The organism is Dactylosporangium sp. NPDC000244 (assembly GCF_040300725.1).
In the GTDB taxonomy this organism is placed as follows: domain Bacteria; phylum Actinomycetota; class Actinomycetes; order Mycobacteriales; family Micromonosporaceae; genus Dactylosporangium.
This window is the reverse complement of the sequence record NZ_JBEPEH010000031.1, coordinates 57672-113749: the sequence shown is the minus strand read 5'-3', so window position 1 is coordinate 113749 and position 56078 is coordinate 57672. Positions and strand designations below refer to the sequence as shown.

Below are 56078 nucleotides of genomic sequence, written 5' to 3'. Positions count from 1 at the left end.
TGCTCGGCTGCGTCGTCGTGGCCGCCGTCGCCCTGTGCCGCCGACGGCCCGAGCCGCGGGCGGCGTGGTGGCTCATGTTCGCCGGCATCGTGGCCTCGGCGACGAGCACCCTGCTGCTCAGCGTCGTGCCCGGCGCGCCGGAGGAGCTCGGGGCCGGGTACTTCTTCTGCTACCCCCTCACCGCGGCCGGCCTGTGGCTCATCGCCCGCCGGCTGCGCCCGTGGTCCTCGACGCGCATCCTCGACGCGAGCATCATCCTGCTCGGGATCGCCCAGCTGACCTGGATCTTCGTGCTCTACCCGCTGCTGCACCGCAGCGGTCTCAAGCCCCTCGACGCCTTCGGCGTGAGCCTGATCGCCGTGAGTGACCTGGTGACCATCGCGCTGCTGCTGCGCCTCGCGCTCGCGGTGCGCCGGGGCACGGTCGCCGGGCTGGTGCTCGCCTCGGCCGGGGTGATGGCGGGCACGGACGCGTTCTACGTCTTCAAGTACGTCGCCGGCCGCGGCACGATCGTGACCAGCTCCTTCTCCGCGGTCGGCTGGCTCACCTGGGCGCTGCTGTTCGCCGCCGCGGCCCTGCACCCCGACGCCCGCCACGCCCTGCTGCACGCCCGCAAGAGCCGGGGCGACTACGGTACGCCGATCGCCGGCTTCATCGCCCTGGCGCTGCTCGGCCCCGGGCTCCTCGTCGCCGACCTGGTGCTGCGCCGAGGGGTCGACCCGTGGCGGCACGCGCTGGTGCCCGCCGTGCTCACCGGCGCGCTGATGGTCTCGATGGTGCTGCGCCTCGGCCGCGCCCTGCGCGACCGTGTGCAGCTGCAGCAGGAGCTCGCCTTCCGGGCCCAGCACGACGTGCTCACCGGCCTGGCCAACCGCGAGCTGTTCCGCAGCAGCCTGCAGGAGGACCTCGACACCCACCGCGAGATCGGGCTGCTCATCATCGACCTCGACGGGTTCAAGGACGTCAACGACACCCTCGGCCACCCCGCCGGCGACGAGCTGCTGCTGACCGCGAGCGAGCGGCTGCGGGCGACCGCCGGCCCCGCCTCGCTGCTGGCCCGCCTCGGCGGCGACGAGTTCGCGGTCATCTGCCCGCCGGAGACGCTGGACGAGATCGCCGCCGCGCTCGTGCGGGAGCTCGCGCTGCCCTACCGCGTCGCCGGTCGCGAGCAGCGGATCAGCGCCAGCATCGGCGTGTACTCCGGCCACCCCGTCACCACCGGCGAGGCGCTGCAGAGCGCGGACATCGCCCTCTACGCGGCCAAGGAGGCCGGACGCAACCGGGCCGTGCGCTACCACCCGGCGCTGCGCGAGGCCCACGTCGCCCACACCCTCCTCGCCGACCAGCTGCGCGCCGCGGTCGAGGCCGGCACCGGCTTCGCGATGCACTACCAGCCGGTGGTCGACGTGCACACCACCCGCGTCACCGCCGTCGAGGCGCTGCTGCGCTTCACCACGCCGGAAGGGACCCCGGTCTCCCCCGCCGTGTTCGTGCCCGTCGCCGAGGAGATCGGGCTCATCGGCCGGCTGGGCGCCTGGGTGCTGGAGCAGGCGTGCACCGACGCCAAGGCCTGGCACGACGAGCACGGCATCTCGGTGACCGTGAACGTCTCCGGCCGCCAGCTGCGCAACCCCGCCTTCGCCGACGAGGTGCTGGCCGTGCTCAAGCGCACCGGCCTGCCGGGCGCCGCGCTGGTCCTCGAGATCACCGAGACGGTGCTCGTGACCGCGTCGCTGGAGGAGACCGCGGAGGTGAGCCGCCGCCTGGCCCGGCTGCGCGCGTTCGGCATCCGCATCGCCATCGACGACTTCGGCACCGGCTACTCGTCGCTGGCCTACCTGCGCACGCTGCCGCTGGACGTACTCAAGATCGATCGCGCCTTCGTGCACCGCATCGAGGAGCAGCAGGACAAGGCGCTGTTCCGCGCGGTCGTCGAGCTGGCGCGCAGCATGTACCTGTCCCCCGTCGCCGAGGGCGTCGAGACCCCGGGCCAGGCCGCGGTGCTGCGGGAGCTGGGCTGCGCGCTCGCCCAGGGCTTCCTGTTCGCCCGCCCGCTGCCGGCCCCGGCGCTCGCCGAGTTCCTCGACGCGCAGACCGCCGTGACCGTCTAGCCCTTCACGGTCAGCAGGGGCCGCAGCTCCACGACGGGCTCGGCGACGCCCGCGGTGCGCAGGCTGTCAACGACCGGGAGCACCTCCTTGTACGCCCACGGCGCCTCCTGCTTCAGGTCGCGCCGCCACGCCGCGATGATGTCCCGCCGCGTCGCCACCGCCGGGTCGCGATGGTTCAGCGGGGTCACCACGCGGAACTCGCGCAGGAAGGCGTCGAGCTCCGCGTCGCTGCCCCGGGCCGCCGCGCCGCGCGGGACGCTGCGCCCGGCGCCGTGGCAGGCGCTGCCGAGCGCGCGCTCGTTGCCCAGGCCGCGCAGCAGGTAGCTCGGCGCGCCCATCGAGCCGGGGACGATGACGGGCTCGCCCCACCCGTCGCCGGACAGCCCCGCCGGCGTCGCGCCCTTGCGATGCAGCACGGTCTCGTCGCCCGGCCACATCAGGTTGTGCGGGGCGTCGTACACGAGCCGGGCGTCGAGCTCGCCGACGGCACCGGTCAGCCCGGCGCGCATCATGAGGCTGAGGAAGTACCGGTTGCCGACGGCGAAGTTCGCGGCGTTCGCGAAGCTGGTGAGGTACCGCCGCCGGATCTGCTCCGTCGAGTCGTCCAGCAGCATCGGCCGGACCCCGTTCGCGGGCTGGGGCAGGCCGGTCGGCCACGCCTTGCGCGCCAGGTCCCGCCCCGTCGCCCCGGCCTGGTGGCCAAGGGAGAGCGAGCCGCTGTGCACCATCGTGACCACCCGGCCGGGCGCGAGGCCCCACGCGTAGGCGGTCGGGCCGTCGTGGACCGCGGCGACGTACTGCAGCTCCGCGAAGTGATTGCCGCCCCCGACCCCGCCGATGATGGAGTCGTAGCTGGTCCCGCCGCCGCTTCGCACCCAGTCCGCGAACTCCTCGGCGTGCGGCGCCGGAAAGCCGCTCGCGTGCAGCCGGTCGCCGTCGCGGACGGTGTGGCGCACCGGGGTGTCGAGCTCGCCGTGCGCGAGCAGCCCCGGCAGCCCGGCCGTGAGCAGCCCCGCGCGCTGGTCCGGGGTGAGCCCGATGCGGCGGCCGCCCTCGAAGAACAGGTGCCGCAGCCGGCGCTCGAGCTCGTCCAGCCGGGGCCGGACCTCCTCGACGCCCAGTGAGGTGGCCTCGACCCGCATGCCGCAGTTGATGTCGTTGCCGACGGCCTGCGGCACCAGGGCGCCGCGGGTCTGCAGCACCGTGCCGATCGGGATGCCGGCGCCCTTGTGGAAGTCGGGCGTGCAGACCACCCGCTCGATGCGAGCCTCCGGCGACAGCGCCTCGAGGGTGCGCTGGGTCTCCAGGACGGTGAGGAGCTCGTCCAGCGCGGCGGGCTCGATCGGCACGTCCGGGGCGGCGCAGATCTCGACCGGGACGTCATAGGGGTTGGGCAGCGTGGTCCAGGCCTCGTCGAGCCGGACGAGTCGGGGGTCGGTCCGCTTCAGCATCGTGCCGTCGATGGTAGGGCGCCGGGCTCAGGTGCGACCCTCATTTTCCTGGGCGCTCTGCAGCGTGGAGGAGTGCGGGACCCAGTCGGCCAGCCGCACCACGTAGCCGAGCCCCCGCAGCCGCGCCACCACCGCCGGATCGTCGTCGACCACGACCGAGACCGCCGACTCCCGCTTCATCCGCCCGAGCTGGCGGGCCTTGTAGTCGCGGGCCGGGCGGCGGTCGTTGGCCGGGCGCATGAACAGCAGCTCGGCCGGCAGGTCGGCGGCGCGCAGCCAGGCCGTGGTGAGGTCGCGCAGGTATTCGGGCCGCCCGGTGAGCCACACGAGCACGTGCGACTCGGCGTAGGAGCGGGCCAGCTCCACGCCCTCGGCGAGCACCGGATCGCGATCCGCCGCGGCGAAGAAGCGCTCCCAGTCCTTCGGGCGGCGGTCCAGGTATTTCAGCCGGTGCCGCACATCGGCGACCACCCCATCGATGTCGAACACCGCCAGCGAGTCGTCCATGCCCACAGTCTCTCCCGCAACCCCGCGGCAACGAGCGGCGACCTGCCCGTGCACCCCTGGCTGCCGAATCTGGAACGGCACTGCTTCGGCGTCATCTGATTGGAGATCCGGCATCATGCGAGCGTTCCTCCGTACGTCCCTGATCGCGGCCGCCGCGACCGCCGGGCTGCTCGGGGCCGGCACGCCCGCGCTGGCCGCGCCCGAGGGCACGATCCTCGGCGCGAACGAGGCCGGCTCGATTCGGGACCGGTACATCGTGGTCTTCAAGGACTCCGTGGCCGCCGACGGCACCGCGGCCGCCGCGAACCGCCTCGCCGACCAGTTCGGCGGCCGGGTGCGCCGCTCGTTCAGCAAGACGCTCAAGGGCTTCTCGGCGGAGCTGTCGGAGAAGGCGGCGAAGCGGCTGGCGGCCAACCCGCTCGTCGACTACGTGCAGCAGGACAAGACGGTGAGCATCGAGGGCAGCCAGTCGGGCGCCCCGTGGGGCCTCGACCGCATCGACCAGCAGTACCGGCCGCTGGACGGCACGTACACGTACGCGAACACCGCTTCCGAGGTGACCGCGTACATCCTCGACACCGGCGTGCGCCTGTCCCACGTGGAGTTCGCCGGCCGCGCCCACTCCGGCTACGACTTCGTCGACAACGACACGGACGCGAGCGACTGCCAGGGCCACGGCACCCACGTCGCCGGCACCGTCGGCGGCACCACGTACGGCGTGGCCAAGGACGTCAAGATCGTCGCCGTCCGCGTCCTCGGCTGCGACGGCTCCGGCAGCTACTCCGGCATCATCGCGGGCATCGACTGGATCACCGCCAACGCCCAGAAGCCGGCCGTGGTGAACATGAGCCTCGGCGGCGACGCGGACGGCTCGGTCGACCAGGCCGTGCGCAACTCGATCGCGGCGGGCATCACCTACGCGGTCGCGGCCGGCAACGCGAACACCGACGCCTGCACGATGTCCCCGGCCCGCACCGCCGAGGCCATCACGGTCGGCGCGACCGACCAGACCGACACCCGCGCGTCGTTCTCGAACTACGGCTCCTGCCTGGACATCTTCGCCCCGGGCGTGTCCATCACCAGCTCGAGCAACGCCTCCGACTCCGGCGCCGCGGTCATGAGCGGCACCTCGATGGCCACGCCCCACGTGGCCGGCGCGGCCGCGCTCTACCTCTCGGCCAACCCGGCGGCGACCCCGTCCCAGGTGCGCGACGCCCTCGTGGCCGACGCGACGAACGGCATCGTGACGAACGCGGGCTCCGGCTCCCCGAACCGCCTGCTCGACACCGCCGCCATCACGAACGTCGCCTCCCAGCCCGAGAGCGCCCCGGTCACCCCGGCCCCGGTCACCTCGACGCCGGTCACGACGACTCCGGTGACCACCGCCCCGGCCCAGCCGTGCAACGTCGCCTCCAACGGCACCGACGTCGTGCTGCGCGACCGCGGCACCGCGCTCTCGGTCGTGGCCGTCGCCAACTGCGGCGGCAAGGCCTCGAAGGCCTCGAAGGTCGAGATCCACGTGGCGTACCCGAAGCGCGGCGACCTGACCGTCGAGCTGATCGCGCCCAACGGCTCGGTGAAGAAGCTCAAGAGCGCGAACAAGCGCGACAAGGCCGTCGGGCTCAACGCCGTCTACACGGTGAACCTCAGCAAGTACAACCGCAACGGCATCTGGAAGGTGCGCGTCCGGGACACCGCGAAGGGCGGCGCCGGGACGCTCGACAGCTGGACGCTGAGGGTCTGACGGCCAGAGCTCTAGGAGCTCACCCGCTGCTCGACGGTCTGCACCAGGCGCTCCGCCACCGTCGTCAGGGGCAGGCCGAGCCGGCCCGCGGTGCCGCGCAGCACGTCGAGCGCGGCCTCGGCCGAGCAGGCGCGCTGGACCATCATGATCCCCACGGCGCGGTTGACCGTCTCGCCGTCGGTGAGCGCCTCCGTGAGCGCCGAGGTGAGCTGGGCCTGCAGGTCGGCGCGGCGGCCACGGTCGAGCACGGCCGACAGCAGCAGGCCGGCGTGCTCGGCCACGAGCATCGCGGTGAGCCCGATGTCGGCGGTGAACCGGCCGGGCTCGGAGGCGTAGACGGTCAGCGCCCCGATCGCGTGCGAGTCGATGTCGACCGGCACCGCGAGGACCGCCTTCACCCCCGCCTCGAGGGCCCGCGGGCGCCACTGCGGCCAGCGCTCCTCGGCGGCCAGGTCGTCGCTGAGCGTGATGTCCCGAGAGCGGATCGCCTCCATCGAGGGACCACTGCCGCTGTCGTACTGACTGTCGAGCAACGCCTCCGGCAGCCCCGACGAGGCCGCCGCGGTGGACGGCCCGCCCGAGCGAACCAGCGTGACCGCGCACCAGGCCGCCCCGTCCACCAGATCGGCGGCGGTCTCCACGAGGTCCTCCAGCGCCTCTTCGAGATCGTCGCTGGCGATGAGCCGGGCGGTCAACTGGCGCAGCACGGCGGCGAACTCCACGGTGTGGAGGTCTGTCACGGCTCCCCCTTCGTCGAACCGGGGGGCGTACTACCCGTGCCGCGATCTTCTCAACCCTTTCGCCTCCCGTATCAGCCGTCTCACGTGTGTCGGCCGTCACACGTGCGCCGCGCGGCGGGAGGCTCAGCCGTCCAGAAGAGCGCGGCGCAGGCCGTCCAGGGTGCGGCTCAGCAGGCGCGACACGTGCATCTGGGAGATTCCCAGGTCGGCCGCGATCTGGGCCTGGGTGCGGTTGCCGTAGAAACGCAGCGACAAAATCCGTCGCTCGCGCTCCGGCAGGCGGGCGATGAGTGGCTTCACGGCCTGGCGGAACTCGACGCCGTCGATGTCCCGGTCGTCGTCTCCCAGCACGTCGGCCAGGGTGCCCGCGTCGTCGTCGCCGCCCAGCGGGGCGAAGAGCGAGACCGGACGGTACGCCGACGAGGCCACCAGCGCCTCGAGCACCTGGTCCTCGTCGATCCCGAGGTGCTCGGCGACGTCCTTGGGCGTCGGCGAGCGGCCGAGGCGCTGTCCGAGCGAGTCGCGCACGCGGTTGATCTCGATGCGCAGCTCCTGCAGGCGACGGGGAACGTGGACGCCCCAGCCTTTGTCTCGGAAGTACCGTTTCAGCTCACCCACGATCGTCGGCGTCGCGTAGCCGCCGAAGTCGGTGCCGTAGTCCGGGTCGAAGCCCTCGATCGCCTTCATCAGCCCGAGCGCCGCCACCTGGCTCAGGTCGGCCGGCGACTCCCCCATGCCGTGGAAGCGCCGGGCCAGCCGGTCGGCCAGCGGCAGGCTGTGCGCGACCGCCCGGTCCCGCAGCGCGCCGCGCCGCGGGTCGGACCGGTCCAGCGCCGCGGCCTGGCGCAGCAGCTCGTTGACGGTGGTCCACTGGCTCGGTGGCTCGGCGTCGTCGGACTTTTCCGCCTCGGGGACCGGCGGCGCACCCGGCGGCGGGTCGTCGTACGCGCGCAGCTGCTTCGCCGCCCCGATGATCTCGAGGACGTCCAGCACCAGGTCCGTCGCGCCCGGGGCGCGCAGCGCGCCACCTCGCTCCTGGGCGTCGGTCTGCGCCCGCAGCAGCGTGTCCGCCGCGGCGCAGTCGAGCAGCCGCAGCCGCGACAGGTCCACGGTGAGGCTGCGCTGGCCCTCGTCGAGGCGCCGCGCGAGCGCGACCCTCAGGCCGACGCTCGCCGAATAGTCGAGGACCCCGGACGGACGCAGAATCTCGTCCTCGCCATTCCGCCAGGTGTCCAGTTCGAGTACCGAATCCGTAGGCATTGTCTCCATGGCGGAGACTCCCCCTGCTCTTTAGGCGGATTTGCTTTCCGGATCACTGTAGACACCATTTCCGGCGCAAATTCAGCGTCGCCGGATGAGTTCGCGGGTGAGCTTTTCAATTGGCGACGGTCGCCCAAACCACCTTTCCGCCGGGCACGGGAATGCAGCCCCAGCACCGCGTGAGAGCGCTGATGACGAGCAGCCCCCGCCCATCCTCGCGCAGCATTTCACCCGTCGGCCATACGCTCTCCCGCACGGGCGAAGGCCGATCCCCGCCCGCCCACGAATGCGCAACCCCCGCGGCGGAGGAATGCGCAACCCGGCCCGCATCCCCGTCGGCGTGCGATTGCACATCGGCGCCGTCGTGCGCGTGCATGTCCTCGTGCGCGTGCATGTCCTCGTGCGCGGGCGGACGGCCGCCGAGGCGGGGCAGGTCGCAGTTGTGGTCGCGCACCGAGATGTGCAGGCGGCCACGATCGCGCGCGGCGACGACCTCCATGTCGGTGCGGGCGTGGCGCAGGACGTTGCTGACCAGTTCGGTCACCACCAGCTCGGCGACGTCGCGCACCCGCTCGAAGCCCCAGCGCACGCACGCCCGGCCCACCATGTGGCGGGCGGCCCCGGTGGCGTCCGGCAGCGGCGGGAGCGCGACCCGCACGCGGGTGCCGACCGGATCGTCCGACTCCGCGCCCTTGCCGGCCGCGCGGGCCGTCCGGCCGACGGCGGCCGCGAGCGGGGCGGCGGCGTAGACGGGGTGGCCGCCGATGCGACCGGGAGCGGCGCCCGGACGCCTGGCGGGATCCGGCCCGGGGCCGGCGTCGCGCACCGGTGGCGCCAGGAGCGCGTGGGCGGCCAGGGCGGCGTCGGCGGTCGGGTACATCGGCATGCGCCTCGCCACGGCCATGCGATCCAGGGCCGAGGCCAGCGGCGGACTCGCCGCGGCCAGGGTCAGGGCGCTGCCCGGCCAGGCGGCGGCGTGCTGGGCGAGGGCCGGCAGCACGGTCAGCGCCACGTCGTCGTCGTGGCGCAGGTCGGCCACGTCGAGCACGATCACGGACGGCTCGGTGGCCAGGCAGGCGAGCACCGTCGAGCGCAGAGCCGGGGAGCTGTCCACGCCCAGCACGCCGCCGAGGCGTACCACCGTGGCGTCACCCCTGCGCTCCACGCGAGCTCGCAGGTCTTCCGCCCTCATGGGGTGATGCTCTACCCACCCCAGGCGTTATAAACACCGCGATCCCGGTGCCGCTTCGTTCTCGGCACCGGGATCGCGCAGGGCGTTGCTACACCGTCGTGGGAATCCGGCTCTCGCTCCACATCTGGGTGCACATCTGCAGGACGTGGGAGTCCGTCAGCGGGGCGAAATCGTGGTAGTACAGGCCCAGCGCGTGGAACTCGCGTGGGCTGTGGATGTCGATGACCGCGTCGACGTCGGCGGCGAGCAGGTCGACCGACTCGGCCGCGCAGACGGGCGCGGCGAAGATCAGGTGGTCGGGCTTGCCGACCTTGAGCGCGCGCACGGCGGCCCGGGCCGTCACGCCCGTCGCGAGCCCGTCGTCGACGACCACGACCACGCGGCCGGTGACGTCGGGCGCGGGACGGGAGCCCCGGTAGCGCTCCTGCCGCCGCCGCAGCTCCACGCGCTCGCGCTGGACGGCCGGCGAGAGGTCGCTGACGCTGAGGCCGACCGCGGCCACGGCACTGAGATCGAAGACGGCGGGCCCGTTCTCGGCGATCGCCCCGACCCCGTGATCGGACTGCCAGGGCAGGCCGATCTTGCGGGAGATCACGAGGTCGAACTCGGCGCCGATGGCGTCGGCCACGGCCACGGCCACGGGTACGCCGCCCTTGGGCAGGGCCAGCACCAGCGGCTGCTTCGCCGTCGTGGTCGCCCGTCCGCGCAGGTGCTCCGCGACGGCGTCTCCGAGCATGTGTCCGGCGGCCGTACGGTCCGCGAACCGCTCGTGCTCAGGCGGCCACATGGCCGTCCCCTTCCCTCAGCCAGGCTTCGCATGCGATCCGCACATCGATCCGCATCAAGCGGACACCCCCTTCGGTCGGCGCGGTGTTCCGGTGCCCCATAGCGCCCCGTCCCTGTCGCCGCTCTGCCGCGGCGCCGCGCCCGGTGGGAAGCCTACCCCCGCATGACCTGCGAAAACTCGGCTTTCGCTCACTCGCAACGGATGATGGGTCACGCGCTGCACATGCCCATCAGAGCCCCCTAATCATCACAGCACGCGCATATACGAAATGTCGGATATGTCGTGGCGCGGAGCGCCCGACATATCCGGGAAGAGGGCCTGGTGCGGTCTTGGCACCGCGGAGGCCGGGATGTCTGGCGGGAGCAACGGTCCGCCGCTGACGCGGACCCGAGCCCGGATGCCCTTGATCTTGCTTCTAGTTCGACAGGCAGCTGATCGTGGCGAGGAGGCTGTTGAGGGACCGGCCCTTGGTCAGCCTCGTGTCCGCCAGGGACAGCCCGTGCACGGACGTGGCGTGCGGGGCGTTCGCGCTGTAGAAGACCACCGGCAGGTCCGCCGTCGCGGCGTGTCTGCGCAGCAGGTCCAGCAGTTCGTCGCCGTCCACCTTCGGCAGGTGCAGGTCCAGCACGGCCACGTCGAAGTGGGGCTGAGCCTCGGCCACGTCCAAGGCCTCCTGCGGGCTCGCCGCGGAGATCACGTGATGGCCGCCGATCTGCAGGCGGATGGCGGTGGTCTCACGGATCTCCGCGTCGTCGTCGATGAGCAGGACTCGCGCCATGACCGAATGGTTCCCTTCCCGGAGGATCACAATCTCCCCAGCGAGAACATCGGTCGGCGGCGCGCGAAACTAAGCCTGCGGGCGCCGCCGACGCCTGACGATCAGGAGCACCACGATCGCGACGATCACGACCACGGCGCAGCAGCAGCCGCCGATCAGGCCGCCGCCGCCATAGCTGCGGCGGCGGCGGTCGAGCTCCAGCCCGGTGTCGACAGCGTCCAGGGCGGCCGGACTGAGGTAGCTGTAGAACAGCGCGATCAGAGCGTTCATGACTTCGACGGTAGCCGCCGTTGTCACGCCCGCAGCCAGGCCGTGGTGTCGGGCGGCAGGCTGCCGTCCGCGGCCAGGTCCCCGCTGGCGAGAAGCACCTCTCCGGGTGGGAGCGGGGCGGGGGCCGAGCCGAAGTTCGTGATCACCCGGACCGCGCCGTTGACGAAGTCGAGGGCGCCCTCCGCCTCGTTCCAGGCGACGGTACCGCGCCCGAGCCCGTGGGTCCGGCGCAGGCGCAGGGCCTCGGTGTACAGCGACAGCGTCGACCCGGGCACCCCGCGCTCACGGTCGGCGGCGAAGCGGGCCCAGTCCGACGGCTGCGGCAGCCAGGACTCGCCGCTCGGGCCGAAGCCGTACGCCGGCGCGTCCGCCACCCACGGGATCGGCACCCGGCAGCCGTCGCGGCCGCGGACCTCGTGCCGGGAGCGGAACCAGGTCGGGTCCTGCCGCACCTCGTCCGGCAGGGTGGTGTGCTCCGGGAGGCCGAGCTCCTCACCCTGGTACACGTACGCCGAGCCCGGCAGCGAGAGCATGAGCATGGTGGCGGCCCGGGCGCGGCGCAGGCCGAGGGCCTCGTCGGGCTGGAGGTCGCCGATGCCGATGCCGCCCTGGGTCGAGTGCCCGGGCTCGAAGCCGAGCCGGCTCGCGTGGCGCACCACGTCGTGGTTGGACAGCACCCAGGTGCAGATCGCGCCGACCGGCTCGACGCCGGCCAGGCTGGACTCGATCGCCTCGCGCTGGTTCGCGGCCGTCCACGGGGCCATCAGGTAGTTGAAGTTGAACGCCTGGTGCATCTCGTCGGGGCGGACGTAACGTGCGAGCCGCTCCGCCGGCGCGACCCAGGCCTCGCCGACCATGATGCGGTCGCCGGGGTAGCTGTCGAGGATGCGCCGCCAAGCGCGGTACACCTCGTGCACCCCGTCCTGGTCCCACATCGGCGGCGTGCGGTGCTCGGCCCCGGGCGAGGTGATCGGCACCTGGGCCTCGGTCCAGTCGGGCAGGCCGCTCTCCTTGACCAGGCCGTGCGCCACGTCCACGCGGAAGCCGTCGACGCCGCGGTCGAGCCAGAAGCGCAGCACGTCCTCGAACATGCCCCGCACCTCGGGCAGGTCCCAGTTCAGGTCGGGCTGGCTCGTGTCGAACAGGTGCAGGTACCACTCGCCGTCGGGCACCCGCGTCCAGGCCGGGCCGCCGAAGACGCTCTGCCAGCCGTTGGGCGGCAACTCGCCGTCGACGCCCTGGCCCTTGCGGAAGTGGTACCGGTCGCGGGCGGGGCTGCCCGGGCTCGCGGCCAGCGCCTCGTGGAACCACACGTGGTCGCTGGAGGTGTGGTTGGGCACCAGGTCGACGATGACGCGCAGGCCGCGCTCCTTGGCGGCGGCCATGAGCGCGTCGAAGTCGGCGAGGGTGCCGAAGCGCGGGTCGACGTCGCGGTAGTCCGCGACGTCGTAGCCCGCGTCGTGCTGCGGAGACGGGTAGAACGGCGACATCCAGAGGGCGTCGACGCCCAGCTCGACCAGGTGGTCGAGGCGCGACGTGATGCCGCGCAGGTCACCCATCCCGTCGCCGTCCGCGTCGGCGAACGAGCGCGGGTAGACCTGATAGATCACGGCATCACGCCACCAGAGCAGCGAACTCACCCCTTGACTCCACCGGCCAGCAGGCCGCGTACGAAATAGCGTTGCAGCGACAGGAACACGATCAGCGGGATGATCATCGACACGAACGCGCCGGAGGTCAGCCGCTGCCAGTCGTTGCCCCGGGTGCCGGCCAGCTCGGCGAGCCGGGCGGTCAGCGGGCGGTTGCCCTGACCCGAGGTGAACACCAGTGCCACCAGCAGATCATTCCAGATCCACAGGAACTGGAAGATCGTGAGGGAGGCCAGAGCCGGCGTGACCAGCGGAAGCACGATGCGCCGGAACGTCATCGCCGGGCCGGCGCCGTCCACCCGAGCGGCCTCGAAGAGGTCCTTGGGCAGCTCGGACATGAAGTTGTGCAGCAGGAACACGCCCAGCGGCAGACCGAAGCAGGTGTGGGCGAACCACACGGCAAAGAAGCCGCCGCCCCAATCGGTGTACCCCTTGACCAGCTGGAGCATCGGAATGAGCGCCATCTGCAGCGGGACGATCTGCAGCGCGAACACACCGATGAAGATCCAGTCGCGGCCGCGGAAGTTCAGCCACGACAGCGCGTAGGCCGCCATCGCCGCCATCGTGACCGAGAACAGCACCGCCGGCACGGTGATGACCAGCGAGTTGACGAAGTAGCTGGCCAGCCGGCCCGAGGAGGCCGAGGTGCCGAAGACGACCTCGTTGTAGTTGTCCAGGGTCATGCTGGGGTGACTGAAGAACGTCCACCAGCCCGTGGTCTTGATGTCGTTCTCGGGCCGCAGCGACGAGACGAACAGGCCGAAGGTCGGGATCGTCCAGAGCAGCGCGATGATGATCGACACGACGCTGGCGGCCCGGGACGTGAGCTTGCGGCGCACCCGGCTGGCCATCGACTCGCCCTCGGGGCGGTAGAGCGGGCTGGCCTCGGGGACGTCAGCAGCTTCGGTGCTGACGGCGTCAGTGCTGCTCATCGGATCTCCGTTCGGTGCCGCAGTTGCCGGGCCTGGTAGATGACGATCGGCACGACCAGCAGGAACAGCAGGACCGCGAGGGCCGAGCCCTTGCCGTCGTCGTAGGAGCGGAAGGCCTGGTTGTACATCTCCACGGCGAGCACGCTGCTCTTGAACTGGCCACCGGTCATGGTCCGGACGATGTCGAAGACCTTCAGGGTGGCGATCGTGATGGTCACGACCACGACGACGACGGCGGGGCGGATGCTGGGCATGGTCACGCGCCAGAACATCTGCCACGGGTTGGCCCCGTCGAGCCGGGCCGCCTCGACGATCTCGGCCGGGATGGCCTTGATCGCGGCGGAGAGGATGACCATCGCGAACCCGGCCTGGATCCAGATCAGGATCACGATCATGTAGAAGGTGTTGCCCGGCTCGTTGCTCAGGAACTGCTGGGGCTCGCCGCCGAACCAGACCAGGATCTGGTTGAGCAGGCCGATCTGCTCCACGCCCGGGTCGCGGTATGCGTAGATGAACTTCCAGATGATCGACGCGCCGACGAGCGAGATGGCCATCGGCATGAAGATCAGGGACTTGGCGATGCCCTCGCCGCGGGCCTTGTCCACCAGGACGGCGTAGAGCAGGCCGAACCCTGTGGCGAAGAGCGGGACGCACACCACCCACAGCACCGTGTTGCGCAGCATGGTGAGCGTGTCGTCGTTGGTGAAGATCCACGTGTAGTTGTCGAAGCCGATGAAGGCGTCGCCGCCCGCGTCGTAGAACGAGAGGTACACGGTGCGAACCAGCGGGTACACCAGGCCGATGCCGAGCAGGACCAGCGCCGGGCCCAGGAAGCCGGCCATCTGGAGCCGTTCCTTGCCCCTCCCCCACCGGGGCAGGATGTCGAGCACGAACAGCAGCGCGCCGACGACCACGATGAACCCGGCCATGAACATGAGCGCCGGCCAGATCTTGGCGACGTCCTCGGAGAAGTCGTAATCCATGGGGTGTCCTCCGACCAGCCGGGTCCGGCGCCGATGGTGCCTGGCGCCGGACCCGGACCTCAGTTCAGGTTATTTCGGCCAGGTGCTTTCGATGTAGTCCAGCGTCTGCTTGGTGTCCTTGGTGCCGTTGATCCAGTCGGTCATGCCGGTCCAGAAGGACTTCGAGCCGACCTGCGCGGGCATCTGGTCCGAGCCGTCGAACCGCGCCACGGTGGCGGGGTCCTGCAGGATCTGCACCGAGAGCTTGTCGATCGTGCCGGTCACGGCGCTCACGTCGAGGCTCTTGTTGGCGGAGATCCAGTCGCCGAGCTTGGCCTTGCTGTTGGCCCACTCACCCGAGGCGAGGTAGGTCTGCACCTTGACGACCTCGTCGCGGTCCGAGAACGCCGAGACGAACTCGCCGCCGACCAGGACCGGCTTGCCCTTGGACGGGTCCACCGGCGGGAAGTAGAAGGCGTAGACGTCGCCGTCCGGGCCCACGTTGGTGCCCTTCGGCCACTGGTTGGAGTAGAAGTTGGCCTGGCGGTGCATGCCGCACTTCTTGTCCTTGACCGGCAGGCCACCCTCCTGGAACGAGGTGGTCACGATCGTCTTGGGGTTGCCGACGTACTTCGGGTTCTTGAGGATCGTCGCGGCACGCTCGGCGGCCGAGAAGATCTTCGGGTCGTTGAACGGGATCTTGTGGTTGACCCACTGGTCGTAGACGTCCGGACCCTGGTCGCGCAGGACGATGTCCTCGATCCAGTCCGTGGCCGGCCAGCCGGTCGCGTCACCGGACTCGATGCCGGCGCACCACGCCTGGATGCCGCTCGCCGCGATCTTGTCGGACAGGGCGATCATCTCGTCCCACGTCTTCGGGACCTCGTAGCCCTTCTCCTTGAACAGGCCGGGCGAATACCACACCAGGGACTTCACGTTGGCGCCCAGCGGCACGCCGTAGACCTTGCCGTCGACGGTCGCGTAGTTGGCCCAGTCCTTCGACCAGTTCTTGTCGAGGTTGGCCTGCACCGACGCGGGGAGCTGCTTGAGCTGGCCACTCTTGGCGAACGTGGCGAGCAGGCCCGGCTGCGGGAAGACCGCGATGTCCGGCGGCTGGCCACCGTCGGCGCGGACCTTGATCTGGGTCTCGAACTCGCCGGAGCCCTCGTAGTCGATCTTGATATTGGTGCAGTCCTCGAACTGCTTCCACGACTGCTCGAGCTTCTCGGCCTCGGTGTCGCGGATCGTCGCGTAGATCGAAACGTGCTTCGTCTTGTCGACTCGGTACTGGGAGTACGGCTGGCACTCGGGCTTGTCGGCGTTGCTGGAGCCGGAGTCGCTGGAACTGCCGCAGGCGGATGCGGCAAGGGCCAACGCGGCCACACCGGCGAGCGTGATCGCCCGACGCCGCCTCGAGAGGACGGCCATGGTTAGCCTCCTTTGGCTATACCTGGTCCTTGGGCGAACAACACCTTCGCCCGCGTACCCGGTGTGCTGGGGTGTGCCTTGTGTTCCTCGGATGTAAGCGTTTGCAAGGTCTGTTTGTCGAGCCCTACGCGCGAGTTCATCGATAACGAGTTAGCAACACGGCGGACATATTGCCGTGGGACCTCGCGTTGCCTAGCCTTCCGCGTGTGGCTGACGTTCCACCGCCCGTCAGCATGGAAGACGTGGCCCGGCTCGCGGGGGTCTCGACCGCGACGGTGTCGCGCACCCTCCGCGGGCTGCCCAACGTCTCCGACGAGACGCGCGACCGCGTGCTGCAGGCCGCGGCGTCGCTGTCGTATGTCGTCTCACCGATCGCCTCACGCCTGGCGAGCGGCCGGACCCACACCGTGGGCGTGATCGTGCCGTACGCGTCGCGCTGGTTCTTCGGCCAGATCGTCGCCGGCGCCGAGTCCGTCCTGCGCGAGCACTCGCTCGACCTGCTGCTGTACAACATCGGCGACATCCCGTCCCGGCAACGCTTCTTCGGCGCCCTCCCACTCCGCCGCCGGGTCGACGCCGTGCTCACCGTCGCGATGCAGTTCACCGACGCGGAGATCGCCGACCTGCTGTCCCTGGGCGTGCCCATCGTCGCCGTAGGCCACGACGTGCCCGGCGCCGGCTGCGTGCGCATCGACGACGTGGCGGCGGCGGCGTCGGCGGTGCAGCACCTGCTCGCCCTGGGCCACCGGCGCATCGGCATGATCTCCACGTACAACGACCAGAGCATGTTCCTGCCCGTAGCCCACGCACGGCGGCGCGCGTACGCCGAAACCCTTGCCGGCGCCGGAATCCCGATCGACGAGAGCCTCGTGATGTCGGTACCGCACGGCATGGACGGCGGCGAACAGGCCATGCGTCGCCTGCTCACCCTCCCGGACCCGCCGACCGCGGTCTTCGCCGAGTCCGACGAGCTCGCCTTCGGAGCGCTGAGCGCACTGCGCCGCACCGGACGTCACGTATCGGTCATCGGCTTCGACGACCACGAGCTGAGCGCACTGCTCGACCTGACGACCGTCCGCCAGCGCGTCTTCGAGCAGGGCGTCCTGGCCGCGGGCATGCTCCGCCGAGCCATGACCGCCGGCGACTGGACCCCCGAGGAGCTCCTCATGCCGACCACCCTCGTGCTGCGCGCGTCGACGTGGCCGGTCGCGGTTAGGACGGCGGGCGCGGGGTAGCTCGCCGTCGCCAGTTGTTCCGAAGCACGCACGGTACCCACGGGGGTGTGCCATGACAGCCGAGATGCCCAATTCGCGCGTGACCTGGGACCAGCCGGACGACGAGCTGGACGAGCTCGCCGCGCCGGACTCGGACCTGCTCGCCGAAGACCCGGCCCAGACCGCCGAGACGGACTTCTTCTGGGAGGACGACGAGGAGTAACCCAGGCCACGCCCTGGACGGGGGTATCTCGTTTTTGCACGCCTGAGCGTGCGTGCTAGGGTTACCTCCGTTCGGCCAGCGCCGCTAGCTCAACTGGCAGAGCAGCAGACTCTTAATCTGCGGGTTGTAGGTTCAAGTCCTACGCGGCGTACGAGTTCGAATCGGCGGCCCCTGCTTCGCGGCGGGGGCCGCTTGCCGTTGTCGAACTCGTGTTGTCGCGCTCGCTTCGCTCGCTCCCCAGTGGGGGAGCTTCGCTCCACCCACACCCCCTCAAAAGCGATCGCGGCTCCTATTCGCAGCCGCATAGCGCGCAATAATCCCTCAAACTTCGAGCACCGAGTGACACTTTCTCGAAAGTCGAACTTGCTCGTCTTTGCTCGTTTTCGCCCGTCAAAGCGTTCTCCGTCTCGGAGTAGCCAGACTGCCGCGACCAAGCCGCCTTCGTTTCGTCTGCAAAATGGGCACCGAGTCCGCAAACCCGAACCGCCGCGCCGGGCCTCGCACGTTCAGGTGGAATCGGAGTAGGCCAGATGAGTTCCGCAGGTACGCCAACACTGGAAGCATTCATGCCTCGCCGGTCACCGGGCGAGATCAGAGCAGGTCTGACACGGCGGCCACGATGGCGGATGCTCCCCGCACCAAGCAAAGCGTTTATCCCACGGCTGTCGGCGTAGCGGGATGACACACCTACGGGGTCCGGTCTTCGGACTGCTGGCCTTCGCGTTTTATGGACTGATATGCGGCATTGGGGCAGTGTCGATGTCGCAGGTGCGCCGCTGGTCGGCCGACCACATGGTGGCCGACGCCTCGTTCATCGTGCCGGGCATGTTCTTTGTCCTGCTGCTCATACCGGCGCTGCCGTGGTGGGCGGCTGCGCTGATTGCGCTGGCGGTCGGTGTCGTGGTCGTACCGTTCATGGTGCGCCGACGACGGGCCTGTCTAGCAGGGACTGCCTCGCAGACTGACGGCTGAGAGGCTTTGCTCGCCACTAAGGTGATGGACACCGACACCCCACCCCGACAAGCACCCCTGGAGGACCCCGGCTACGCGCCGGCGGCTCCTATTCGCAGCCAATCGCGCGCAAATAATCCCTCCTCCTTCCGAGCGCCGAATCACACTTTCGCGGAATCCGAACTCGCTCGTCTTTCCGGCAACGCGTTCGCAGCCTCGGAGTAGTCAGCCTGCCGCGACTAAATCGCCGCCGTTTCGTGTGCAAATTGGCACCGATCTCCCGGCTCCAATCGTTGTCCCGGCCTCTGGCAGACTCTGCGAAATGCGAGTCGCGCGCTGGTCGTGGATCGTCGGGATCGCGGCCGTGGACGGCCTCGTTGTGGCGGCGGTGCTCCTCGTCGTGCAGCCGCTGCCGCGGTCGAAGGGGACGGGCTGCTTCGACCGTGCCGCCTTCGATCAGGTGGTGGCGAGGCTTCCGCCACCACCGACCAACCAGGACGCATTCGATCGGGTCGACGCACCCGACAAGATCGGCTCATGTCGTATCAACGAGTCGGTCGGGGTGCAAGACGGCTACATCTTCTACAGCGACAGCATGGGCTTCGATGATTCGGGCTGGGGCTACTTCCCCACCGGTCCGAACGACGACCTTGGTAACGGCTCCTGGGAGTCGCCGCAGTTCAAACAGATCGACGGACCCTGGTACACCTGGACGGCAAGTTGGTAGGCAGGTCACGTTGTCTGGTCCCACCTGATGCTTGACGTTTCCGTCCCAGGTGTTGCTTGACGGAATGCCTGGGAATTGTGGTCGACCTTGCAGGGTCGGTTCACCTTAGCCGTCAGCTGCCGTTGTCCAGGACGGCGAGGAGGCGGTCGAGGACGGTGCTGCGGTCGGGGTGGTCGTGGCGGTAGGTTTCCGCGGTCTGGTGTCGTTGATCGGGAACTTCGAGCGCGGCGAGGACTGCGGCGGTCTCGCGGATGCCGCGGTGGCGGATCTCGCCGGTGAGCCAGTCGTCCAGTGACCGTCCGCGGGCTTGGTGCGCGGCGACGGCTCGTCGTGCGTCGGCGAGGGCGGTGACGATCGTGGCGGTTGACGCTGGGGACGGCAGGCCGACGTTGAGGAAATCGAGCAGGGCGTGCCGACGATCCTCCTCAGGGCCAGCGCCGCGCTCCGCAGCAGTTGCGTCCTCCATGCGGGCCATGGTGTCACCGTGTCGCCGACGTGGTCGTCGGGCTGGTCGTGGGCAGTGTCAGATCGGCTTTGCGCGGCCGGTGGGCTTTGATGCTGCGCACCGGTGGCCGGGACGGCAAGGCCGCGCACGATGCGGAAGAATCAGCCGACTGCGAGGCCGATCAGGAGCAGCGATGATCCTTCAGGTAGGTGTCCACAACACGGTCCGCTATGTGGAGACGTGGCAGGAAATCGCGGACTTGATCGAAGAGGTGATGACCAACCTCTCCGTCGAAGACCCGACTTCACCATGGATCGCGCCCGGCGAGAACGCCATTTTCAGCTTCGTCAATGCCCGCCGGGTCAATCCTCAGGCGCCGCCGTGGCCTGACAACTACCTCTTCGTCGGCGTGAATGCCAAGACCGGCTACGGTGGCCTTAGTTGGTACTTTTCTCCCGATCGGGGCGTGCCAGCCGATGACGAGATCGGCAGCTGGGTGTGGGTGTCCAACAACCCAGAGCCTCCCGACTTCGATCCCAGAGTCGTCAGCGAACCGCATTACCCGATGTTCTACAACCCCGAAAGCACCATCCCCGTCGCGCATGTCCGTGCCGCGCTTGAGGAGTTCTGCCGGACAGGAACCGGCGACCGTCCAAGCTGCATCAGTTGGGTCAAGGGCGAAGTTGACGGACGCCGGTTCGATTTGGAACCCAACGAAGGCATCAAACGCGAACCGTGACGTGGGGCACAGGCGGGGCGCAAGACACCGTGAAAGGTCGGGGCACGAGTGGCGCGAGGCACGTGACAAGCAGTCCTTCCAGGCGCCGGGCGGTCGCCTCGTGGCCGAGCGCGGCTCGTGAAAACTCGGAGTTGAACCACCTCAAAATCCATCCGTTCTCGGGTGTCCCGAAACCTCCGCGGAGCAGGTCATCGAATGCGTCCAGGTGATGCCGACACGGCCTGCCTGGCCGGGGCAGGGCTTACTGTCCGTAGCGCTGCCGCGGAGGTTCGGGTTTGCGCACCTTGAACCGGGCGATGGGTTGGAGGCCTCGGAGCCGTCGGCCTTCCGCGACGGGGCCGACCGCCGTTCCGCGGGTGCTACTCCGAAGCGCGGCGGCGGCTCGGTCGTCGCATGCCGTTGGGGTCAGCATTCAAGGCCGTTTCCCAAGCGTCGCCGGGTCGTGCTCCGCGTGCCCGCAGGAGGGCGTAGTGCAGTAGCGCCGTGGGCGGCAAGTGATAGTCCCCCGGGTCGAGGATTTCGATCCAACCGTAGGGATCTGCTCGCGCCACTGTGAAGGTGAAGCCGTCGTCGTCGGCGAGGTCGACGTGCGCCATGCACACACCGCCATACGGCTGGAGTTCGTACGCGAAGACCAAACCCTCCTCCGCAAAGCGCGCGGCGACGGTCCTGGCCAATTCGTCAGCACGCCGGACATGCACGTCCACCTGCGCGATTCTAATCGCCAAAGCGGAGCCGGATCACGGCCCGGGCGGACTGTACTTGACGCAAGAAGCGTTGTACGTCGCAATGTCCCGCACGGCTTGGACGCCGCTTGCGTGGGTCACGTGCGCGCGGTACACAAACCCGCTTCCGTCCCTCGAAGACCAGTCCTGAAGCCATTCGACCCTGAAGGACCGGACCGGGTCCTTGCGCTCGGCCTGCTCGAACTCCGCCCGGTCGGGCCACCACTCGAGCCGGCAGATCAGGGCATATGCGCTGTCGTAGCCGTCGTGCGCCAGTGCTGTCAGATACGCCGACACCGCACGTTCGCTCCTGGCCCGATCCCCTTTGCTCAGCGCATAACCGGCCCCACAGACCAGCGCGAAGGCCCCCAGAACACTCAGGGCGACAACGACGTCACGTCGGCGGAAGGACATCATCGTCTAACAGCTCCTGTCGCCCCAGGGCGGAGGTGGCGGGAGCCTCGCCGCGCCACCGTCCGCCGGGCCGGGCTCAGAACAGGTACTTCTCCGCCACCGTCTGGTAGTCGAAGAGCTCGCCCTCCGAGAACCACAGCTCCACCTCGTACTTCGCCTCCTCCGGCTTGCCCGAGGCGTGGATCAGGTTCGCGGCCACGGTGTGCTTGGCCTCCGTGTACGCCTTCGACGTGTGGGCGAAGTCGCCGCGGATGGTGCCCGGGTTCGCCTGGTTCGGGAAGGTCACGCCCACCAGGCGGCGGACGGTCGCGACCGCCTCCACGCCCTCGAGTACGAGCGCGATGACCGGGCCCGACTGCATGAAGTTCGCGGTCACGTTGAACACCGAGGCGCCGAAGCGCTCCTCGAGGTCGAAGTAGTGCTTCCGAGCCAGGTCGGCGTCCATCTGGACCATCTTGGTGCCCACGATCTTCAGCCCAGCGTCCTCGAACCGCTGGATGATCCGCCCGGCCAGCCCACGGGCCACCGCGTCCGGCTTCAGCAGTACAAGGGTCCGTTCCAACGCCGTCATCACAAAACTCCAGTCCTTGATCTCCCGGTCGGCTCAAGCTTGCCGCACCTCGGTAGCTCACCGCGCACTGGGTTCAGGAGACAGCGGGGTTCGACGTGCGGATCTCGGCGATCAGCTCGATGCGCCGGCGCCCGGGAACGCCGAGCGCGGCCAGCGCCCGGAGGACCTCGGTCATCAGGTCGGCCGGGGTGTCCGACACCGCGAGGGCGCGCGCCGTGGCGCGCCACACCCGGTCGTCCTCCAGGTCTGTCAGGCGCTCCAGGAACGCCGGGTTCGGGATGTACCGCGCCCAGGCCGGAAACGCCGCCCACGCCGCCACCGCCGTCGCGTCGTCGGGGCTGTCGCAGGCCGCGGCGATCAGGGCCCCGTAGTCCAACCGGCGGGACTCGGGGACGTCCGCCGGGATGGCCGCCAGGATCGGCGCCACGTCCTCGCGCGCGGTCGCGGCGCGCAGGATGCGCCACAGGCCGGGCCGGTCCGGGTGCCGCCGCGCGGCCTCGACGATCGCGGCGCGCACGTCACGGTGCAGGTCCGGCTCCTGCCACCGCCGCCAGAGCACCTCGGGACCGTCCGGAAGAGCAAGATGAGCCAGCAGTCGTACTGCCTGCTGCTGCCCCGACACCGAACCGCGCACGGACGCGAGCAACGGCCCCGCCTCCGACGGCGGCAGATGGCGGGCCAGGCCCAGCGCGACCCAGTCCCGCTCCTCGCCGGGCCGGCCGGTCAGCGACGGGCGGCCGAGGTCCGGGCTCGTGGCGAGCAGGCGCAGCGCCGCGTTGCGCTGCGCCGCCGGTCGGCCGGGGTCGCGAGTGATCGAGTCGAGCCGCGCGGCGTAGGCCGCGACGTGCCGCGGCTCCCAGTCGCGCCGCCGGACCCTGACCAGCGGAAACGGGCCGGCCAGGGCCGCGTCGAGCAGGTCGGGACGGCGCGCCGCGACCGCGCGCCAGAGCCCGGGCGCGGCGAGGTTCGCGGGATCGGCGGCAAACACCGCACCCGCCCGCTCGGCTCGCGTGGAAGGATCGCGCAACCACAGCTCGATCGCGCGGTGGCGCGCCGGCTCGGGGAGCGCGCCAAGCCGGACCGGCGGGGGCAGAGCCGGGATGCGGCGCGCATCGGCGACGGACGGCGCCGAGCGGTCGCGCGGAGGCGCGGCCCGCAGCAGCCGCGCCGCCGGGTCCGGGCCGAGCCGCCGGAGCAGGCCTTCGGGCAGCCGCTGGTAGCGCAGCCAGGCGGCGCGCCCGGGCGCGGTCAGCACGTCGACCAGCCGGTCCGGGTGGGCGGCGGCGAGCGGGGCGAGCTCGTGGAGACCGAAGACGTGGCCCGCGGGGGCGTAGCGCTCCAGCAGCTCCATCGCCTCGCCGGGGTGGGTCCGGGCGGCCGCGAACACGGCGCGGTACCAGCGGTACCACCACGAGGACCGCTCGGACGCGGGCAGGTCGCGAAGCTGCCGGGCGGCCTCGGTCAGCAGCGCGGCGGGGCGGTAGCGGCCGAAGCGGGCCGGGTTCGGCAGCGCGTACGACAGCTCCGGCAGCAGCCGCGCCAGCACCGCCGGGCCGCACGCGCTGAGCAGGCGGGCCGCCTCGGCGTCGCCGTACGACTCCCGGATCGGCTCGATGAGCGCCTCCGCGCGCTCGGCGGCCTGCGCGGACACGATCCGGCGGTAGCAGCGGCGGCGCTCGTCGAAGGGGAGATCACGGTCCACCTAGCCATGGTCCGGGACCGGCACCACCGGCGGCAGCTCGTATTCGTCGCGCAGCAGGGCCTCGGGCGGGCTGTAGACGCGCAGGATCAGGTGGAACTCGCCGCGTGGGGTCGGCAGCCAGGGCGCGCCGTCGGCGGGCGGGTCGGGCTGGATGCGCACCGTGCCGCCGTCCGTCGCGATCGAGCGGAACAGGCGCGCGCCCGGCGCGGCGTACGAGGCGAGCGTGCCGACCGGCGGGCGCAGGGTGTACGCGCGGGCGCCCGTCAGCCGAGCACCGTCGCGGTCCTTGTGCGCGGCCGGGTACACGGCCTCGTAGGCGTGGTTGCCCCAGAGCCGGGTGCGGGCCGCGACCGCGCGCGCGAGGTGGGCCGCGTCGCGGTCCGGCAGCGTCCACAAGGGAGTGTCCACGGTGCCCAGGCCGAAGTGGTCGAGGTTGTAGTCGAACGCGTGCCGGTCGTTGGTCCAGCCGTTGACCGGGGCGGCGTGCTCGGTCGTCGCGGCCTCCTCGAGCGCCTCGCGGCCGCGGTCGAGCCCGGTGCGCAGGGCGAGCCGCTGCTCCCGCGGGATGGTCGGGTACGGCGAGTTCCCGTCCGCGAACAGCCCGAGCGGGGCGAACCGCCGCTGGTAGCGCCGCTCGGCCGGGGACGGCGGGAAGGCGGACAGGCCCCGGCGCAGCGCCTCGAGGAACATGAGGTCGTCCGGGACCCCGGGCTGCGGCGCGGGCAGCCCGTCGAGCGGCACCCGCGGGTACATCCGCTGCATCGTGAGCCCGTCCTGCAGCTCGTGCGCGCCCGGGCCCGCGGCGAACCGGGCGATGAGCGTCGCGATCATCGTGGGCACCCGGATCACCTCCGCCGCTGGCTCCTCGCGGCCGGCCCAGGCGGGCGGGACGAGCAGGTACTCGCGCGGCTCGTCGGGGGTCGTGCGGCTGCCGACGTACGCGAAGTTGTCCGTCCAGGCGTCGATGAACTGGACCACGTGGTATCGCCCGCCGGTCCCCGGCACCCGCAGCCACATCGGGCCGCCGGAGAGGTCGAGCTGGGCGGTGGAGTACAGCAGATCGGGGTTGGCGTTGGGTCCGGCGGGCACGGTGCGCTGGTGCTCGAACGCGTTGAAGACGGTGGCGCTGCCGACCGCCTGCAGGTCCTGGAGCAGGGGGTAGCCGTAGCCGTACGCCTCGGCGGCCAGCGTGGGCAGGTCGTCGCTCATCCGAAGCCTCCCTCGTCCGGCTTCAAGCGTCCGGTCCGCCCGGACCGGCACCGGGTGAGGTCGGGGGTGATCAGCGGCGCGGGTTGGCCCGGCGGGTCGGCGGCGCGGTCGTCGGGTCCTCGGGCCACGGGTGGCGGGGGTAGCGCCCGCGCAGTTCCGCGCGCACCTGTGGATAGCCGGTGCGCCAGAACGAGGTGAGATCGCGGGTGACCGCCACCGGCCGCCCCGCGGGCGACAGCAGGTGCAGCAGCACCGGCTGCCCCGCGAACGAGGGCGTCTCGAGCAGCCCGAACATCTCCTGCACCTTGACCGCGAGCACGGGGCCGGCGGGGTCGCTGTAGTCGAGCCGCACCGCCGACCCGCTCGGCACCGTCAGCCGCTCCGGGGCGAGCCGGTCCAGGTCCTTCGCCGCCGGCCACGGCAGCAGCGCCTGCAGCGCCGTGTGCACGTCGGCGCCGTCCACCATGGACTCGATCAGCGCCTCGTCGCGCACGTCCGGCCACGGCGCCCCGGCCGCGCGGTGCAGGAACGCGAGCCGGTGCCGCAGCGGCGTCCACGGCACCCCGTCGCGCCGCAGCCGCTCCCGGCGCGCCGCCGCGGCCAGCTCGGCCGGGGCCGCGCCGATCGCGCGCTCCGACAGCACGATCGCGCCGAGCCGCTCGACCCGCTTGACGCCCGTCGCGCTCGCCTCGTCCACAGTGGACAACAGCGCGGCCGCGACCTCGCGCGCGATGTCCTCGTCGATCGCCGCGGCGAGCCGGACGCGCGCGTTGACCCGGCCGGCCGGGCGGTCCGCGGCGGCGATGGCGAGCCACGGGTGGCCCTGCAGCGGCGATCCGGGCGCGAGCTCGGCCTCGGTGCCGCCGGCCATGAGGTAGGCGTCGCGGCGCCGCCGGGCGATGCGCTCCGGGTAGGCGAGGCCCGCGATGATGCCCGCGGCGCGGTCGGCGCTGGTGGTGCGCTCGACCGGGTTTTCGATCATCCGGTACAGCAGCGACGCCTCCGGCCGCCAGCGATCCGTCGTCCGCCGTACCGCCGCCACGTCATCGGACGGGTAGGAGTCCTCGGCGAGCACCGCCACCACCTCGGCCGCGTTGCGGGCGCCCACGATCGGAGCCCCGTCCAGCAGCGCCCGGGCCAGCCGCGGGTGCGCGCCCACCCGCGCGATGCGCCGCCCGCGCTCGGTCGCGCGCCCGTCCGCGTCCACGGCGCCGAGGGCCGTGAGCGTCTGCGCCGCGACCGCCATCGCGGCCGCGGGCGGCTCGTCCGGCAGCGCCAGCCCGCGCCCGCCGGGGCTGCCCCAGCACGCGAGCGCGAGCGCGAAGCCGGTCAGCTCGGCGGTGCGCACCTCCGGCTCGGGGTGCGCCGGGAGCCGCTCGTCGTCCGCCTCCGACCAGCACTTGTACACCACGCCGGCCCCCTCCCGCGCGGCCCGCCCGGCCCGCTGGACCGTGCTGGCCTTCGCCGCGCGGACGGTCTGCAGCGACCCCAGCCCGCGCGCGAGGTCGATTCGCGGCACCCGCGCCAGCCCCGAGTCGACGACGACCCGGACGCCGGGCACGGTGAGGCTGCTCTCGGCCACCGCGGTCGCCACGATCACCCGCCGCGCCCCGGGTCGCAGCGCGCGGTCCTGCTCGGCCGCGGGCAGCCGGCCGTGCAGGGGCAGGCTCGGGATGCCCGGCAGGTTGCGGCGCACCCGTTCGATCTCGGCGACCCCGGGGACGAACACGAGGATGTCGTGCCCGGTCTCCCGCCACGCCCGGCGTACCACCTCGGCGACGTGCTCCATCGTGAGCGGCGGGCGCTTGGGCGGTACCCACACCGTCTCGATCGGGAAGAGCGGGCTCTCGACGTCGATGACCCCGGCGCCGGGCAGGCTCTTGCCGGGCGTCGCGGTCGCCGCGAGCAGCCCGAGGTCGGGCCGGATGGCGTCGCGCACCTCGAGCAGGAAGGCGGTCGCGAGGTCCGTGTCGAGGTGCCGTTCGTGGCATTCGTCGAGCATGACGACGTCGGTGCCGGCCAGTTCCGGGTCGGCGAGCAGGCGCTGGACGAGCAGCCCGGTCGTGACCACCTCGATCCGGGTGTCGCGGCTCACCCGGCGGTCGCCGCGCACCGAGTAGCCGACGCTCTGCCCGACCCGCTCCCCGCGCAGCTGGGCCATGCGCTGCGCGGCCGCGCGGGCCGCGATGCGCCGCGGCTCGGCCACCAGCACGCGCTCGGAGCCGAAGGCGAGGGGCACCAGCGTGGTCTTCCCCGTGCCGGGCGGCGCCACGAGGATGGTCGGGCCCCGGCGGACCTGGTTGACCACTTGGTCGAGCACGCGGGTGACCGGCAGGGATTCCACGCAGGCCATCTTGTACCTTCGCCTGGATGCCCGAGCTACCAGAGGTCGAGTCGGCCCGTGCCGTCCTGGAGCGCTACGCCCTGGGCCGCCCCATCGCCGACGTGGACGACACCGACACGTGGGTCTGCCGCCCCCACTCCCCCGGCGCGATCCGCGACGCGCTCGTCGGCACGACGCTGACCGCCGCGAACCGGCGCGGCAAGAGCATGTGGCTCGACTCCACCGGCCCCACGCTGGGCATCCACCTCGGCATGTCGGGCAAGATCGTCTTCGTCGACGAGGCCGGCCTGGAGACGGACGGCGGCGACTACTGGCAGCGCGGCCGCGCGTGGGGCGACCACCGGTTCACGCGCTTCTCGCTGACGTTCGGCGACGGTACGCGCCTGCTGCTGGTCGACCCGCGCCGCCTCGGGCGCGTCCGACTCGACCCGCCCGTGGAGCGCCTGGGCCCGGACGCGCGCGACATCACCCCGGCGCAGTTGCGGGCGGCCCTGTCCCGCGGGAGCGCCCCGGTGAAGGCGCGGCTGCTGGACCAGGAGGCCGTGGCCGGCGTCGGCAACCTGCTCGCCGACCAGGTGCTGTGGCTGGCGAAGGTGAACCCGTCGCGGCCCGTCGACGCGCTCACGAAGGCCGAGGTGGACCGGCTGCACCGCGCGCTGCGCAAGGCGGTGGAGTCGGCCATCGCGGGCGGGGGCGTGCACACGCTCTCCGTCGTCCCGGCCCGGCGCGAGGGCGGCGAGTGCCCGCGCTGCCACACGGCGATGCGCCGCGCGACCGTCGGCGGCCGCACGACCTGGTGGTGCCCGCGCGAGCAGCCCTGACGGTGCGCGGGCCGGCCGCGAGGCCGGGCCGGGCGGCGGCTGCCACCCGGCCCGGCTCGGCGATCAGGACGGGTTCACCCACAGCGGGAGGTAGGCGTACCCGGAGTAGAGCCCGGCCGCGGTCCGGCTGCGGACGTTCAGGCCGTGGGAGTAGGACGACTCCGGCGTCCAGGTGATGGTGGCCTTGCCGTCGGGGCCCGCGGCGACCGTCTGCTCCGGGGCGCCGTCGAACGAGTACAGGAACTCCGTGCTGCCACCGAGGTGCGCCGTGAACGTGAACGAGGCGGTCTGGCCGACGTTGCCGCCGTCGGGCCAGTGGTAGATGTCGGACTCGATGGTCGGCTCCAGGGCCTTCACCCGGAAGTCGGTGTAGGCCCAGTCCGACACCAGCCCGTTTGCGCTCGTGGTGCGCACCCTCAGGCCGACCCAGCCGCCCGCGGGGTTCGCGTACTGCTCCGGCGTCCAGTGCACCGTGGCCGTACCGTCCGCGCCCGCCGCGACCGTCTGCTGCGGCTCGCTGCCGAACACGTACTGGTACGACACCACGTTCGCCGCGGTCGGGCGGAACTGGAACGCGCCCTCGATGCCCGGCCCGCCGCCGCCGTCCGGGTCGCCGAGCGGATAGTCCGCCGACGACACCACGGGCGCGATCGAGGCCGGGTAGAACGCCCAGCCCGCCTCCTCCGACTCGGTGCCGTCGGCCGTCCGGCTGATCACCGTGATGGTGTTGCCGCTCGCCGACGTCGGCGTGTAGGGCACCGTGATCGAGCCGTCCGGGCCGGCCGGAATGGTCTGCGCGGGCTGCTCGTTCTCCTGGTACTGGTTGAACTGCACCACGTACTCGACCACGCCGTGCATGTGCGGCTTGATCGTGAACGAGCCCGGGGTGCCGACCGGCTTGCCCTGGGTGCCGTCGAACGGCCACTCGGCCGACTCGATGAACGGCCGCGAGTCGATCAGCAGCCACAGCGAGCTGGTGCCCGACTTCACGCCGGCCGCCGTGGTGCCGAAGACCGTGAAGACCGTGCCGCTGACGGTCGGGGTGATCTGCACCTGGGCCGTGCCGTCCGCGGCCGCCGCGACCGTCTGGGCGGGGGCGTCGTCGAGCTGGTAGGTGTAGGTCACCGTGCCGGGCAGGTTGGGCCGCAGCGTGAGGTGGTGCGTGTCGCCGAGCCACGCGTCGGGGTCCGCGTCCTCGATCGCCGGCGCCGTGTTGCGCACCCAGATGCGGTACGTGACCTGGTCCGAGGAGTTGCCGGCCCGGTCGATGCTGCGCACGTTGAGGAACACGATCCCGGCCCGCGACGGGGCGAACTGGATCGAGGCCGACCCGCCGAGCGCCGGCGCGGCGACGTACTGGTACGTGTTCCCCTCGCCGTAGGCGTACCCGACGACGTCGGACACCCCGTTCGCCGAGAACGTGACGGTGCCCGGGATGCCGGGGCCGCCGTGCTGCTGGTTGTCCGACGGATAGTCCGTGGACGAGACGACCGGCGCCTGGCCCGGCCGCGTGGTGTCGACGGTGAACCGGCACTCCTCGCTCCACGGCGACACGTCCACGTCGTCGCGCCCGCGCGCGGCCACCGCGTAGGTGACGCCGTCCTGCAGGATGCCTGCCGGAATACCGCCCCAGGCCCGCGCGGGCGCGTAGCCGGCCCACACCTCGGGCAGCTCGACGCGCGCCTCCGGGTGGTCGACGGGCCATACCGCGAACGTCGCGTAGGCGATGTCCCCGCCCCCGGTGTCGTTGGAGTCGGGGTCCGTGAGCAGCGCGTTCAACGTCGGCGTGGTCGTGGTGATGTAGAGCGGCTTGCCCCCGTCACACGAGCGCCCGTCGACGGTGAGCTGCGTGGGCACGCCCGGCGTCGAGTTGGCCTTGATGACCAGCGCCGGGGCGTTCTCGATCCGCCGCCCGTAGCGCGGATCGTTCTCGAGCCGCTCGGGCACCCGCAGCTCGAGCGTGATCGTCTTCTTCCCCGCCGCGAGCGCGTCGCGCACCACGTTGCCGAGGTCGACGCCGATGTACCCCGACGGGCACACCGTCCCGCCGATGTCCGCGACCTTGGTCCGCTCGCGCGGCGGCCGGTTCCACGACGCGTTCGACGCCACCGGATCGGTGGTCCACAGCTGCCAGCTGCGCGCCTTGCGGCAGTCGTTGGCCTGCGTCTCGGCGACGACGAAGCCGGTCGCGATGATGCGCTGGCCCTTGTACTGGCTGATGTCGTACGTGAAGTACGACCGGGACTTGTGCTTACCGTTCGTGTCCTTCCAGGCCCCGATCGGCGCGTCGGTGCTCTGGTTGACGTAGGCCTTGTTGGGCGTCCTGGAGTCGGTGTAGACCCAGCTGGTGGGCCGGAGCGCGCGTTGGTTCGTGGCGTGGGCCGCGTCCGGGGCGACGACGAGCGCCCCGGCGAAACCGACGACGACCGAGACGAGCCCGGCTACCGTGCGTTTCGCTGACATTGAAGAACTACACCCCCGTGAATCGACGAATGCCGACAGGGACGATAGACCTGCGGCACTCGGGGTGTCGTCCCGTTATCTCCAATGTGGACAGAGCGCACGAAGCCCGACCAATCCAGCGAACCAGCCTCCGGACCACCCGGCCTACCCCTCGGCCCCGGCGGGCTCCTATGGTGGATGTCGATCTCGGGAGGGGCAGGACGTGACCGCTGACGACAAGGCACACGTGCCGGTGTGGACGCTCGCCACGGAGGCCGTGAGCGTGCCGGACGTGCTGGGCGACGAGGGCCTGACACCGGCCCGGCTCGACGAGCTGAGAACCGCCCTGGTGACCCTCGCGGACTCCCCCATCGCCACGCTGGAGGCGCATCCGTCGCCGGCCGAGCGCGACCGCAACGGCGGGATTGCCCTGCATGCGGCCAGCCCGCTCGCCCAGCAGCTGTCGCAGCTCATCACCCAGACCGCGAGGTCGGCCCCGCGGGCGCTCAACGTCGGCGCCACCGGTGACGTGCTCTACCGAATGGTGGTCCCGGCCAAGGTCGCCGCCCAGTTCGGTCAGGGACTCGTCCGGCCCATGGTTTCGAGGGCGGTGGCGGGAGGCATTCGCGGCCCGCTGGTCGGCTCCACCGGCATCATCAGGGCCGGCGCCTCGTTCGTGCCCGTTGGCGGCAAGGCCGCGGTCGCGGGCGCCGCGACCGGCTCGGCAACCACGGCCGGCGTGGCCGCGGCCGGCGCCGGAGCGTTGACGGTGGCCGCGCCGCTGGTGCTGATGGCCGTCGCGGTCGGCGTCAGCGCCTACGCCGACCATCAGCGCCAGCAGGCGATCGAGCGCATCACCGTCCTCCTGGAGCAGCTGCAGGAGGACGGCCTCGAGAAGGAACGCAGCGAGCTGGACGGTTGCCGCGACGCGATCGACAAGGCGACGTCGATCCTCCTCGACCAGGGCAGAATCGGCCTGTCGCTGGGGCTGGACTCCTCGTCCTACGCGATCAGCACCGCGATCGAACGCACCAAGCGCCGGCTCGCGAAATGGCAGGACGCACTGGCCACGCTGGCCGACGGCCCGGTTGAAGTCACGGCGCTGACGAAGTCGTTCCCGGGCATCAACGAGGAGGGCGGCACATTCCGCGCCCACTTGGAGCTCGCGCGGCTCGCCATAGCCCTCAAACGCCGGGTGCTCGTGCTGCAGGCGGTCGAACACGCACAACTGGTCGGATCGGACAATCCGTTCAAGAGCTTCGTCGGGACGCTGCAGGACGACGAGCGCCGCGTCGACGAGCTGGAATCGGGCATCGACTCGGTCCTGCTGCGACTTTCGACGCTCGAGCTGAAGCGGTACGGCGGCATCCGGAGCATCATGTTCACGCCGGGCGAGGTCGACGAGCTGCTCAGGACCGCATATCGCCTGCGCGCCCTGGGCGACGGCCTCACCGTTGGACCCCACCGGGCCGACGTCGCCATCGAGATCGAACGCAGCGGCGACGGTTCGCTCGTGGTGTTCCCCGCCACCACAACCTGATCGATCTGCGCTAGAAAGCCGGCCGCAGCACCGGCCGGCCGTCCACCGTGGACTCCGTCAGCCGCTCCGACACGTCCAGCAGGTGCGCCAGGTGCCGTCGGCCTTCCTCGCCGGACATGCCGTCGGGCAGCGCGATGTGGGCCAGGGCCGCCTCGTGGATCTCGGCGCGGAACTCGTAGCGGAACTCCTCGTCTCCGCTGTAGGTCAGCGCGACCCGGCCGGTCCAGTCGATGCGGTGCCGGCCGGAGCCGTCGCCGGTGAACGTGACCGCATGGTCGGCGACCGAGTCGTGCCCGAGCAGGTACACGTGGAACGCGGGCGGGGCATCCAGATCCTCGATCGGCAACGGGTCGGCGGCCAGTCGCCGCGGTAGAGCATCGGCGAGCCGGAAGGATCGGCCCGGCGTCGCGGCGAGCAGCCCGGTGGCGTCCTCCCACGTCGCGGAGGACAGCGTGCAGCGGTGATAGTTGTTCCAGACGATCGGGGCGGCCCAGTCGGCGACGTCCGCGTCCTCGATGTCCGGGGCGTCGAACTCCTCGTCGTAGAGGGCCGTCTTCAGCGTCAGGTCGAACCAGAGCCGCCCCGACCGATCGAGCCCGGCCTGTCCAGAGACTGAGCGCCAACACCGAGCACATCATCGTGTTCGAGTACGGCGGCCGGCAGCCGGTCGTCGCCTACGGCCGCAACTGCGCCTGGGACCAGGACGGTGCGGTGCGCTACCACGGCGACATCCGCAAGATCACGGCGTACTGGTCGGTCACGTTCCGGAACTGAGCGGGAGCGGCCGGCCGTGGCGGCTCGGCATCATCAATCCTCGACGCCGAGGTCGGCCCGCATGGCCGCCCGCAACTCGTCGCGGCGCCGGTTGACGGCCTTCGCCTGCTCGTCCCACGCCGCTCGGTCACCGCTGTACGCGACGGGCTCGAGGTCCTTGAACTGGGACGCGTTGTACGCCTGAGCGAGCTCGCGCACCTGCGCGCCCGCGCTGATGGTCAGGTACAGGTAGGCGTCCTGCAGCGCGATCACGGCCGGCCGGGTGCGCTCCGTGGGATCGAACTGCTCGCCCCGCCGCGTCATCCGGGACACCTCCTCCAACGCCTGGAAGAAGCGGTTGGCGGCCACGAGGTAGGCGTGGCATGCGGCCCGGAGCTCGTCACGTCTCGCCCGCACGCCGGCATCGTCGGCCGCCCGCGACCGCGACCGCTCGCTCCAGTGCTGGTTGAGCGCCGCCGTGCCGATGCTCATCGCTCCGGTCAGCAGCACACCACCAAGCGCCCCGACCAGCGCGAGCACGGCGGCGGTCGAACTCCCGTCCGTCATGCGCGCATCCTAGGGTCAGCACCGGCGGCCCGAACAGGCGCGAGCGGTGCGGCCTGCGCTCAGGCGGTTGCCGGCGGAATAGGACCAGGCCGGTCGATGAACAGCTGGCGTACAAAGGACATGCGTTCTCGTCCGAGTGTGGCGTGGTACCGCACGATGTGCGGCGTGAGAATCGCGCACTTCTGCGACAGCCACCCAGGACGCTCCGACGGCGTCGCGACCTCGGTGGCCGCCACGGTGTCCCTGCTGCGCGCCGCCGGCCACGAGGTTCAGGTCTACCAGCCCGCCCCGCTGCTGCGCGGCCGGCAGGAGCCCTGTGGCGTGCGGTCCGTCCCGGTGCCGTTGCGCAACATCCGGGTCGGCCTGCCCCACTTCAGCGGCATGCGCCCGGTCCCGCACATCGTGCACGTGCACACCCCCGGGCCGGTGGGCATCGGCGGGCTGCGGTACGCCCGGGCGCACGACCTCCCCGTGGTGATGACCTGGCACACGGACCTGCTCGCGTACTCCGCGCACTTCATGGAGATCCAGTTCGGCGCGGCCCACGCGGCGCAGCGGCTCGCGCTCGGCTGGACCGTGCGCGACTACCTGCGCCTCGCGCGGTCCGGGACCGAGCGCCGGGCGCAGCTGCTGCGGCTCGCGCAGGAGTTCATGGACCGCACGAACGTGGTCATCGCGCCCTCGGCGAAGACGGCCGCGGGGCTGGCCGAGTTCGAGCGGCTTCCCCCGGTGTGGACGGTCCCGACGTCGATCCAGCTCGCCGACTGCCCGCTGGGCCGGACCGAGCTGCGGCGTTCCCTGCGGATTCCCGAGAACGCCCCGGTTGTACTGGCGGTCGGCCGGGCCACCAAGGAGAAGGACCCGGCGCTCCTGATGGCCTCGTTCGCCCGGCTGCTGCGCCACGTGCCCAACGCGCGGCTCGTCATGGTCGGCGTCAAGCAGAACCGGATAAACGTGATCCGCCTCGCCCGCCAGGCCGGCGTCGCCCACGCGCTGCGACTGGTGCGGCCGGTGCCGCACAGCCGGATGGCGGCGTATTACGGCATGGCCGACGTCCTCGCGTTCGCCTCCACCACCGACACCCAGGGCCTGGTCATGCTCGAGGCGGAGGCGGCCGGGCTGCCGGTCGTGCTCGCGGACGCGGCGCTGGCGGAGCGCCCGAACCAGGACTCGAAGCGGCTGTCCACCGCGCCGGACGCGGACTCGTTCGCGGCCGGGCTCGCGAAGGTCCTCACCGACCCCCGGCTGCACCGCGAGGTGGCCGAGGCCGGGCGCGCCGCGGCGGACGCGTACTCCGCCGAGCACTACCTCGGCCACCTCATGGCCGCGTACCGGTACGCACAGACGGCCAAGCGCCCGGATCAGGGTGCGGCCAGCGCCTCGGTCGGGGCGAGCCGGGCGGCGCGCACGGCGGGATAGAGTCCCGCGATCGCGCCGATGAGGAGCGTGGCGGCGACCCCACCGGCCGTCGCCCACGCCGGCACCACCGTCGGCCAGTCGCGCGTGGTGGCGTACAAGGCCGTCACCCCGATCCCGGTCGTGACCCCGCCGATGCCGCCGAGCGCGGACAGCAGCAGCGACTCGGCGAGGAACTGCATGAGGATCTGCCCGCGGGTCGCCCCGAGGGCGCGGCGCAGCCCGATCTCCGAGCGCCGCTCCAGCACCGAGATGACCATCGTGTTGGCCACCCCGACGCCGCCGACCAGCAGCGCGACCGCGCCGAGGCCGAGCAGCAGGCCGGTGAAGGTCTTGTCGGTGGCCTGCCGCGCGGCGAGCGCGTCGGAGGGGCGCGAGACCTTCACGGTGCCGGGCGCGGCCGGGTTCGCGGTGCGGGCGAGGACCGCCTGGACCGCCTCGACCTGGTCGTCCTTCGAGCGGGTGTAGACGGTCGTCGGGTGCCCGTCGAAGGCCGTGTACGTCGCCGCCGCCTCCCACCCGATGAGCGCCGACGCGTCCAGTTCGGGCGCCAGCGGTACCGGATCAAGAATCCCGATCACCGTGAACCATCGCGCGTGGATGTAGACCTGGACCCCGTCGCCGGCCGCGTAGATGCCCAGGCGCCGGGCCGCCGCGTCGCCGAGCACCACCGCCGGGAACTTCGCGGTCGCCGCGTTCAGCCACGTGCCGGAGGCGAGCGTGGCGCCCACGGTCCCGGGCAGGTCCAGCTGGGCGGCCCGCAGCGTGATCGCGTTGGTCTGCCCGGCGGGGATCTGGTCGGAGCGGTACACGTGCACGTCCGCGATCTTCCCGACCGCCGACACCTCGGTGACCGGCCCGATGCGCCCGATCATCTCCACCGACTCGTCCGGCAGCGTGGCGTTGTCGCCGAAGATGTCGTTGCCGGGCGCGACCGTGAGCAGGTTGGTGCCGAGCGCGGCCAGGCGGCGGTCGAGCTCGGCCCGGCTCGACGAGGAGATGCCGACGACGGCGACCATCGCGGCGATGCCGATCGCGATCCCGAGCGCGGAGAGGAACGCGCGCATCGGGCGGGTACGCAATCCGGCGCCCCCGACCCGGACCACGTCAGCGGGGGCCAGCCGCGCCGGCGCCAACGACGTCGTCATCCTCGACCACCTCCCCGTCGCGCATGCTGACCTGCCGCGGCAGGCTCGCCGCGATCTGCCGGTCGTGGGTGATGACGAGGATCGTGGTGCCGGCCCGATGCAGCTCCCCGAGCAGCCGCATCACGCCCGCCCCGGCGGCCGAGTCGAGGTTGCCGGTCGGCTCGTCGGCGAGCAGGATGGCCGGCTCGCCGACGACCGCCCGGGCGATCGCGACCCGCTGCCGCTCGCCGCCGGACAGCTCGTGCGGCAGATGGTCGAGCCGGTCCCCCAGCCCGACCCGCACGAGCGCCTCCTCGGCCCGGCGGCGTCGCTCGGCCCGCGGCGGGCCCGCGTAGAGCAGCCCGTCGGCGACGTTGTCCAGCGCGGCCTGGCCCGGGGCCAGGTGGAACTGCTGGAACACGAAGCCGATCCGCCGGGCCCGCAGCGCCGACAGCCGGCGGTCGCGCAGCCCCGCGACCTCGTGGCCGTCGATGCGCACCGTGCCGGCCGACGGGCGGTCGAGGGTACCGATGAGATGCAGCATCGTGCTCTTGCCCGAGCCCGAGGGCCCGACGATGGCCACGAACTCGCCCGCGGAGACGGTGAGGCTGACGTCCCGGACCGCGACGACCCCGCCCGGATACTCCTTGCGCACCGAGTCCAGCTCCACGACGGGCGTCATCCCGGCATCCCGACGACCGTGCCGGCGTCGATCCCGTCGCCGGTCACCTCGACCCGGCCGGACGCGAAGAGGCCCAGCTCGACCGGGACGACCCTGGTCGTACCGCCGGAGACCACCTGCACCCCGTAGCCCCCCTCGGCCAGGGCGAGCAACGCCTGGACCGGCACCGCGAGCACGTTCTCCCGGCGGCCCGCGGTGAACGTGACCGCGACCGTCATCTGGTCCAACCCGTCGAACGCCTTCGCGTCGTCGGGGGTGATCGTGAGGCGGTACTTCGTCGCCGCCGGGTTGTTCCCCTGGGCCGGCTGGATGACCGTCTGCACCACGGCGATCTTCCCCGTGACGCTGCGGCCGTCGGGCAGCTTCGCGGTGACCGCGCTGCCGGACTTGGCCAGCCGCACATCCGACGTCTCCAGATCGACCGTCACGACCGGGACCGTGGAGGTGTACGCGAGAATCGCGCCCCCGCTCGGATCGCCCGCCTCGGCCTTGTGCTCGTCGACACGGACGGCGCCGGTGGAGTAGACGACCCGGCCCGGCTCCACCGTGCCCGTCTTGGTGATACCGAGGTCGCCCTGCCACTTGCGCACCGCGCTCGCCGTGGCCGAGGAGTAGGTGTCGTCGACGGTGAAGCCGGTGTACCCGAGCGCGGCCAGGTTCTCCTCGAGCTGCCTGACGTCGGGGCCCTCGGCGCCGACGGTCAGGGCGCGGTACGACGGCATCGAGCCGTACAGCAGCACGACCGGCGTGTCGTCGGTCCGGTAGAGGGCCTGTCCCCGCTGCACCACCGTGCCGACGGCGGGCACCTCGGTCAGCGTGCCCGCGCCCCGGCCGGTGAGGGTCCGGCTGTCGCCGTGGCCGAGCTTGCCGTCGTGGCTCTCGGTGTCGACCAGCGTCTGCCGGGTCACCTGGGCGGTCTTCGCCGGCAGCGCGCCCTTCGCGGCCCCGGCGTCGTGGGTGCCCGACGGCAGCCCGAGCCCGGCGGCCGCGGCGGCGCCGACCGCGGCCACCGCCGCCACCCCGAAGATCACCCGGCCCGTGCGCCCGCGCCGGCGGCGGTTGCTCATGCCCCGCCCTCCTGATCTCCGGCCTCGTCGTCCTCGCCGCCCGGGCGTTTCGGCTGGTACTGCTCGCACGCCTTCTCGGCCGCCTTCATCTGCTCGCCGCGGGGGTCGATGCCCAGCTTGTCGCTGTCGAGCATGATCCCGCCGTCCTCGCTCGGGTCCGGGAAGTTCGTGATCCCGTGCTCCCGCATGCACTGCGCGAACTTGCGCAGCTTCTCCTGGTCGGCCGGGTCCATCTTGGGCGGCTGCCCGCCGTTGGGCATGAACTGCTTGCACTCGGCCTGGGCGGCGTCGACCTTGGCCTTGTCGGTGCCCTCCGGGATCGTGATGTTGACCCCGTTGCCCTCGAACTGCGGGTCGTCCATCGGGATGCCGTGGTCGCGCATGCACTGGGCGAACTTGAGCAGCGCCTCCTGCTCGGCCTGCCGGTCCCGTTTGCCGCTGCCGCTGCCGCTGCCGGTGGCGCTCGCCGTCGGGCCGGCCTTGCCGTCGCCCGCGGTCGCCACGCCGTCGTCGCCGCCCGTGCCCTTGGCGCAGCCGGCGGCGGTGAGCACGAGCAGCAGGCCGAGCACGAGGCTGGTCCTGATGCGCATGATGCCCTCCATGGAAGAGTTCGCTTGTGGATAACTGGCCCCTGCAGTCAAGGGCCGCCCGCGTCAACCGGCCGTAACTGTGGACGATGACGCCGAAGTGACACCGCGACGCGGGACCATGGCAGGCATGCGGATTCTGGTGGTCGAGGACGAGCCGCTGCTGGCCGAGACGGTCGCGCAGGGGCTACGGCGGGAGACCCACGCCGTCGACGTCGTCCACGACGGGGCGGCGGCGCTGGAGCGGCTCGACGTGAACGACTACGACGTCGTGGTGCTCGACCGCGACCTGCCGGTGCTGCACGGCGACGAGGTCTGCCGCGAGCTGGCCCGGCGCGAGTCGGCGGCCCGGGTGCTCATGCTGACCGCGGCCGCCGACGTCGACGACCGGGTGGCCGGGCTCGCGCTGGGCGCCGACGACTACCTGCCGAAGCCGTTCGCGTTCCGCGAGCTGGCCGCGCGAGTGGCCGCGCTCGGCCGGCGGGCCCGCCCGGCCGCGCCGCCGGTGCTCGAGCGGGCCGGGATCCGTCTCGATCCGCATCGGCGGGAGGTGTATCGCGAGGGCCGCTACGTCCCGCTGTCGCGCAAGGAGTTCGCGGTGCTGGCCGAGCTGCTGCGGGCCGACGGCGGCGCGGTCTCGGCCGAGCAGCTGCTGGAGAAGGCCTGGGACGAGCACGCCGACCCGTTCACGCACACCGTGCGCATGACGATCCTGAAGCTGCGGCGGAAGCTGGGCGAGCCCGCCGTGGTGCTGACCGAGCCGGGAGTGGGGTATCGCATCCCATGAGGAAGATGACCATCCGCACCCGGCTGACCCTGGTCGTCGGCGGGGTGCTGCTCGCCGGCGGCCTGCTGCTGCTCGGCATCACCTACCTGCTGGTCTTCCAGCAGCTCGGCAGCAAGATCTTCATGGCGAAGACGGACGGCATCGACGGCCCCCCGCCGCCCGGCGCGGCCGGGAACGCGATCTCGAACATCCAGGGCGAGATCCGCTCCGACGCGACCACGGCGGTGCTCACCCAGGGCTCGATCGCGCTCGCCGTGGTGGTCGTGATCGGGCTCGCGTTCAGCTGGCTCGTCGCCGGCCGGCTGCTGCAGCCGCTGCACCAGGTCACCGAGACCGCGCGGCGCATCGCGGGCGCCCCGGACCGCGGGCTGCACGAGCGGATCGCGCTCAGCGGCCCCGACGACGAGGTGAAGGAGCTGGCCGACACGTTCGACCTGATGATCGCCCGGCTCGACAAGTCCTTCGACGTGCAGCGGCGCTTCATCGCCAACGCCTCGCACGAGCTGCGCACCCCGCTCACGCTCAACCGCACGCTGCTGGAGGTGTCGACCGACCACCCCGACGCGTCGCCGGAACTGCGCCAGCTGGGCCGGACGCTGCTGGCCGTGAACGACCGGCACGAGCGGCTCATCGACGGTCTGCTGCTGCTCGCCCGCTCCGAGCGCGCGGTCGCCGATCGGTCCTATGTGGACCTCGCCGACGTCGTCGCCCACGTGACCGCCCTGCGGCAGGACGAGGCCGTGAAGGTGACGGCGACGGCGGACGAGGCCCCGACGAGCGGCAACGCGGTGCTCCTCGAGCGGCTCGTGCACAACCTGGTCGAGAACGGGGTGCGCCACAACGTGCCCTCCGGCGGCTGGGTGCACGCCGAGAGCGGCACGCGCCCCGACGGCGTCTACGTGACCGTGAGCAATACGGGGCCGGTGGTGCCGCCGTACGAGGTTCCCAACCTCTTCGAACCGTTCCGCCGCCTCGGCCCCGACCGCGCCGCGGGCTCCGGCGCGGGTCTTGGGCTCTCGATCGTCCGCGCGGTCGCGGCGGCCCACGGCGGCAAGGTCTTCGCCGACCCCCGCGACGGCGGCGGCCTCACCGTCACCGTGATCCTGCCCACGAGCCCGAGCAGCGAATATCCGACATGAGATTTTGCGAAGATCGGGCACACTCGGGGCATGTCCGCACCGCCGTCCTCCAACGAAGAGCTGCTCCGCCTGGTCAGATCCGGGGCTCGCGTCAAATACCTGCACTTCTGGGGCCACACGCCCCACCCCGGTGGTGAGCTAGGACCGAGCTGCCTGAGCCAGTGGTGGCCGGCGCGCTTCGAGGTGGACGGTGTCGGGTTTCCGTCGGCCGAGCACTACATGATGTGGCGCAAGGCGAAGCTCTTCGGCGACGAGCAGACCGCGGCCCGCGTGCTGGGCGTCGCGCATCCGAATCAGGCCAAGAGCCTGGGTCGGACGGTCATGGGCTTCGACGAGGACACCTGGGCCCGCGAACGCTTCGCGATCGTCACGGCGGCCAGCCGCGCCAAGTTCGACGCCGACGACACCCTGCGCGCATACCTGGTCAGCACCGGCGACCGCGTCCTGGTCGAGGCAAGCCCGCTGGACCGCGTGTGGGGCATCGGCCTGGCCGCGGACGACGAGGCGGCCCAGAACCCGGAGCGCTGGCGCGGCCTGAACCTGCTCGGCTACGCCCTCATGCACGCCCGCGCGGACCTGGCGGGTCGTTCATGACCGGGACCGGGCATCAGGCAGCGCCGCTTTCAGCTCAGGCCACCGACGAGCGAAGCGAGGAGGGGGCGTGAGCTCTCGGGATGAGATCCAGCCGCTTCCGGGATGGCTGGCCTGGCCGATCCGAGTCCTGGCCGTCATCTTCGTCGTCCCGTTCAAGCTGGCCTGGGACGCCTTCGCCTGGCTGATGCGCCGCCTGTGGAAATACGTGGGCGTGCCGCTGGTCAAATACGTCATCCAGCCCTTCCTGTACTACGTGCTCTGGCTCCCCCTGTACTACGTCGTCCTGGTCCCGCTGCGCTGGATCGCGGTCAACCTGCTGTGGGTCCCGCTGGTCTGGTTCGCCAAGCACGTCCTGATGCCGGTGGCGAAGGGCCTATGGTGGCTGCTCAGCGCCACGGCCCCGTTCTGGAACCTGCTGGGCCGAATCCTGCTGGAGGTGGCCAAGGCCGTCGGCTGGGTCATGACCCGCATCTACCGCTACGTGCTGACCCCGATCGGCAAGGCGATCGCGTTCGTGTGGCGCTGGGTCGTGGTCCCGATCGGCCAGGCCATCGCCTGGGCATGGAACCATTCGGTGGTACTGCTCTGGCGCTACCTGGTGGTCATCCCACTGAGGTTCGTGTGGCGCAACCTGGTGGTGCCCCCGGCCCGCTGGGTGCACACGTGGGTCCTACGCCCAATCGCCGACACGACCCGCCGCGTCCTGGTAACCCTGGGCCTGCGCGAACCACAACGCCACGCCCCCGCCCGGACCCGCCCGCCGTCCTCCCCCTCCCAGAACCGGCCCCGCCCCCTGCGCCGCGGCCCACGCTAACCACAGCCGCACCTCAAACGTTCCCGGCCTCGCGCTCCAGACCAGCGCGAGGCCGGAAACCACAGCCAGAGCCCAGCCATCCGGCACTCCGGCCCTCACCTCTCCCGCGCCGCCGCAATTCCCACGCTCGCCGCGAGTCCCACCAGCTCGAACCACAGTCCGCCCACGGTGAGTCCCGCCCTTGCGCCTCAATCGTGCTGGCGAGCCGGCAGGCCGAGACCAACCACGGCCCACCCAACCAACACCGCCCTCGCCGCCCGGGGCGATCCCGGCCATGCTCGCGCACCTTCACAATCGAGGCGCCCATCCACGCGAACGTTCACGCGCCGATTGAGGAACGCGTCCAGCCGCACAGCCATCTCCAACGCCCCGCGACTTGAACAGCGGATACGCCCGCGAACCGCGTGACCACCTTCTCCCCCGGCACGTAGACACGCCGCCGGCAATGACCTGCCCAGCCCCGACCCGACACGGGCGGCGACGCCACAAAGCCGGTCCGGAAACCACGAGCCGTGAGGCAACTTCGAGGATCACCAGCTCGACACCACCGGCCCGGGCGCGCGATCCCGAGCAGCCCTTGCGAGCGCTCACCAGCTCGTCACTCCGCTCACCGCAGCCAGCACCACAACCGCCTCGACGAACTCCCATCGCGCCCACCCCAGCAAGACCGAACCTGCCGACACCCACGGCGGACCCAACACCACGGCCACACGACCCTCAACTCACGCGAAACCGAGAGCCCGCAACAGCTCACGCCCGACCGGCCCGACAACCACACACCGCGCAGACCGAATATCGGCCGACCACCCGCAGCCGAACGGCGCCACGACCACACGAACTCGCGACCCGCGAGCCGCAAGGGGCCGAGAACCAGCTGAGCGTCCGCAGCCGAGCAGCGCCGCGGCCACACGAACCCGCGACCAGCGAGCTGCGCGAGACCTAACGACTGGGCGCACACAGCCGCCCGACGCCGACTCCGCATCACCACACGAGCCGCCCGAGACCGAAAACCGGCCGAGCGCGGCGCGGCCACACCTCCACGCAAACAGAGCGGGGGCGAGAACCGGCCGGGCGCACACAGCCAACCGACGCCGACCTCGCACCACCACGCGAGCCGCCCGAGACCGAAAACCGGCTGGGCGCGCACAGCCGAACGGCGCCGACGCCGCACCACGCCACGCGACGCCGGAAGACCGGCCGAGAACCGCCGCGGCCACATCACCACGCGAGCAGAGCGGGGCGAGAACCGGCTGGCGTCGGCAGCCGAACGGCGCCGGGGCCACACGAACCCGCGAGCGGCGCGGGACCGAAAGCCGGCCGGCCATCCGCAGCCGACCCGGCACCGCGCGGGCGAGCGGTGCCACGGCCCCGCGACCCCCGGCCCGAAAGTAGGCCGAGGGTCGCGGGGTGGGCGGGCGTCAGCCGACCGGCGCCGGCTCGCGCGTCGCCGGAGTCGACGGGCGCTCGACGTCGATGTGCGGCAGGATTCGGTCCAGCCAGCGCGGCAGCCACCAGTTCGCCCGGCCCAGCAGCGCCATCGTCGCCGGCACCAGGACCAGCCGCACCAGCGTGGCGTCGATGAACACGGCGACGGCCATCCCGACCCCGATCATCTTCACGGTCACGTCCGGGTCGAGGGCGAAGCCGACGAACACCGCGACCATGATGGCCGCCGCGCTGCTGATCACGCGCCCGGTAGCGGCGAGGCCGCGGACCACGCTGCCGCGGGCGTCCCCGGTCGCGAGCCAGTCCTCGCGGACCCGGCCCAGCAGGAACACCTCATAGTCCATCGAGAGGCCGAAGAGGACGGTGAAGAGCAGGATCGGCACCCAGCTGGAGATCGCCACCGCGTGCGGCAGGCCGACCATGTGTGCGCCCGTGTCGGTCTGGAAGACCACGGTCATCACGCCGTAGGCGGCCGCGACCGACAGCAGGTTCATGGCGGCGGCCTTCACCGCGACCACCGGCGCCCGGAAAAGCACCGTGAGCAGCACCAGCGACAGCGCCACCACGAACGCGACGACGAGCCACAGCCGATCGGCGAGCCGGTCGGAGATGTCCGCGAACACCGCCACGAGCCCGGTCACGAGCACCCCGTCGGGCAGCACGTCCGCGCGCAGGTGCTCAAGCAGCTGGGAGGTCGCCTCGTCCTGCGGCCCGGTCGTGGGCTCGACCGCGATGACCGCCGCGGTGCCCTTGACCGCCGGCGGCGCCACGTTCGCGACGCCGGGATCGGTCCGCAGCCGTGCCACCAGACCGTCGAGGTCGGACACCTTGGTGGTGTCGACGGCGAGCAGCAGCGGCCCGTTGGCGCCGGGGCCGAACTCGTCCGACACCAGGTCGTAGGCGAGCCGCGTCGTGTTCGAGGTCGGCTGGCTGCCGGCATCCTGGGGCCAGGTGCGCATGCCGAGCATGGGCGCGGCGAGGCCCGCGAGCACGACCAGGGACGCGAGCGCGGCGATCACGGGCCGGCGGCCGACGCCGGCGGCCCAGCGCGCGGTGAGGCCGAGCTTCGGGGTGCGCTCCACCGTGCCCTTGCGGACCTTGCGCGGCAGGACCCGGTGCCCCGCCAGGCCGCAGAGCGCCGGCACGAGCGTGACCGCCGCGGCCATCACGGCGACGACGGCGGCGAAGGTGGCGTAGCCGTAGGAGGAGTACACCGGAAGGAGCGCGAGCTTGAGCCCGAACAGGGACACGAGGACGGTGAGCCCGGCCACGACGACGGACGCGCCCGCGGTCGCGTTGGCCTCGATCGCCGCCGAGCGCGGGTCGAGCCCCCGCCGCAGCCCCTCGACGTGCCGGGCGACGAGCAGCAGGGCGTAGTCGATGCCAACCCCGAGCCCGACCATGCTCGCGACCGTGGGCGCGGTGTTGCTGATGTCGGTGACCTTCGCCAGCAGCGTGATGACCGCGGTGGCGACGCCGAGCCCGGCGATCGCCACCACGAGCGGCAGCCCGGCGGCCACGACGGAGGCGAGCGCCAGCACGAGAATCAGCAGCGCCACGACGATCCCGACCGCCTCGGCGGTGCCGCTCGGCGCCGAGATGTTCTCGGCCACCTGCCCGCCGAACTCGACCTGCAGCCCTTCCCGCTTGAGCGGTTCGGCGGCGGTGCGCAGCGCGTCCATCGCCGAGGTGCCTTCGAAGTCGGTGACCGGCATGTCGTACTGCACCCCGATCAGCGCAGTGTCCCCACCCTCCGACATCCGAGCCGGCGCGACGATCCCGGCCTGGGGCATCTTGGCCAGCCGCCCGCGCAGCGCCTCGAGCACGGCCGGATCGAGCGCGTGATCATCGTGCACGATGACCCGGGCGTCGGCCCCGGACATCTCCGGGAAGTGCTTGCGCAGGAACTCGGTCCCGGCCTGGGACTCGGTTCCGGGCACGTTGTAGTCATCGTGCGGCGTGCCGCCGAACCCGGCGGACAACGCCGAGAGCGCGACGAGCACGATCACCCACGCGCTGATCGTGCGCCAGGGATGCGCAGCGGCCGCTCCTCCGAGCCGGCCGAGCAAACGGGACAACATGACGTCCTCCGGGACGGTTGATTTCGCATCGGTACTGCCAGTGCCACCCTCCCAGCCCCCACTTTCGATTCACTTGGAGTCCACTAACGACGGCTTACGGGCGACTTTCGGCGCTAGGACCGCCCCGCGGATTCGGCTGAAGTGGATCGTATGCGCCGATTCGTTCCCGTAACCGGCCTGCTGCTCCTGGCCCCGCTGGTCGGCGAGTACCTGCTGGGCAACATCTCCGTCCGAGCCCTGCCGGCCCTGCCCTTCCTCGTCCCCATGTACGGCGCCGGCGCCCTGCTCATCCGCGAGCTCGCGAGGCGCACCGGCCGCGGCTACCCGGCCATCCTGCTGCTCGGCGCCGCGTACGGCGTGATCGAAGCCGGCCTCGTCGACCAGTCCATGTTCAACCCGTCGTTCGAGGGCCACGACTTCCAGGCCGTGACCCCGATCCCGGCCTGGGGCCTGAGCGCCGCCAGCGCCCTGGCCTTCGTGGCGGGCCACGCGATCTGGAGCATCACGGTCCCGATCGCCCTGATGGAGCAGTTGAATCCGATATTCCACCCGTCAGGCGAAAAATCCGATATGTCGGCCGGTTCGGCCGCGAAGCGGCCGACATATCGCCCCTGGCTGAGCCGGCGCGGCCTGGCCGCAACCGCACTCGTATACCTCCTGGGCTGCTGGATCATCCACAAGGAAATCACCGACAGCGAGCACTTCACCGCAACCCAACCTCAACGCCTGGGAGCCGCAACAGCCGCCGCCATCCTCATCGCGCTCGCATTCCTGAGACCAAGGCCCGGAACCTGGCCCGCGCCCAAGGTCTGGCTGACCGGAGTCATCGCGTTCGGCTCGACGACGGTGTTCTTCGCAAGGCCGGAGTCGTGGGCAGGGTTCTGGTTCGGCGTCGTCTGGCTGGCGGCCGGAGCCGCATGGCTGGCCCGGACCCGCTGGACCGATCGGCACGTGCGGGCCCTCGCGAGCGGCGCGCTGCTCACGTACGCCTGGAGCGGCTTCGCCCTCACCGCGCTCATGGAACCGCACGACCCGGTCCGCTGGTGGGGCAACGCGGCCTTCGCCGCCGGGGCCGTCGCGCTCGTGTTCGCCTGCTTCAGGAGGCGGACAGCAGCGCCCGCGCACGGGCCAGCCAGTGCGGGGAGTTCCAGCGACTAGCCACGTCCACGGCCAGCCGCAGGCACTCGGTCGCCTCCCCGGGGCGGTTCTGGAGGCGGTACAGCTCGCCCAGGCTCAGCGCGACGGGCTGCATGGCGATCGAGGTGCTCGACACCCCCGCGATCTGGTCGCGCAGCGGCAGCAGCGCGTCGATGACCGGCTGGGCCAGGTCGGCCCGGCCCAGCGCGACGATCGCCAGGGCGCGCACGGTGTAGAACGCGGAGCCGAAGAAGTCCGGGCGGATCGGGTGCTCGCCGATGCGGACCGTCCGCGCCTCGGCGAGCCGGCCGGCGGCGAAGAGGCTCAGGGCGTGCGCGTCGTGGGCGATCGCGCCCATCTCCTGACCGATGAGCCGGGTCGCCTCGACGAGCTCGGCGGTGCGGTCCTGGTCCACCATCAGGCTGAAGGTGGCGATGAAGTGGAAGCCCTCGCCGTGCATGGAGCCCTGGCGGCGCAGCTGCTCGCGGCACTCGTCGTACAGCGCGTGGGCACCGGCGAAGTCGCCCTCGATGTGGGCCAGGGTGGCGCGGGCGGCGAGGTGGACGGCGATCGGCTCGGCGAGGTGGTAGGCGGCGGCGATCGCGCCCTGCCGGGCCACCGCCGCGCGCACCTCGGCGGGCTCGTTCAGTGCCCCGGCGCAGTTGCCCAACTGCTGCTCGGCGAGCCACTGGTAGGGCACGAACCCGTGCTCGGCGGCGAGCGCCCGCAGCTCCAGCGCGACCGCGCGGCGCTCCGGCACGTCCCGGTCGAAGGGCATCGTCCGCCCCCGTGCGGCCAGCCCGAGCGCGAGCAGCCCCGGGTCGCCGAGGCCACGGGCGATCTCGAGCGCCTCCCGCCCGGCCGCGACCCCCCGCTCGTCGCCGTCGAGCTCGCCGCTGAGCGCGTCGAGCAGCCGGCAGCGGTCGGCCGGGGCCAGGTCGCCGCGGCGCAGCAGGCGGGTGAGGACGTCCACGGTGCGTTCATCGATCACGCCGTACTCATGGATCTGCCACGGCGTCGCCACCGTCCACGCCGTGAACGCCGCGACCAGGAGGTCCTCGCCGCCGGCCACGGCCACGTCGACCGCCCGCTGGCGGGTCCGCCGCGCCGCCGCCACCGCGCCCGCGCTCGCCTGGGCCCGCAGCAGCCGCCCGAGCAGGTCGACCAGGAGCGCGTCCCGATCTCCGGGCACGGTCCCGGCCGCCTCGAGCGCCGCCAGCGCCGCGCCGAGGATCTCGGCGGCGGCGTCGTACGCGAATCGCCGCTCGGCCAGCTCCGCCGCCCGCACCGCGTAGTCCACGGCCGCCGGCGCGGTCTCCGAGGACGCCGCGCGCGCGTAGTGGTAGGCCAGCGCCGGGTAGTCGTCGGGCCGCAGCCGCCGCGTGCCGGCCGCGACCCGGGCGTGCATGCGGGCGCGGCGCAGCCGGGAGAGGTCGGTGTACATCGTGTCGCGCACCAGCCCGTGCACGAACCGCACCCGCCCGGGCGCCGGCTCGGTGAGCAGCCCCGCGATGAGCCCGGCCTCGAGCGCGTCGAGCACCGCGCCCTCGTCGGCGTCGGCCGCCTCCACCAGGGTCTCGACGTCGGCCTCCCGCCCGATCACGGCCGCGAGCCGAAGCACCGCGACCGCCGCCGGGGGCAGCCGCGACAGCCGCCGCCGCAGGACGTCGCGCACCCCCTCCGGCACCTCGGACGTGGCCACGAGCGCCCCTTCGGACGCGAGCAGCTGCGCGGACTCGCGCACGTAGAACGGGTTGCCGCCGGTGCGCTCGGCCAGCGCCGCGAGCGTGCCGGGGTCCACGGGCGTGCGCGCGAACGCCTCGACCAGCCGCGCGACGTCCTCCTGGCCGAGACCCTGCAGCTGTACCCGTACCGGCGACCGCCGCGCCAGCGCCGCCATGGTCGCGGCGAGCCGTTCCCGGTTGTCGGCCGGGCGCAGCGCGGCGACGAGCAGCAGCGCCGGCCCGCCGGGCGCGACCAGCTCGGCGACGCTCGCGAGCAGCATGAGGGTCTCGCCGTCGGCCGCGTGCAGATCGTCGAGGACGACGGCGAGGGGCCGCTCGGCCGCGACCGCGGTGAGCCAGCGCGCGACCGCGCGATGCAGCCGGAACCGCCCGGCCGCGACGTCCTCGCCGGGGCCGGACCCGGCGTCCTCGTCGAGCAACGGCCGCACCTCGGCCGCGAGCTCCCCCGGCGGCGCGAAGCCGGCCAGCTGCCGCAGCGCCTCGACCCACGCCCAGGCCGGCGGCGCGCCTTCCGCCTCGGGGCAGCGCCCCACGACGACGAGCCACCCCTGCCGCGCCAGCTCCTGCCGGTAGCGCGCGAGGATGCGGCTCTTGCCGACGCCGGCCTCGCCGCTGATGAGGACCACGCTGGGCGCGACGACCCCGGTGAGCGTGGCGAGCTCGTCGGCCCGCCCCACGAACAGCTCGTCGGGCGCATCCCCGGCCCGCACGACCGGCAGGTCCGATATTTCGGGCGACCCCTGGACGTCGGGCGAGCCGGCGAGAATCGCCGCCTCCAGGTCCAGCAGCGCGCGGCCGGGGTCGAGACCGAGCTCCTCCGCCAGCAGTGCCCGCGCCCGGCGCAGGGCGGCCAGCGCATCGGCCTGCCGCCCGCTGCGCCACAGGGCGAGCGCGAGCAGCCGCCAGCTCTCCTCCCGCAGCGGCGCCTGCCGGGTCAGCACCTCCGCCTCGGCCACCGCCTCGGCCGCCCCACCGGCGCGCAGGGTCGCGTCGAGCAGCAGCTCCCGGGCGGCCAGCCGCAGCTCCTCGAGCCGCGCCGCCTCGGGCTGGGCCCACGACTCGTCGGCGAACTCCGCGTAGGCGTCCCCGCGCCAGAGCTGGAGCGCCGCCCGCAGCAGCACCCGCGCCCGTCGCGGGTCCTGCGACACGGCCGCGCGGGCGTCGGCCAGCAGGCGCTCGAACCGCCAGGCGTCCACGGCCTCGGCCGGGAGCCGGATCGCATACCCGGGCGGCGCGCTGACCAGCAGGCGGGCCGGGGCCCGGCGCTCGCGGGAGGGTTCGAGGAGGCGGCGGAGGTTGGAGACGTACGCCTGCAAGGACGCGATCGCCCGCGGCGGAGGCTCGCCGCGCCACAGGTCCTCGATCATCCGGTCGACCGAGACGACCTCGCCGCGGGCGGAGAGCAGCAGGGCGAGCACGGCGCGCTGGCGGGGCCCGCCGACGTCGACCGTGGCGCCCGCATCCGTCTCGACCTCGAAGGGCCCCAGCACCCGCAGCAGCATGACGGCGTCATGGTAGTCGCCGCCAAGCGCGCTCCAAGACCGCTACAAGACACTCCGGCGACGCTTTCGGCTCAATCACCGCAACAATTTGAGGAGCCACATATGCGTCCCTGGGTCCAGGAGATGGTCATCGTCCACCGGGTGTTCCGCCGCGAGTCGCGGCTGCTGCCCGAGCTCATCGGCGCCGTGCGCCCCGGCGACACCGAGCGGGCCGAGCGGCTGGCCGGTCTCACCCGCGGATACGTCGACGGCCTGCACGACCACCACACCAGCGAGGACGAGCTGCTCTGGCCGAAGCTGCTGGCCCGCGTCGACCTCGACGCCGAGCTGGTGCTGCGCATGGAGCAGCAGCACCAGGTCGTCGACACCGGGCTCCAGGAGGTCGGCGCGCGGCTCGACGCCTGGGAGCGCTCGCCCGCCGAGCCGGAGCGCGACGCCCTCGTCGGCGCGCTCGCCCGGCACCGCCGCGACCTGCTGGAGCACCTCGACGAGGAGGAGCAGCGGATCCTGCCGCTGGTGGAGGAGCACATCTCGGTCGCGGAGTGGGCGGCCCTGAGCGAGCACGCGCGGGCGAAGACGCCGAAGGACAAGCTGCTGTTCGTGCTGGGCGCGCTGCTGGAGGACGCCACGCCGGAGGAGCGCACCCGCTTCCTGGCGATGCTCCCCCTTCCGGCGCGGCTGATGTGGAAGCTGGTCGGCAAGCGCTCCTACGCCAAGCAGGTGGAGAAGATTCGCAAGGGCTAGTTCGACGCGTAGCCGGGCAGGTCGGCGGAGTCGTCCGCCGACTCGACCCGGTCGACCTTCCCGTCGAAGTCGTCGTCGTGGTAGATCAGGTCGATCCGGCCGTCGTGGTCCTGGTCGTACGCCACCTCGTCGACCAGCCCGTCGTGGTTGGTGTCCCACATCGCCACGTCGGTCCGGCCGTCGTGATCGGTGTCGGCCAGCAGCATGTCGACCCGGCCGTCGCCGTCGGAGTCGTAGCCGACCGTGTCGGCGTCGCCGCCCATCTCCCCCGCCGACGGCCCGGTGCCGCCGGCCCCGGGGTCGGCCGCGCTGAGCTCGGCCGTGCCGTAGGAGGCGGCCGTGAGCGGACCGTGGCCGAACATCGCCTCGGGGTCGGCCACGTCGTCCGGGCTCAGGTCCAGGTGGTAGTCGTCGGACGTCAGGCCCCAGTCGGTCATAGCCCCTAGCCTAGGTCGATGGAGTGGTCGGTTCCGAACTGATATCCGCCGCTTCGCCCCGTTCGGCGCTGAGGCGGGCGCGGCGCATGCCGTAGGCGAAGTACACGATCAGCCCGACCGCCATCCAGACGAGGAACCGCACCCAGGTGATCACGGGCAGGTTGATCATCAGCCACAGGCTCGCCACCACGCTGACGATGGGCAGCCAGGGCACCAGCGGGGTCTTGAAGGCGCGGGGCAGGTCGGGCCGGGTGCGGCGCAGCACGACCACGCCGAGCGACACGACCACGAACGCGAACAGCGTCCCGATGCTGGTCAGCTCGGACAGCTCCGACAAGGGCACGAACGCGGCCAGCACCAGCACGATGACGCCGGTGATCGACGACATCACCCACGGGGTGCCGAAGCGCGGGTGGACCTTGGCCAGCACCGGCGGCAGCAGCCCGTCGCGGGCCATGGCGAAGGAGACCCGGGCCTGGCCGAGCAGCAGCACCAGGATCACCGACGTGATGCCGCAGACCGCGCCGAGCGAGATGAGGTTGGCCGCCCAGCCCTGTCCGGCCAGGTCGAACGCCTTGGCCAGCGGGGCCGCGGTGTTCAGGTCGCCGTAGTGGACCATGCCGGTGACCACGAACGAGACCGCCATGTAGAGCACCGCGCAGATGATCAGCGAGCCGATGATGCCCCGGGGCACGTCGCGCTGCGGGCGGGCGGTCTCCTCGGCGGTCGTCGCCACCACGTCGAAGCCGATGTACGCGAAGAAGACGATCGAAGCCGCGGCCACGATGCCGAACCAGCCGAAGTGCTGCGGCGTGATGCCGGCGAGCACCTGCAGCAGCGGCGCGTCCCCGCCCGACTCCTTGGCGGAGGACTGGGCGGGCGGGATGAACGGGTGGTAGTTCGCGGCCTTGACGAAGAACAGGCCCAGGCCGATGACGAAGAGGACCACGGCCACCTTGACGATCACCAGGGCACCTGTGACGCGCCCGGAGAGCTTGGCGCCCACGATGGACACGATCGACAGCACAAGCACGATGAACGCGGCGCCGAAGTCGGGGCGGGCCTTGTCGCCGGCCAGCCACGTGGGCAGGTCGAAGAGCTCCTGGAGGTACGCCGACCAGCCCCGCGACACCACCGCGGCCCCCAGCGCCAGCTCCAGGCAGAGGTCCCAGCCGATCACCCAGGCGACGAACTGGCCCAGGGTGGCGTAGGAGAACGTGTACGCCGACCCCGCGACGGGCACGGTGGAGGCGAACTCCGCGTAGCAGAGGGCGGCCAGCGCGCACACGACGCCGGCCACGGCGAACGACAGCACGATGGCGGGCCCGGCGTTGACGGCCGCCTGCTGCCCGGTCAGCACGAAGATGCCCGTGCCGATGATGACTCCCACACCGAAGACGGTCAGGTCGAAGGCGGAGAGGTTCTTGCGCAGCTTGTGGCCGGGCTCGTCGGTGTCCCGCATCGACTGCTCGATCGACTTGGTGCGAAAGAGGGACGACATGCGACACGACATGCCCGATGAATCACATTCCTACACGTCGGGCTTGAGCAGAGTACTATAAAGTCTATCTGTTAAATAGGATTTTGACGGAGGGGCGTGGCGCAATGGGGCGGACATGCACCACGGTCGTCGTGGGCGGCGGCTGTAGCGGCGCGCTGGCGGCGATCCACCTGAGCCGGGAGCCGTCCCACGCGGTGGTCATCGTCGACCCGGCGCCGTTCGCCGGGCTCGGGCGCGGGGCGGCCTACCGCACCCGGCACCCGGCCCACCTGCTCAACTCGCGCGCGGCGGCGATGAGCGCCCTCGCCGACCAGCCCGACGACTTCGTGCGCTGGTGCCGCGACCAGGACCTCGGCATCGGCCCGGCCGACTTCGCGCCCCGCGGGGTGTTCGGCGACTACCTGCACGACCGGCTGCGCGGGGCCCGCTTCGAGCACGTGCGGGACGCGGCCACCCGGGTGCGCGGGGACGGGACTGTCGAACTGAGCGGCGGCGTCGTGCGACGAGGCGACCGGGTGCTGCTCGCGCTCGGGCACGGCGCCCCGGCCTGTCCCCCGGCCCTCGCGCATCTGACGGAGCACCCCCGGTACGTCCGCGACCCCTGGGCGGAGGGCGCGCTGGACGGCATCGAGGGCGACCTTCCGGTCCTGCTCATCGGCACCGGCCTGACCGCCGTGGACGTGGCCCTGACGCTCGAGGGCCGGGCGCCCGTCGTCGCCGTCTCCCGCCGCGGCCTCCTGCCCCGGCCGCACGCGGACGTCGTGCCCGCCGACGGCTCGTTGCAGTACACCGGAAGCTCCCTGGCCGGCCTGATGCGCGCGGTGCGCGAGTTCGCCGCGACCCAGCGGGACTGGCGGGCCGCCGTCGACGCGATCCGCCCGCAGACCGACGACCTGTGGCGGCAGCTCTCGCCCGAGTCCAGGCGGCGGTTCCTGCGGCACGTCTCCGTCTACTGGGAGGTGCACCGCCACCGGATGCCGCCCGCGACGGCCGCGCGGCTGCGAAACCTCACGATCACGTCCGACCCGGGCCGCGAGGGGTGGGCGGCCGTCGTCAACTGCACGGGCCCCCAGGGCATCGCGAGCACCGGGCTCGGCCGGGCGCTGCTGCGCGACGGCCTGGCCCGGCGCGACGACACCGGCCGGGGCCTCGACATCGACGCGCGCGGCCGGCTCCTCGGAGCCTCCGAGCGGATCTTCACCATCGGCCCGGTGCGCCGCGGCGCCTGGTGGGAGACGACCGCGGTGCCCGAGATCCGGCGGCAGGCCGATCGGCTAGGCCGCGACCTGCTTGAGCGTCATGACGTGCTCGACCAGCGCGATCAGCACGTCCTTGACCGAGCGCCGGTCCCGCGCGTCGCAGAGCACGACCGGCACGTCCGGGTCCAGGTCCAGCGCCTTGGCGATCTGCGACGCGCTGTGCTTCTGCACCCCGTCGAAGCAGTTCACCGCGACCAGGAACGGCGTGGAGCGGCGCTCGAAGTAGTCCACCGACGGGAAGCAGTCGTTCAGCCGGCGGGTGTCGGCCAGCACCACCGCCCCGAGGGCACCCAGCGCCAGCTCGTCCCACAGGAACCAGAAGCGGTCCTGGCCCGGGGTGCCGAACAGGTACAGCACGATGTCCTGATTGATGCTGATCCGGCCGAAGTCCATGGCCACGGTCGTCGTGCGCTTGCCCTCGACGCCGTGCACGTCGTCGATGCCGACGCCGGCGTTGGTGAGCACCTCCTCCGTCTGGAGGGGGCGGATCTCGCTCACCGCGCTGACGAGCGTGGTCTTGCCGACGCCGAACCCACCCGCGACGAGGATCTTCACCGCGAGGGGGACGTGACCGTCAGAGCGCTCGGAGGCCATTGACAACCGCCTTGAGGATGCGATCGTCGGGCCGCTGCGGCCCGACGGATTGGTCGTACTCCGGTTCGTGCATCTCGATGAGCCCCTGCTGGAGCAGGTCCCCCAGCAGCACGCGCACAACGCCGAGCGCGAGATCGAGATGCGAGGCGAGCTCGGCGACCGACACCGGCTCGTTGGTGCGCGCGAGGATCGCGCGCTGCTCGGGCAGGAGGTGCTGATCGCCCGAGCCGTCGACCCGGCTCACCACGAAGGCGACCAGGTCGAAGGCGCCGACCGCCGGCTTGGCGCGTCCGCCCGTGACGGCGTACGGCCGGACTACCGGTCCGGCGTCGGAGTCCATCCAGTCGTGCTCACGCTCCCGGTCACCCCGCGGCATCGTGTGAGAGGCCCGGTCGCGACGGCGCGGTGAGGTACTGCCCGACCCTGGTCACCAGCATCGCCATCTCGTAGGCGATCACGCCGATGTCCGAGTCGGCGGCGCTGAGCACCGCGAGACAGGCGCCCTGCCCGGCGGCGGTGACGAACAGGAACGAGTTGTCCATCTCCACGATGGTCTGGCGGACGGATCCGCCGTTGAACTGCCGCCCGGCGCTGCGGGCCAGGCTCTGGAAACCGGACGCGACGGCCGAGAGGTGCTCGGCGTCGTCGCGCCCGAGTCCGCTGGACGCGCCCATGAGCAGCCCGTCGGCGGAGAGCACCACGGCATGCTGCGCCGACTCGACCCGCTCGACGAGGTCGTCGAGGAGCCAGTCGAGCTTGCCGGTGCGGCTCGTCGAGTGCGTCACTTATGCGTCCCTTTCCGGTGCGTTCGGGTCGTCGCCGGGCGTGATCTGCCCGGCGTCGCGGCGGCCCTTGGTGAAGCCGGCCTGCAGCGACGTCATCATCGCGCGTGTCTGCTCGGGCGAGCGCCCGCCGACGGTGGTGGTCGCGAACTGGGCCGCCGGAATGCCGTCGACGGTCCGCTCCTCCTCCGGCCGCTCGCGCAGCTGCGGGGCGAGGCTGGCCTGACGCCGGCGGCGCGGCAGCCCGTCATCGGTCAGCTCGGCGTCCTCGATCGCTTCCCGCTGCGTCGGTACCGCCACAGCCGGCGCCGCCGCGGCCGGGACGGTGGGCGGGGGCGCGATGGGTTCGGGAACCACGTACTCGATCGGCTGCGGCTCGAACGGCGCCACCACGGTCGGGCGGATGACGTCGGCCGCCTCCAGCTCCAGCACCGCCTCCTCGGCGGCCTGGCGCTCCTCGGCCGGCGTGGACGCGGTGAGCTCGTGGGTCGCCCCGGTGATCAGGTGCGGCGGGACGAGCACGACCGCGGTGACGCCGCCGTACGCCGAGGCCCGCAGCGTGACCCGCACCCCGTGCCGGGCGGCGAGCAGCGCCACGACGAAGAGGCCGAGCCGGGCCGAGTTGGCCGGGTCGAAGTCCGGCGGCTGGGCCAGCCGCTGGTTCGCCTCCTCGATCGCCTCCGGGGCCATGCCCAGGCCGCGGTCCTCGATCTCGATCGCGTACCCGTTCGGCACCAGCTGCCCGCTGATCTGCACGCGGGTGTGCGGCGGCGAGTAGGCGGTCGCGTTCTCGATGACCTCGGCGAGCAGGTGGATGACGTCGGCGACGGCCCGGCCGACCAGCGACGCCTCGGGCAGGGCCAGGAACCCGACGCGCGCGTAGTCCTCGACCTCGGAGACGGCGCCGCGGATCACGTCGACCATCGGCACCGGGTGGCGCCAGCCGCGGCCGGGCGCGGCGCCGGCCAGGATGACCAGGTCCTCGGCGTGGCGGCGCATGCGGGTCGCGAGGTGGTCGACCCGGAAGAGGTCCTCGAGCTCCTCCGGGTCGGTGGTGCGCCGCTCCATGCGGTCGAGCAGGCCGAGCTGGCGGTGCAGCAGGGTCTGGCTGCGCCGGGCGATGTTGAGGAAGACCTCGTTGAGCCCCTGCCGCAGCTGGGCCTCGTGCACCGCGGACTCCACGGCGGTGCGCTGCACGGCGCTGAACGCGTTGCCCACCTTGCCGATCTCGTCGGCGCCCCATTCCAGCGGCGGCGCCGCGGCCACCACGTCGATCTTCTCGCCGTGGCGCAGCTTGGCCACCAGGGCCGGCAGCCGCACGTCGGCGAGGTCCTGGGCGTCCTGGCGCAGGCCGACGAGCCGGCGGATGAGCGAGCGGCCGATGCGGATCGACAGCAGGATGGACAGCACGACGGCGATGAGGCCGAGCACGCCGGCGC

51 protein-coding genes, 1 tRNA gene and 1 pseudogene (2 of these 53 cut by a window edge) are annotated in these 56078 nt (G+C 72.1%); 19 read left to right on the top strand and 34 right to left on the bottom strand.

The features are described from left to right. Window positions 1–2111, top strand: the 3' portion of a protein-coding gene (locus tag ABT369_RS37675) for a putative bifunctional diguanylate cyclase/phosphodiesterase (RefSeq protein ID WP_350619566.1). The gene continues 100 nt to the left of window position 1, outside the view; 2111 of the gene's 2211 nt are visible here — the last part of the coding sequence; its start codon lies off the left edge, out of view; its stop codon occupies window positions 2109–2111. Here the strand turns inward: ABT369_RS37675 and ABT369_RS37670 are convergent. Together ABT369_RS37670 and ABT369_RS37665 are read right to left on the bottom strand one after the other, a co-directional pair. Continuing rightward, the gene (locus tag ABT369_RS37670) at window positions 2108–3562 is read right to left on the bottom strand and encodes an RtcB family protein (RefSeq protein WP_350619564.1); all 1455 of its coding nucleotides are present in this window, start codon (window positions 3560–3562) and stop codon (window positions 2108–2110) included. The genes ABT369_RS37675 and ABT369_RS37670 overlap by 4 nt on opposite strands. Window positions 3563–3589: 27 nt before the next feature. Beyond that, complete coding sequence (locus ABT369_RS37665; RefSeq protein ID WP_350619562.1) at window positions 3590–4069, bottom strand: phosphatase domain-containing protein; 480 nt, start codon at window positions 4067–4069, stop codon at window positions 3590–3592. Window positions 4070–4184: 115 nt separating this feature from the next. Between ABT369_RS37665 and ABT369_RS37660 the strand changes: the two genes are divergently transcribed. Further along, window positions 4185–5813: a S8 family peptidase gene (locus ABT369_RS37660; RefSeq protein ID WP_350619560.1), complete on the top strand. Its 1629-nt coding sequence runs from the start codon at window positions 4185–4187 to the stop codon at window positions 5811–5813. 11 nt (window positions 5814–5824) lie between these two features. On the opposite strand, the gene ABT369_RS37655 is transcribed toward ABT369_RS37660, so the two are convergent. From ABT369_RS37655 to ABT369_RS37610, 10 genes are all read right to left on the bottom strand, one after another. Continuing rightward, a complete protein-coding gene (locus ABT369_RS37655; RefSeq protein WP_350619558.1) occupies window positions 5825–6553 on the bottom strand; it encodes a GAF and ANTAR domain-containing protein in 729 nt (242 codons plus the stop codon). Window positions 6554–6676: 123 nt separating this feature from the next. Beyond that, the gene (locus tag ABT369_RS37650) at window positions 6677–7822 is read right to left on the bottom strand and encodes a SigB/SigF/SigG family RNA polymerase sigma factor (protein ID WP_350619556.1); all 1146 of its coding nucleotides are present in this window, start codon (window positions 7820–7822) and stop codon (window positions 6677–6679) included. A gap of 106 nt (window positions 7823–7928) precedes the next feature. Next, window positions 7929–9005 (bottom strand): ATP-binding protein, encoded by a 1077-nt coding sequence (locus tag ABT369_RS37645; protein WP_350619554.1) that lies wholly within the window; start codon window positions 9003–9005, stop codon window positions 7929–7931. 88 nt (window positions 9006–9093) lie between these two features. Further along, on the bottom strand, window positions 9094–9792 hold the full coding sequence (locus ABT369_RS37640) for a phosphoribosyltransferase (protein WP_350619552.1): 699 nt from the start codon (window positions 9790–9792) through the stop codon (window positions 9094–9096). A 415-nt stretch (window positions 9793–10207) separates the two neighbouring features. Continuing rightward, complete coding sequence (locus tag ABT369_RS37635; protein WP_350619550.1) at window positions 10208–10570, bottom strand: response regulator; 363 nt, start codon at window positions 10568–10570, stop codon at window positions 10208–10210. A gap of 69 nt (window positions 10571–10639) precedes the next feature. After that, window positions 10640–10840: a hypothetical protein gene (locus ABT369_RS37630; protein WP_350619548.1), complete on the bottom strand. Its 201-nt coding sequence runs from the start codon at window positions 10838–10840 to the stop codon at window positions 10640–10642. 23 nt (window positions 10841–10863) lie between these two features. After that, a complete protein-coding gene (locus ABT369_RS37625) occupies window positions 10864–12480 on the bottom strand; it encodes a glycoside hydrolase family 13 protein (protein ID WP_350619546.1) in 1617 nt (538 codons plus the stop codon). After that, a complete protein-coding gene (locus ABT369_RS37620; RefSeq protein ID WP_350619645.1) occupies window positions 12477–13340 on the bottom strand; it encodes a carbohydrate ABC transporter permease in 864 nt (287 codons plus the stop codon). The genes ABT369_RS37625 and ABT369_RS37620 overlap by 4 nt, the downstream gene beginning before the upstream one ends. A gap of 77 nt (window positions 13341–13417) precedes the next feature. Then, window positions 13418–14404 carry a carbohydrate ABC transporter permease gene (locus ABT369_RS37615; RefSeq protein WP_350619544.1) on the bottom strand — a complete coding sequence of 329 codons (987 nt, stop codon included), beginning with the start codon at window positions 14402–14404 and terminating at the stop codon, window positions 13418–13420. Window positions 14405–14473: 69 nt separating this feature from the next. Further along, entirely contained in the window at window positions 14474–15811 is a 1338-nt protein-coding gene (locus ABT369_RS37610) for an ABC transporter substrate-binding protein (RefSeq protein WP_350619542.1), read from the bottom strand. 206 nt (window positions 15812–16017) lie between these two features. Here ABT369_RS37610 and ABT369_RS37605 point away from each other — a divergent pair, with 206 nt between their 5' ends. The 5 genes from ABT369_RS37605 (at window position 16018) to ABT369_RS37585 (ending at window position 18926) form a co-directional block, all read left to right on the top strand. After that, window positions 16018–17046 carry a LacI family DNA-binding transcriptional regulator gene (locus tag ABT369_RS37605; RefSeq protein WP_502891869.1) on the top strand — a complete coding sequence of 343 codons (1029 nt, stop codon included), beginning with the start codon at window positions 16018–16020 and terminating at the stop codon, window positions 17044–17046. Between the two features lie 79 nt (window positions 17047–17125). Further along, window positions 17126–17248 carry a hypothetical protein gene (locus ABT369_RS37600; RefSeq protein WP_350619540.1) on the top strand — a complete coding sequence of 41 codons (123 nt, stop codon included), beginning with the start codon at window positions 17126–17128 and terminating at the stop codon, window positions 17246–17248. Between the two features lie 78 nt (window positions 17249–17326). Continuing rightward, a tRNA-Lys gene (locus ABT369_RS37595) sits at window positions 17327–17399 on the top strand. A 608-nt stretch (window positions 17400–18007) separates the two neighbouring features. Next, on the top strand, window positions 18008–18220 hold the full coding sequence (locus ABT369_RS37590) for a hypothetical protein (RefSeq protein WP_350619538.1): 213 nt from the start codon (window positions 18008–18010) through the stop codon (window positions 18218–18220). Between the two features lie 301 nt (window positions 18221–18521). After that, window positions 18522–18926: a hypothetical protein gene (locus ABT369_RS37585; RefSeq protein WP_350619536.1), complete on the top strand. Its 405-nt coding sequence runs from the start codon at window positions 18522–18524 to the stop codon at window positions 18924–18926. 112 nt (window positions 18927–19038) lie between these two features. Here ABT369_RS37585 and ABT369_RS37580 read toward each other — a convergent pair whose 3' ends face one another. After that, window positions 19039–19392, bottom strand: a complete 354-nt coding sequence (locus ABT369_RS37580; RefSeq protein WP_350619534.1) for a hypothetical protein — start codon at window positions 19390–19392, stop codon at window positions 19039–19041. A 172-nt stretch (window positions 19393–19564) separates the two neighbouring features. Between ABT369_RS37580 and ABT369_RS37575 the strand changes: the two genes are divergently transcribed. Beyond that, window positions 19565–20110, top strand: coding sequence for an Imm1 family immunity protein (locus ABT369_RS37575; RefSeq protein ID WP_350619532.1), 546 nt, complete (start codon window positions 19565–19567; stop codon window positions 20108–20110). A 359-nt stretch (window positions 20111–20469) separates the two neighbouring features. Here the strand turns inward: ABT369_RS37575 and ABT369_RS37570 are convergent, their stop codons facing one another. From ABT369_RS37570 to hrpB, 6 genes are all read right to left on the bottom strand, one after another. Then, on the bottom strand, window positions 20470–20817 hold the full coding sequence (locus ABT369_RS37570; RefSeq protein ID WP_350619530.1) for a hypothetical protein: 348 nt from the start codon (window positions 20815–20817) through the stop codon (window positions 20470–20472). Between the two features lie 33 nt (window positions 20818–20850). Then, a complete protein-coding gene (locus ABT369_RS37565) occupies window positions 20851–21252 on the bottom strand; it encodes a hypothetical protein (protein WP_350619528.1) in 402 nt (133 codons plus the stop codon). 73 nt (window positions 21253–21325) lie between these two features. Beyond that, window positions 21326–21820: a nucleoside-diphosphate kinase gene (gene ndk, locus ABT369_RS37560; RefSeq protein ID WP_350619526.1), complete on the bottom strand. Its 495-nt coding sequence runs from the start codon at window positions 21818–21820 to the stop codon at window positions 21326–21328. Window positions 21821–21893: 73 nt separating this feature from the next. Beyond that, window positions 21894–23522 (bottom strand): hypothetical protein, encoded by a 1629-nt coding sequence (locus ABT369_RS37555; protein ID WP_350619524.1) that lies wholly within the window; start codon window positions 23520–23522, stop codon window positions 21894–21896. After that, entirely contained in the window at window positions 23523–24731 is a 1209-nt protein-coding gene (locus ABT369_RS37550; RefSeq protein ID WP_350619523.1) for a DUF1254 domain-containing protein, read from the bottom strand. Between the two features lie 70 nt (window positions 24732–24801). After that, the gene (hrpB, locus tag ABT369_RS37545; RefSeq protein ID WP_502891868.1) at window positions 24802–27075 is read right to left on the bottom strand and encodes an ATP-dependent helicase HrpB; all 2274 of its coding nucleotides are present in this window, start codon (window positions 27073–27075) and stop codon (window positions 24802–24804) included. Between the two features lie 26 nt (window positions 27076–27101). On the opposite strand from hrpB, the gene ABT369_RS37540 reads away from it, so the two are divergent. Continuing rightward, a complete protein-coding gene (locus tag ABT369_RS37540; protein ID WP_350619519.1) occupies window positions 27102–27896 on the top strand; it encodes an Fpg/Nei family DNA glycosylase in 795 nt (264 codons plus the stop codon). Window positions 27897–27959: 63 nt separating this feature from the next. On the opposite strand, the gene ABT369_RS37535 is transcribed toward ABT369_RS37540, so the two are convergent. Then, window positions 27960–30359: a hypothetical protein gene (locus ABT369_RS37535; protein ID WP_350619517.1), complete on the bottom strand. Its 2400-nt coding sequence runs from the start codon at window positions 30357–30359 to the stop codon at window positions 27960–27962. Between ABT369_RS37535 and ABT369_RS37530 the strand changes: the two genes are divergently transcribed. Continuing rightward, on the top strand, window positions 30343–31878 hold the full coding sequence (locus ABT369_RS37530) for a hypothetical protein (protein ID WP_350619515.1): 1536 nt from the start codon (window positions 30343–30345) through the stop codon (window positions 31876–31878). The two genes, ABT369_RS37535 and ABT369_RS37530, sit on opposite strands and share 17 nt — an antisense overlap. A gap of 10 nt (window positions 31879–31888) precedes the next feature. Here the strand turns inward: ABT369_RS37530 and ABT369_RS37525 are convergent, their stop codons facing one another. Then, complete coding sequence (locus tag ABT369_RS37525) at window positions 31889–32224, bottom strand: hypothetical protein (RefSeq protein WP_350619513.1); 336 nt, start codon at window positions 32222–32224, stop codon at window positions 31889–31891. Window positions 32225–32517: 293 nt separating this feature from the next. On the opposite strand from ABT369_RS37525, the gene ABT369_RS37520 reads away from it, so the two are divergent. Beyond that, entirely contained in the window at window positions 32518–32652 is a 135-nt protein-coding gene (locus ABT369_RS37520; RefSeq protein ID WP_350619511.1) for a hypothetical protein, read from the top strand. A gap of 33 nt (window positions 32653–32685) precedes the next feature. Here the strand turns inward: ABT369_RS37520 and ABT369_RS37515 are convergent, their stop codons facing one another. Then, complete coding sequence (locus ABT369_RS37515; protein ID WP_350619510.1) at window positions 32686–33198, bottom strand: hypothetical protein; 513 nt, start codon at window positions 33196–33198, stop codon at window positions 32686–32688. Between the two features lie 165 nt (window positions 33199–33363). Between ABT369_RS37515 and ABT369_RS37510 the strand changes: the two genes are divergently transcribed. Beyond that, window positions 33364–34617 (top strand): glycosyltransferase, encoded by a 1254-nt coding sequence (locus ABT369_RS37510; RefSeq protein ID WP_350619508.1) that lies wholly within the window; start codon window positions 33364–33366, stop codon window positions 34615–34617. Here the strand turns inward: ABT369_RS37510 and ABT369_RS37505 are convergent. From ABT369_RS37505 to ABT369_RS37490, 4 genes are read right to left on the bottom strand one after another with little or no spacing between them, the layout of a single operon-like run. Then, a complete protein-coding gene (locus ABT369_RS37505) occupies window positions 34560–35762 on the bottom strand; it encodes an ABC transporter permease (protein WP_350619506.1) in 1203 nt (400 codons plus the stop codon). The two genes, ABT369_RS37510 and ABT369_RS37505, sit on opposite strands and share 58 nt — an antisense overlap. Next, on the bottom strand, window positions 35722–36423 hold the full coding sequence (locus tag ABT369_RS37500; protein ID WP_350619504.1) for an ABC transporter ATP-binding protein: 702 nt from the start codon (window positions 36421–36423) through the stop codon (window positions 35722–35724). The genes ABT369_RS37505 and ABT369_RS37500 overlap by 41 nt, the downstream gene beginning before the upstream one ends. Further along, window positions 36420–37490, bottom strand: coding sequence for a peptidoglycan-binding protein (locus ABT369_RS37495; protein WP_350619502.1), 1071 nt, complete (start codon window positions 37488–37490; stop codon window positions 36420–36422). The genes ABT369_RS37500 and ABT369_RS37495 overlap by 4 nt, the downstream gene beginning before the upstream one ends. After that, window positions 37487–38080, bottom strand: coding sequence for a hypothetical protein (locus ABT369_RS37490; protein ID WP_350619500.1), 594 nt, complete (start codon window positions 38078–38080; stop codon window positions 37487–37489). Before ABT369_RS37490 ends, ABT369_RS37495 begins: the two co-directional genes overlap by 4 nt. A gap of 127 nt (window positions 38081–38207) precedes the next feature. On the opposite strand from ABT369_RS37490, the gene ABT369_RS37485 reads away from it, so the two are divergent. From ABT369_RS37485 to ABT369_RS37470, 4 genes are all read left to right on the top strand, one after another. After that, complete coding sequence (locus ABT369_RS37485; RefSeq protein ID WP_350619498.1) at window positions 38208–38864, top strand: response regulator transcription factor; 657 nt, start codon at window positions 38208–38210, stop codon at window positions 38862–38864. Next, complete coding sequence (locus ABT369_RS37480; protein ID WP_350619497.1) at window positions 38861–40003, top strand: sensor histidine kinase; 1143 nt, start codon at window positions 38861–38863, stop codon at window positions 40001–40003. The genes ABT369_RS37485 and ABT369_RS37480 overlap by 4 nt, the downstream gene beginning before the upstream one ends. Window positions 40004–40033: 30 nt before the next feature. Next, complete coding sequence (gene ybiA, locus ABT369_RS37475; RefSeq protein WP_350619496.1) at window positions 40034–40597, top strand: riboflavin biosynthesis intermediates N-glycosidase; 564 nt, start codon at window positions 40034–40036, stop codon at window positions 40595–40597. A gap of 67 nt (window positions 40598–40664) precedes the next feature. Next, on the top strand, window positions 40665–41411 hold the full coding sequence (locus ABT369_RS37470; RefSeq protein ID WP_350619494.1) for a hypothetical protein: 747 nt from the start codon (window positions 40665–40667) through the stop codon (window positions 41409–41411). 1418 nt (window positions 41412–42829) lie between these two features. Here ABT369_RS37470 and ABT369_RS37465 read toward each other — a convergent pair. Beyond that, window positions 42830–44938 carry an MMPL family transporter gene (locus ABT369_RS37465; RefSeq protein WP_350619492.1) on the bottom strand — a complete coding sequence of 703 codons (2109 nt, stop codon included), beginning with the start codon at window positions 44936–44938 and terminating at the stop codon, window positions 42830–42832. 150 nt (window positions 44939–45088) lie between these two features. Between ABT369_RS37465 and ABT369_RS37460 the strand changes: the two genes are divergently transcribed. Then, a complete protein-coding gene (locus ABT369_RS37460; RefSeq protein WP_350619490.1) occupies window positions 45089–46096 on the top strand; it encodes an AF_0692 family protein in 1008 nt (335 codons plus the stop codon). On the opposite strand, the gene ABT369_RS37455 is transcribed toward ABT369_RS37460, so the two are convergent. Beyond that, window positions 46035–49322, bottom strand: a complete 3288-nt coding sequence (locus ABT369_RS37455) for an ATP-binding protein (RefSeq protein ID WP_350619488.1) — start codon at window positions 49320–49322, stop codon at window positions 46035–46037. The two genes, ABT369_RS37460 and ABT369_RS37455, sit on opposite strands and share 62 nt — an antisense overlap. A 102-nt stretch (window positions 49323–49424) precedes the next feature. Here ABT369_RS37455 and ABT369_RS37450 point away from each other — a divergent pair, with 102 nt between their 5' ends. Further along, a complete protein-coding gene (locus tag ABT369_RS37450; RefSeq protein ID WP_350619486.1) occupies window positions 49425–50066 on the top strand; it encodes a hemerythrin domain-containing protein in 642 nt (213 codons plus the stop codon). On the opposite strand, the gene ABT369_RS37445 is transcribed toward ABT369_RS37450, so the two are convergent. Beyond that, window positions 50063–50503 carry a hypothetical protein gene (locus ABT369_RS37445; protein ID WP_350619484.1) on the bottom strand — a complete coding sequence of 147 codons (441 nt, stop codon included), beginning with the start codon at window positions 50501–50503 and terminating at the stop codon, window positions 50063–50065. The genes ABT369_RS37450 and ABT369_RS37445 overlap by 4 nt on opposite strands. Window positions 50504–50513: 10 nt before the next feature. Beyond that, entirely contained in the window at window positions 50514–52004 is a 1491-nt protein-coding gene (locus ABT369_RS37440) for an amino acid permease (protein WP_350619482.1), read from the bottom strand. Window positions 52005–52108: 104 nt separating this feature from the next. Between ABT369_RS37440 and ABT369_RS37435 the strand changes: the two are divergent. Then, window positions 52109–52528, top strand: a pseudogene (locus tag ABT369_RS37435) (FAD/NAD(P)-binding protein); the annotation flags it as partial. A 750-nt stretch (window positions 52529–53278) separates the two neighbouring features. On the opposite strand, the gene ABT369_RS37430 reads toward ABT369_RS37435, so the two are convergent. The 4 genes in view from ABT369_RS37430 to ABT369_RS37415 are tightly spaced (each overlapping or abutting the next) and all read right to left on the bottom strand, a layout consistent with a single transcriptional unit that may run on beyond the window. Beyond that, window positions 53279–53857: a GTP-binding protein gene (locus tag ABT369_RS37430; RefSeq protein WP_350619641.1), complete on the bottom strand. Its 579-nt coding sequence runs from the start codon at window positions 53855–53857 to the stop codon at window positions 53279–53281. Further along, complete coding sequence (locus ABT369_RS37425) at window positions 53838–54233, bottom strand: DUF742 domain-containing protein (RefSeq protein ID WP_497980524.1); 396 nt, start codon at window positions 54231–54233, stop codon at window positions 53838–53840. The genes ABT369_RS37430 and ABT369_RS37425 overlap by 20 nt, the downstream gene beginning before the upstream one ends. Beyond that, the gene (locus ABT369_RS37420; RefSeq protein WP_350619478.1) at window positions 54220–54642 is read right to left on the bottom strand and encodes a roadblock/LC7 domain-containing protein; all 423 of its coding nucleotides are present in this window, start codon (window positions 54640–54642) and stop codon (window positions 54220–54222) included. Before ABT369_RS37420 ends, ABT369_RS37425 begins: the two co-directional genes overlap by 14 nt. Continuing rightward, a protein-coding gene (locus tag ABT369_RS37415; RefSeq protein WP_350619476.1) for a sensor histidine kinase crosses the window boundary here: on the bottom strand, window positions 54643–56078 show its 3' portion. 964 nt of this gene lie beyond the right edge of the window; 1436 of the gene's 2400 nt are visible here — the last part of the coding sequence; its start codon lies off the right edge, out of view; its stop codon occupies window positions 54643–54645.

What these genes read in the sequence shown, in the direction of transcription:
- ABT369_RS37670 (WP_350619564.1), bottom strand. Translation starts at nt 3,562, where the DNA reads ATGCTGAAGCGGACCGACCCCCGACTCGTCCGGCTCGACGAGGCCTGG.
- ABT369_RS37665 (WP_350619562.1), bottom strand. Translation starts at nt 4,069, where the DNA reads ATGGACGACTCGCTGGCGGTGTTCGACATCGATGGGGTGGTCGCCGAT.
- ABT369_RS37660 (WP_350619560.1), top strand. Translation starts at nt 4,185, where the DNA reads ATGCGAGCGTTCCTCCGTACGTCCCTGATCGCGGCCGCCGCGACCGCC.
- ABT369_RS37650 (WP_350619556.1), bottom strand. Translation starts at nt 7,822, where the DNA reads ATGGAGACAATGCCTACGGATTCGGTACTCGAACTGGACACCTGGCGG.
- ABT369_RS37645 (WP_350619554.1), bottom strand. Translation starts at nt 9,005, where the DNA reads ATGAGGGCGGAAGACCTGCGAGCTCGCGTGGAGCGCAGGGGTGACGCC.
- ABT369_RS37640 (WP_350619552.1), bottom strand. Translation starts at nt 9,792, where the DNA reads ATGTGGCCGCCTGAGCACGAGCGGTTCGCGGACCGTACGGCCGCCGGA.
- ABT369_RS37635 (WP_350619550.1), bottom strand. Translation starts at nt 10,570, where the DNA reads ATGGCGCGAGTCCTGCTCATCGACGACGACGCGGAGATCCGTGAGACC.
- ABT369_RS37630 (WP_350619548.1), bottom strand. Translation starts at nt 10,840, where the DNA reads ATGAACGCTCTGATCGCGCTGTTCTACAGCTACCTCAGTCCGGCCGCC.
- ABT369_RS37620 (WP_350619645.1), bottom strand. Translation starts at nt 13,340, where the DNA reads ATGGCCAGCCGGGTGCGCCGCAAGCTCACGTCCCGGGCCGCCAGCGTC.
- ABT369_RS37615 (WP_350619544.1), bottom strand. Translation starts at nt 14,404, where the DNA reads ATGGATTACGACTTCTCCGAGGACGTCGCCAAGATCTGGCCGGCGCTC.
- ABT369_RS37610 (WP_350619542.1), bottom strand. Translation starts at nt 15,811, where the DNA reads ATGGCCGTCCTCTCGAGGCGGCGTCGGGCGATCACGCTCGCCGGTGTG.
- ABT369_RS37590 (WP_350619538.1), top strand. Translation starts at nt 18,008, where the DNA reads ATGTCGCAGGTGCGCCGCTGGTCGGCCGACCACATGGTGGCCGACGCC.
- ABT369_RS37585 (WP_350619536.1), top strand. Translation starts at nt 18,522, where the DNA reads ATGCGAGTCGCGCGCTGGTCGTGGATCGTCGGGATCGCGGCCGTGGAC.
- ABT369_RS37580 (WP_350619534.1), bottom strand. Translation starts at nt 19,392, where the DNA reads ATGGAGGACGCAACTGCTGCGGAGCGCGGCGCTGGCCCTGAGGAGGAT.
- ABT369_RS37575 (WP_350619532.1), top strand. Translation starts at nt 19,565, where the DNA reads ATGATCCTTCAGGTAGGTGTCCACAACACGGTCCGCTATGTGGAGACG.
- ABT369_RS37565 (WP_350619528.1), bottom strand. Translation starts at nt 21,252, where the DNA reads ATGATGTCCTTCCGCCGACGTGACGTCGTTGTCGCCCTGAGTGTTCTG.
- ndk (WP_350619526.1), bottom strand. Translation starts at nt 21,820, where the DNA reads ATGACGGCGTTGGAACGGACCCTTGTACTGCTGAAGCCGGACGCGGTG.
- ABT369_RS37550 (WP_350619523.1), bottom strand. Translation starts at nt 24,731, where the DNA reads ATGAGCGACGACCTGCCCACGCTGGCCGCCGAGGCGTACGGCTACGGC.
- ABT369_RS37540 (WP_350619519.1), top strand. Translation starts at nt 27,102, where the DNA reads ATGCCCGAGCTACCAGAGGTCGAGTCGGCCCGTGCCGTCCTGGAGCGC.
- ABT369_RS37535 (WP_350619517.1), bottom strand. Translation starts at nt 30,359, where the DNA reads ATGTCAGCGAAACGCACGGTAGCCGGGCTCGTCTCGGTCGTCGTCGGT.
- ABT369_RS37515 (WP_350619510.1), bottom strand. Translation starts at nt 33,198, where the DNA reads ATGACGGACGGGAGTTCGACCGCCGCCGTGCTCGCGCTGGTCGGGGCG.
- ABT369_RS37505 (WP_350619506.1), bottom strand. Translation starts at nt 35,762, where the DNA reads ATGACGACGTCGTTGGCGCCGGCGCGGCTGGCCCCCGCTGACGTGGTC.
- ABT369_RS37500 (WP_350619504.1), bottom strand. Translation starts at nt 36,423, where the DNA reads ATGACGCCCGTCGTGGAGCTGGACTCGGTGCGCAAGGAGTATCCGGGC.
- ABT369_RS37495 (WP_350619502.1), bottom strand. Translation starts at nt 37,490, where the DNA reads ATGAGCAACCGCCGCCGGCGCGGGCGCACGGGCCGGGTGATCTTCGGG.
- ABT369_RS37490 (WP_350619500.1), bottom strand. Translation starts at nt 38,080, where the DNA reads ATGCGCATCAGGACCAGCCTCGTGCTCGGCCTGCTGCTCGTGCTCACC.
- ABT369_RS37485 (WP_350619498.1), top strand. Translation starts at nt 38,208, where the DNA reads ATGCGGATTCTGGTGGTCGAGGACGAGCCGCTGCTGGCCGAGACGGTC.
- ABT369_RS37480 (WP_350619497.1), top strand. Translation starts at nt 38,861, where the DNA reads ATGAGGAAGATGACCATCCGCACCCGGCTGACCCTGGTCGTCGGCGGG.
- ybiA (WP_350619496.1), top strand. Translation starts at nt 40,034, where the DNA reads ATGTCCGCACCGCCGTCCTCCAACGAAGAGCTGCTCCGCCTGGTCAGA.
- ABT369_RS37465 (WP_350619492.1), bottom strand. Translation starts at nt 44,938, where the DNA reads ATGTTGTCCCGTTTGCTCGGCCGGCTCGGAGGAGCGGCCGCTGCGCAT.
- ABT369_RS37460 (WP_350619490.1), top strand. Translation starts at nt 45,089, where the DNA reads ATGCGCCGATTCGTTCCCGTAACCGGCCTGCTGCTCCTGGCCCCGCTG.
- ABT369_RS37455 (WP_350619488.1), bottom strand. Translation starts at nt 49,322, where the DNA reads ATGCTGCTGCGGGTGCTGGGGCCCTTCGAGGTCGAGACGGATGCGGGC.
- ABT369_RS37450 (WP_350619486.1), top strand. Translation starts at nt 49,425, where the DNA reads ATGCGTCCCTGGGTCCAGGAGATGGTCATCGTCCACCGGGTGTTCCGC.
- ABT369_RS37445 (WP_350619484.1), bottom strand. Translation starts at nt 50,503, where the DNA reads ATGACCGACTGGGGCCTGACGTCCGACGACTACCACCTGGACCTGAGC.
- ABT369_RS37440 (WP_350619482.1), bottom strand. Translation starts at nt 52,004, where the DNA reads ATGTCGTCCCTCTTTCGCACCAAGTCGATCGAGCAGTCGATGCGGGAC.
- ABT369_RS37430 (WP_350619641.1), bottom strand. Translation starts at nt 53,857, where the DNA reads ATGGCCTCCGAGCGCTCTGACGGTCACGTCCCCCTCGCGGTGAAGATC.
- ABT369_RS37425 (WP_497980524.1), bottom strand. Translation starts at nt 54,233, where the DNA reads ATGCCGCGGGGTGACCGGGAGCGTGAGCACGACTGGATGGACTCCGAC.